Origin of the sequence: Crenobacter oryzisoli (assembly GCF_030385785.1) — a bacterium.
Taxonomy (GTDB): Bacteria; Pseudomonadota; Gammaproteobacteria; order Burkholderiales; family Chromobacteriaceae; genus Crenobacter_A; species Crenobacter_A oryzisoli.
Genome location: NZ_JAUEDK010000013.1, coordinates 1 through 57,671, shown reverse-complemented (window position 1 = coordinate 57,671; position 57,671 = coordinate 1). Strand labels below are relative to the sequence as shown.

At 58.6% G+C, this 57,671-nt stretch carries 40 protein-coding genes and 2 pseudogenes (1 of these 42 running past the window's edge); 30 read left to right on the top strand and 12 right to left on the bottom strand.

Going from position 1 to position 57,671, the window contains the following annotated elements; all coding sequences use genetic code 11:
- The 23 genes from QU481_RS09350 to QU481_RS09240 all read left to right on the top strand — a co-directional run.
- Positions 1-144, top strand: the end of a protein-coding gene (locus QU481_RS09350; RefSeq protein ID WP_289829695.1) for a hypothetical protein. Its footprint begins 249 nt before the window's first position; the window shows 144 of its 393 coding nt (coding positions 250-393); the start codon falls outside the window, past its left edge; the stop codon is at positions 142-144.
- A gap of 26 nt (positions 145-170) precedes the next feature.
- On the top strand, positions 171-1,727 hold the full coding sequence (locus QU481_RS09345; protein ID WP_289829694.1) for a phage tail sheath family protein: 1,557 nt from the start codon (positions 171-173) through the stop codon (positions 1,725-1,727).
- A gap of 12 nt (positions 1,728-1,739) precedes the next feature.
- On the top strand, positions 1,740-2,264 hold the full coding sequence (locus QU481_RS09340; protein WP_289829693.1) for a phage tail protein: 525 nt from the start codon (positions 1,740-1,742) through the stop codon (positions 2,262-2,264).
- A 141-nt stretch (positions 2,265-2,405) separates the two neighbouring features.
- Positions 2,406-3,032: a hypothetical protein gene (locus tag QU481_RS09335; RefSeq protein ID WP_289829692.1), complete on the top strand. Its 627-nt coding sequence runs from the start codon at positions 2,406-2,408 to the stop codon at positions 3,030-3,032.
- Positions 3,033-3,652: 620 nt separating this feature from the next.
- Positions 3,653-3,799 (top strand): hypothetical protein, encoded by a 147-nt coding sequence (locus QU481_RS09330; protein WP_289829691.1) that lies wholly within the window; start codon positions 3,653-3,655, stop codon positions 3,797-3,799.
- Positions 3,796-5,106: a Pvc16 family protein gene (locus QU481_RS09325; protein WP_289829690.1), complete on the top strand. Its 1,311-nt coding sequence runs from the start codon at positions 3,796-3,798 to the stop codon at positions 5,104-5,106. Before QU481_RS09330 ends, QU481_RS09325 begins: the two co-directional genes overlap by 4 nt.
- Positions 5,103-7,091 carry an ATP-binding protein gene (locus QU481_RS09320; protein ID WP_289829689.1) on the top strand — a complete coding sequence of 663 codons (1,989 nt, stop codon included), beginning with the start codon at positions 5,103-5,105 and terminating at the stop codon, positions 7,089-7,091. Before QU481_RS09325 ends, QU481_RS09320 begins: the two co-directional genes overlap by 4 nt.
- Positions 7,088-7,342, top strand: coding sequence for a hypothetical protein (locus QU481_RS09315; RefSeq protein WP_289829688.1), 255 nt, complete (start codon positions 7,088-7,090; stop codon positions 7,340-7,342). The genes QU481_RS09320 and QU481_RS09315 overlap by 4 nt, the downstream gene beginning before the upstream one ends.
- Positions 7,339-9,027: an eCIS core domain-containing protein gene (locus QU481_RS09310; protein ID WP_289829687.1), complete on the top strand. Its 1,689-nt coding sequence runs from the start codon at positions 7,339-7,341 to the stop codon at positions 9,025-9,027. The genes QU481_RS09315 and QU481_RS09310 overlap by 4 nt, the downstream gene beginning before the upstream one ends.
- 192 nt (positions 9,028-9,219) lie before the next feature.
- Entirely contained in the window at positions 9,220-12,006 is a 2,787-nt protein-coding gene (locus tag QU481_RS09305; RefSeq protein ID WP_289829686.1) for an eCIS core domain-containing protein, read from the top strand.
- A gap of 214 nt (positions 12,007-12,220) precedes the next feature.
- Positions 12,221-12,979: a CHAP domain-containing protein gene (locus QU481_RS09300; RefSeq protein ID WP_289829685.1), complete on the top strand. Its 759-nt coding sequence runs from the start codon at positions 12,221-12,223 to the stop codon at positions 12,977-12,979.
- A 19-nt stretch (positions 12,980-12,998) separates the two neighbouring features.
- Positions 12,999-13,658, top strand: a complete 660-nt coding sequence (locus tag QU481_RS09295; protein WP_289829684.1) for a hypothetical protein — start codon at positions 12,999-13,001, stop codon at positions 13,656-13,658.
- A complete protein-coding gene (locus QU481_RS09290) occupies positions 13,655-14,017 on the top strand; it encodes a LysM peptidoglycan-binding domain-containing protein (protein ID WP_289829683.1) in 363 nt (120 codons plus the stop codon). Before QU481_RS09295 ends, QU481_RS09290 begins: the two co-directional genes overlap by 4 nt.
- Positions 14,010-15,149, top strand: coding sequence for a hypothetical protein (locus tag QU481_RS09285; protein ID WP_289829682.1), 1,140 nt, complete (start codon positions 14,010-14,012; stop codon positions 15,147-15,149). The genes QU481_RS09290 and QU481_RS09285 overlap by 8 nt, the downstream gene beginning before the upstream one ends.
- The gene (locus tag QU481_RS09280) at positions 15,146-15,661 is read left to right on the top strand and encodes a phage baseplate assembly protein V (protein WP_289829681.1); all 516 of its coding nucleotides are present in this window, start codon (positions 15,146-15,148) and stop codon (positions 15,659-15,661) included. Before QU481_RS09285 ends, QU481_RS09280 begins: the two co-directional genes overlap by 4 nt.
- A 14-nt stretch (positions 15,662-15,675) precedes the next feature.
- Positions 15,676-15,996, top strand: a complete 321-nt coding sequence (locus QU481_RS09275; protein WP_289829680.1) for a hypothetical protein — start codon at positions 15,676-15,678, stop codon at positions 15,994-15,996.
- 7 nt (positions 15,997-16,003) lie between these two features.
- A complete protein-coding gene (locus QU481_RS09270) occupies positions 16,004-16,369 on the top strand; it encodes a GPW/gp25 family protein (protein ID WP_289829679.1) in 366 nt (121 codons plus the stop codon).
- The gene (locus QU481_RS09265; protein WP_289829678.1) at positions 16,366-19,011 is read left to right on the top strand and encodes a putative baseplate assembly protein; all 2,646 of its coding nucleotides are present in this window, start codon (positions 16,366-16,368) and stop codon (positions 19,009-19,011) included. Before QU481_RS09270 ends, QU481_RS09265 begins: the two co-directional genes overlap by 4 nt.
- Positions 19,012-19,026: 15 nt before the next feature.
- Positions 19,027-21,804, top strand: coding sequence for a putative baseplate assembly protein (locus tag QU481_RS09260; RefSeq protein ID WP_289829677.1), 2,778 nt, complete (start codon positions 19,027-19,029; stop codon positions 21,802-21,804).
- Entirely contained in the window at positions 21,801-23,849 is a 2,049-nt protein-coding gene (locus QU481_RS09255; RefSeq protein WP_289829676.1) for a PDZ domain-containing protein, read from the top strand. The genes QU481_RS09260 and QU481_RS09255 overlap by 4 nt, the downstream gene beginning before the upstream one ends.
- A 13-nt stretch (positions 23,850-23,862) precedes the next feature.
- Positions 23,863-27,132 (top strand): DUF6519 domain-containing protein, encoded by a 3,270-nt coding sequence (locus QU481_RS09250; RefSeq protein ID WP_289829675.1) that lies wholly within the window; start codon positions 23,863-23,865, stop codon positions 27,130-27,132.
- Positions 27,133-27,148: 16 nt separating this feature from the next.
- Complete coding sequence (locus QU481_RS09245) at positions 27,149-27,652, top strand: hypothetical protein (RefSeq protein WP_289829674.1); 504 nt, start codon at positions 27,149-27,151, stop codon at positions 27,650-27,652.
- A 174-nt stretch (positions 27,653-27,826) separates the two neighbouring features.
- Positions 27,827-28,527 (top strand): IS6 family transposase gene (locus QU481_RS09240; RefSeq protein WP_289829673.1). Its coding sequence is split into 2 segments (ribosomal slippage): positions 27,827-28,034 and positions 28,034-28,527, totalling 702 coding nucleotides; the frame shifts between segments, so codons are not numbered across the junction.
- 342 nt (positions 28,528-28,869) lie between these two features.
- Here QU481_RS09240 and QU481_RS09235 read toward each other — a convergent pair.
- The 4 genes from QU481_RS09235 to QU481_RS09220 form a co-directional block, all read right to left on the bottom strand.
- The gene (locus tag QU481_RS09235; RefSeq protein ID WP_289829672.1) at positions 28,870-29,526 is read right to left on the bottom strand and encodes a discoidin/SUN/FTP domain-containing protein; all 657 of its coding nucleotides are present in this window, start codon (positions 29,524-29,526) and stop codon (positions 28,870-28,872) included.
- A gap of 446 nt (positions 29,527-29,972) precedes the next feature.
- Positions 29,973-30,572 carry a hypothetical protein gene (locus tag QU481_RS09230; RefSeq protein ID WP_289829671.1) on the bottom strand — a complete coding sequence of 200 codons (600 nt, stop codon included), beginning with the start codon at positions 30,570-30,572 and terminating at the stop codon, positions 29,973-29,975.
- Positions 30,573-30,629: 57 nt separating this feature from the next.
- Positions 30,630-31,655, bottom strand: coding sequence for a deoxyribonuclease II family protein (locus QU481_RS09225; RefSeq protein ID WP_289829670.1), 1,026 nt, complete (start codon positions 31,653-31,655; stop codon positions 30,630-30,632).
- Between the two features lie 271 nt (positions 31,656-31,926).
- A complete protein-coding gene (locus QU481_RS09220; protein ID WP_289829669.1) occupies positions 31,927-32,574 on the bottom strand; it encodes a hypothetical protein in 648 nt (215 codons plus the stop codon).
- A gap of 709 nt (positions 32,575-33,283) precedes the next feature.
- Between QU481_RS09220 and QU481_RS09215 the strand changes: the two genes are divergently transcribed.
- From QU481_RS09215 to QU481_RS09200, 4 genes are all read left to right on the top strand, one after another.
- Entirely contained in the window at positions 33,284-34,147 is an 864-nt protein-coding gene (locus QU481_RS09215; RefSeq protein ID WP_289829667.1) for a hypothetical protein, read from the top strand.
- Positions 34,148-34,857: 710 nt separating this feature from the next.
- Complete coding sequence (locus tag QU481_RS09210) at positions 34,858-36,195, top strand: glycoside hydrolase domain-containing protein (RefSeq protein WP_289829665.1); 1,338 nt, start codon at positions 34,858-34,860, stop codon at positions 36,193-36,195.
- A 688-nt stretch (positions 36,196-36,883) separates the two neighbouring features.
- Complete coding sequence (locus QU481_RS09205; protein ID WP_289829664.1) at positions 36,884-37,309, top strand: hypothetical protein; 426 nt, start codon at positions 36,884-36,886, stop codon at positions 37,307-37,309.
- Between the two features lie 235 nt (positions 37,310-37,544).
- On the top strand, positions 37,545-39,080 hold the full coding sequence (locus QU481_RS09200; RefSeq protein WP_289829663.1) for a hypothetical protein: 1,536 nt from the start codon (positions 37,545-37,547) through the stop codon (positions 39,078-39,080).
- A 36-nt stretch (positions 39,081-39,116) separates the two neighbouring features.
- On the opposite strand, the gene QU481_RS09195 is transcribed toward QU481_RS09200, so the two are convergent.
- From QU481_RS09195 to QU481_RS09185, 3 genes are all read right to left on the bottom strand, one after another.
- Positions 39,117-39,473, bottom strand: coding sequence for a transposase (locus QU481_RS09195; protein WP_435382729.1), 357 nt, complete (start codon positions 39,471-39,473; stop codon positions 39,117-39,119).
- A gap of 194 nt (positions 39,474-39,667) precedes the next feature.
- The gene (locus QU481_RS09190) at positions 39,668-41,278 is read right to left on the bottom strand and encodes a peroxidase family protein (protein WP_289829661.1); all 1,611 of its coding nucleotides are present in this window, start codon (positions 41,276-41,278) and stop codon (positions 39,668-39,670) included.
- A 520-nt stretch (positions 41,279-41,798) separates the two neighbouring features.
- The gene (locus QU481_RS09185) at positions 41,799-44,402 is read right to left on the bottom strand and encodes a hypothetical protein (RefSeq protein ID WP_289829660.1); all 2,604 of its coding nucleotides are present in this window, start codon (positions 44,400-44,402) and stop codon (positions 41,799-41,801) included.
- 799 nt (positions 44,403-45,201) lie between these two features.
- Here QU481_RS09185 and QU481_RS09180 point away from each other — a divergent pair.
- Positions 45,202-45,530: pseudogene (locus tag QU481_RS09180) on the top strand (IS110 family transposase); the annotation flags it as partial.
- A gap of 222 nt (positions 45,531-45,752) precedes the next feature.
- Positions 45,753-46,508 (top strand): annotated as a pseudogene (locus QU481_RS09175) (IS6 family transposase).
- 79 nt (positions 46,509-46,587) lie between these two features.
- Here the strand turns inward: QU481_RS09175 and QU481_RS09170 are convergent.
- From QU481_RS09170 to QU481_RS09145, 5 genes are all read right to left on the bottom strand, one after another.
- The gene (locus QU481_RS09170) at positions 46,588-51,309 is read right to left on the bottom strand and encodes a GMC oxidoreductase (protein WP_289829659.1); all 4,722 of its coding nucleotides are present in this window, start codon (positions 51,307-51,309) and stop codon (positions 46,588-46,590) included.
- 28 nt (positions 51,310-51,337) lie between these two features.
- Positions 51,338-54,574, bottom strand: coding sequence for a hypothetical protein (locus QU481_RS09165; RefSeq protein WP_289829658.1), 3,237 nt, complete (start codon positions 54,572-54,574; stop codon positions 51,338-51,340).
- A 213-nt stretch (positions 54,575-54,787) separates the two neighbouring features.
- Positions 54,788-54,970, bottom strand: a complete 183-nt coding sequence (locus QU481_RS09160) for a hypothetical protein (protein WP_289829657.1) — start codon at positions 54,968-54,970, stop codon at positions 54,788-54,790.
- A 173-nt stretch (positions 54,971-55,143) separates the two neighbouring features.
- Positions 55,144-55,980: a hypothetical protein gene (locus QU481_RS09155; RefSeq protein ID WP_289829656.1), complete on the bottom strand. Its 837-nt coding sequence runs from the start codon at positions 55,978-55,980 to the stop codon at positions 55,144-55,146.
- A gap of 780 nt (positions 55,981-56,760) precedes the next feature.
- Complete coding sequence (locus tag QU481_RS09145; protein ID WP_435382732.1) at positions 56,761-57,306, bottom strand: IS6 family transposase; 546 nt, start codon at positions 57,304-57,306, stop codon at positions 56,761-56,763.
- A 70-nt stretch (positions 57,307-57,376) separates the two neighbouring features.
- On the opposite strand from QU481_RS09145, the gene QU481_RS09140 reads away from it, so the two are divergent.
- Positions 57,377-57,671 (top strand): helix-turn-helix domain-containing protein (locus QU481_RS09140; protein WP_289828410.1); only part of this gene is annotated, 295 nt, incomplete at its 3' end.

Genomic DNA, 57,671 nt, shown 5'->3' with positions numbered 1-57,671 from the left:
CAAGTCAAGCTGCTTGGTCCGCAGTTCTTTTCCGGTGGCGCGGTTGGCCTGTTCGATGTGAGCCCGAACCAGTTGAAAATCACCAATAACAGCGCCAAGGATAGCCTGATCGAAATTTTCATCGCTCGTGACGCGACCCCCTGATCGTCTTTGCAACGGGAGAATATTAGATGCCATCAGCATTGAGTTATCCTGGGGTCTATATCGAAGAAATATCGAGCGGTGTGCGCACCATCACTGGTGTGGCAACTTCCATCACCGCTTTCATTGGAGCGACGCTGCGTGGTCCCTTGGACACGCCGGTGCGCGTGCAGAGTTTTGCCGAGTTCGAACGCAACTTCGGCAGCCTTTGGCGCAACAGTCCGCTCTCGTATGCGGTTAACCAATTCTTTCAGAATGGGGGCTCCGACGCGCTGATCGTACGTGTGGCCAACGGTGGAAAACCAGCAACGGGGGCCGCCGACACATTGCAGCTGGTGGCCGCGTCACTCGGCGAATGGGGCGCGAAGCTCAGGGTGCGGGTGGATCTCAACACTCGGCCCGAGGTCCCGAAAGACTCAGAGCAACTCTTCAACCTGACGGTGCGTGATGCTGATACCGGAGCGGTCGAACGCTTTCTCAATGTATCGGTGTTGCCCGCACATCCCCGCTTTGTCGGCCAAGTGCTGGAGCAGGAGTCGAACCTCGTTCGCCTAGTTGCACCGGCACCCGCGGCGCGGCCCGCCGCCACATCCGATGCGACGAAAGATGACCCGCTAATCCCCGGTTTCTTTGCATTCAATTCCGACGGAGACAATGGCGCGACCATCACGGATGCGCAGGTGTCTGCCCCCGCCCTGACGTTGGCCAAGTCTGGTATCTGGGCGCTGGAAAAGGTCGATCTGTTCAATCTGTTGTGTATCCCGCCGTTCTCGTTCGATACGGACATCGGCGCCCAGACCCGTACTGCGGCAGCCGAGTATTGCGGTACCCGCCGCGCACTCTATATCGCTGACCCGCTGCTTGCTTGGAATGCGCCCTCAGATATCACTGACCAGAGTAAAGGTCCCGACGGCCTGTCGTGGGGGCTGGATCGCAACAAGAATGTGGCGCTCTATTTTCCGCGCCTGCGCTGCCCCGATCCATTGCAGGAGGGGCGCTTGGCCGAATTTGCGCCTTGCGGTGCGGTGGCCGGCCTCTATGCGCGCACCGACAGTCAGCGCGGTGTCTGGAAAGCGCCCGCCGGCATCGAGGCCACGCTCAGCGGTGTATCCGAATTGACGGTCAAGCTGACCGACGGCGAAAACGGTCAGCTCAACCCCCTGGGCGTGAACTGTCTGCGCGCTTTCTCGGTAATCGGTCGTGTCGTGTGGGGGGCGCGCACGCTACGCGGCGCGGATTCCCTGCAGGACGAATGGAAGTATGTGCCGGTCCGGCGGCTGGCCCTGTTCATTGAGGAAAGCCTGTTCCGCGGCACACAATGGGTGGTGTTCGAGCCCAACGACGAGCCGCTGTGGGCGCAAATCCGCCTCAACCTCGGTGCGTTCATGCAGAACTTGTTCCGCCAGGGAGCATTTCAGGGGAGGTCGCCACGCGAAGCCTATTTCGTGAAGTGCGACCGCGAGACCACGACGCAAAACGACATTAACCAGGGCATCGTCAATATTGTCGTCGGCTTCGCCCCACTCAAACCCGCCGAATTCGTGGTCATCAAGTTACAGCAGATGGCGGGACAAATCGAAGTTTAAGGAGCGTTCATCATGGCCATGTTCAGCGTCAATGCAACGCGTTTCGACCCATACAAGAATTTCAAGTTTCGAGTCAAATGGGATGGCCGCTACGTCGCTGGCATCAGCAAGGTGGGGGCGCTCAAGCGAACGACCGAACCGGTCGAGCATCGTGAAGGTGGCGATCCGTCCACTTCGCGCAAGTCACCTGGCCGTACCAAGTTCGAGGCCATCACGCTAGAGCGTGGAGTCACACACGACATCGAGTTCGAGCGCTGGGCCAACAAGGTATGGAACTACGGCGCCGGTCTCGGTGCGGAAGTTTCGCTGAAGGACTTTCGCAAGGACATCATCATCGAAATCTACAACGAGGCGGGGCAGCTTGTGTTGGCCTACAAGGTCTATCGGTGCTGGGTGTCCGAGTACCAAGCACTGCCCGACCTCGATGCCAATGCCAACGCAGTGGCCATTCAGCACATCAAGCTCGAAAACGAGGGCTGGGAGCGTGACTACGCTGTCACCGAACCCAGCGAACCGAGCTTTAATGAGCCGGCCTGAACTTCTCAGTCATTGCTAGAACTGCAATAAGGCTGACGTGTTGCTCAAGGAATAACCGGGGGCACCATGACACACTTGTCACGGCAACAATTGCTTGAGTTGTGGGAACGGGCTGCGAAGCGGCACCCCCTTGATCGCGCCTTGCTGTTGATGGCTGCCGCGCGGCCCGGTGAAACATTGCAACAACTGGCGGAACTGCCGATCGGCGCACGAGACCAAGCCTTGCTTGCTCTGCGTTGCGAGAACTTCGGTCCCGGCTTGCCGGCCTATGTCGATTGTCCGGCATGCTCGACCCGGCTGGAGTTCGCCTTGGACGGCGAGGCTTTGCGTTGTGAGCACACGCCCGCCTGCATCGAAGCGGATGGCATCCGGGTGCGTCCCCCTAACAGTCGGGATCTCGCGCTGGCCCTGAAGCAGCACGATCTAGAATCCGCCGTGCGTTGCCTCGCGCGACGCTGCGTGATGAGTGATCACGACCAGCCGGAACGAGACCTAACTCCAGAAGAGATTGGCCAGATGGAAGCAGTGCTGGCGGAAGCCGACAGTGCAGCCGACATCGTGCTGAATTTCTCCTGCGAGCAATGTGGCCATGAATGGCCGGGCGCGTTCGATATCGCCGGCTACCTATGGCAGGAAATCGATGCCCACGCGTGCCGACTGCTGAACGACATCCACCTACTGGCACGCGCTTACGGCTGGACCGAGCGCGATGTGCTTGCACTCAGCGACGAACGCCGGGCCGCCTACATTAATAGGGTGACGGCATGAACGGCTACTTCACGCGACTATTGACGCGAGCGCAGGCAAAAGGACCCGCTCCACGTCCTCAGGCGAGTCTGCCTTTCAACGCAGCGGCTTTCAGCGATTTGCCGCCTCCGAGGGATGAGGCTTTATTCAACGAAGCCGAAACGCCTCACCCAACAGTACCAACATTATCGGCACCACCGGAACCCCTGGCGCAAAGGCTGGCGCCAAGTGAGCACGATTCGGGGTCAAGGGTCGCGTCTGCTCACACGCCCACATCATCTCCGAAGCAAGAGCTTGCAACGGGTGAAGCCGATGATGAGCCATCCAACGGCCATCTCTCCCAATCCACGACCGTGCGGGAATGGCCGAGCCACACCCAAGAAGACTTCGCCCTCGAAGGTATCCGCTCCGAGCCGGTGGAACGGGCGCTTCCCGCTTCCATGGCCACTGCAAGCGATCCGCTCAGAGGGATCCAAGGGCACGCATTTGACGATGATTTTCGCTTGATGCACGACGCTGAGCCCACAGCGTCAGATCGGGCGTCGTTACGAACCCCTGTGGTATACGCCGATGGGGCGATGAGTCCCGCGGAGTCGGCCATCCGCAACGGCCCGCCGCAGTCGGCTCAGCAAGGCGATTCCATGCCGACCGAAGTCCACGTGACCATCGGCCGCATCGAGGTCAGCGCAGTGCCGGCAACCGCGCCAGAGAAGCGAGCACCGACGGAACGACGCCAACCGATGTCGCTGGACGAATACCTCGCACGTCGCCAGCGGGGTGGGCCATGAGTACCGCGCTCGCGATCGCAGGTGTGACCGCCGTTCTGCGTGACCTGCTCAACGATGGGATCATCAATCACAACGTCAGCGGCGTGGTGGGCAACACCGTGACCGTGAGCGCCCTGCCGCCCGATCGTGTGATTCCGACCAACGGCGTGGAAGGTACGCAAATCAATCTGTTCCTGCACCAGGTCACGCCCAATGCCGCCTGGCGCAACGAGGGTCTCCCCTCGCGCGACGCCTCGGGTGCGCAGCGGCTCTCCAACCCGCCGCTGGCACTCGATCTGCACTACCTCATCAGCGCCTACGGGGCCGAAGATCTGCACGCCGAAATCCTCCTCGGCTACGCCATGCAATTGCTGCACGAAACCCCCGTGCTTGCTCGAGATGCCATCCGCACCGCATTGTCGCCGTCCCCTGCAGTAGGCGCGACGCTGCCGCCGGCCCTGCGTGCGCTGGCCGATTGCGGGCTGGCTGACCAGTTCGAACAGATCCGCATCACGCCGGCGACGATGGGTTCCGAGGAGATGTCGCGGCTTTGGACGGCGCTGCAGACGCATTACCGACCGACCGCGGCCTACCAGGTGTCAGTCGTGCTCATCCAGTCGGTGCTCCCGACACGGATGGTGTTGCCGGTACTCTCGCGCGGCGCCGTCGACCCAGCGTCAGGACGTGAGCGTGGTGTGGTCGTTCAGCCGAACCTGCTGCCACCGTTCCCCATCATCCAGACCGTGTCCGCCTTGGGGGGGGAGCCGATGGCGCGGCTGGATGACGTTGTGTCGCTCAATGGTTTTCACCTCGATGGCAGCGCGCGGGAAGTGTTGCTGGAAAACGATCGCCTCGGCATCACACAGGTGTTGCCGGCTTCGAACAATAGCGCGGCGGGGCTGCTGCAATTCGCGGTGCCGATGGCGCGCTCGGCGGATTTCCCCGCCGGCTTGTATCGAGTTTCCGCGCGGTTAGTGCGGTCTGGTGAGGCGGACCCTAGGCAGACCAATAGGCTGGCGCTGGTGCTGGTACCGCAGATCACCGGACTACCCGTCGACGTGGCACGCGACGGCGCAGGGACCGCAAGGTTCACGCTCAAATTCACACCGCATCTACGCCCTGGGCAGACCGTTTCGCTCATTCTCGATCAGCGTGAAGTGATGCCGGAAACCTTCGTCGCGCCGACCAACTCGCTTGATTTTGTGGTTGCGGACGCGCCGGTGGGCAAACACTTGGCGCGTCTGCGTATCGATGGCCTCGACAGCCCCATCATCGACCGGTCGAAGTCGCCGCCCGTGTTCTACAACCAGCGCATCAACATCACATGAACGGCCCGCACCCCTCCCTCGCCTGGACCGATGCCAATCAGCAGCTGCTGGTGGCCGAGTTTGAACGGCTCAAACAGCGGCTTGGTACCGAGGGTGATGCACAGCCTTCCGAGTTTGCCCGGCTCAAACAACGATTCGGTTTAGTGGGCAATGCACTGCGCCCCGCATCGGCCCTGGAAACTGCCCGTGCAGCGATGCCGGCACCGGCTGCGATCGATCAGCTGTCGGATTGCTTCGGTCTCAGCGCCTTCGAGCGTGACGTGCTGCTGCTATGCGCAGGTGTGGAGATGGATGCGCAACTGGCCGCGCAATGTACGGTGGTCTCAGGCGACTTTCGCCGGCCGGGCCCGACCTTCGGGCTGGCGCTGGCCGCTCTGGACGAACCGCACTGGAGTGCGCTCGCCCCCGTCCGTCCGCTACGGCGCTGGCGCTTGGTGGAAGTCGAGCAGGTGGCGGGCGTGGCACAAGGCCGCCTGCGCATCGACGAGCGCATCCTGCATTACCTGGCCGGGGTGAATTATCTCGACGTCCGCTTGGGTAGCCTGCTGCGCCCGTTGACGCCGCCCACTGTGATGGCCGACGCGCATCGTGCCATCTGCGATGCCGTGCACAACGCGCTTGAAATGACGACCGGGAACGGGGTGCCAGCGGTATGGCTGACCGGCGACGATGCACTGGGGCAGAGCGATGTGGCCGCGGCGGTCGCAGCGGCACTGGGCCTGGAACTGCACGCCCTGCGCGCGGAGGACGTGCCGGCCGACCACGCAGAGCTGGAGGCGTTCGCTACGCTCTGGGAGCGCGAAGCCGTACTGCTCGGCGGTGCCCTGCTGGTGGGTGGCGGCGCCGATGTCTTGCCGCACGCGGCCTATCGTTTAGTCGACGCGTTACGCGGCCTGGTTTTCGTCAGCACGAGCCAGCCGCAACCGCTCGAGCGGCCCGCCCTGCGCTTCACCATCAATAAGCCCGACGCGGTCGAGCAGAAGCAGCTGTGGCAACAGGCGCTCGGCGATGGCGCCACTCGACTCAACAACGCCCTCGATGGTGTTGCCAGTCAGTTCAGACTCAGCGCCCGCACGATCCAGATGCAGGGGGCACAACTGGCGCCTACGCTGGCGGCCGACGACGACGCTGACACGGCGATTTGGGCAGCCTGCCGTACGATGGGCCATGCGAAGCTCGGCGAGTTGGCCCAGCACATCGAGGTGGCCGCCGGCTGGGATGACCTGATCCTGCCTGAGGCGCAAAAAGCCACGCTGCGGCAAATCGGCACCCAGGTGAAGAACCGCCTCACGGTGTACCTCGAATGGGGTTTCGCCGACCAGGGGACGCGCGGGCTCGGCATCAGCGCCTTGTTCGCCGGCGAGAGCGGCACCGGCAAGACCATGGCCGCCGAAGTGCTGGCCAATAAACTGCAACTCGATCTCTACCGTATCGATCTGTCGTCGGTGGTCAGCAAATACATCGGCGAAACGGAGAAGAACCTGCGCCGCGTGTTCGACGCCGCGGAAGAGGGCGGGGCGATCCTGCTGTTCGATGAGGCCGACGCGCTGTTCGGCAAGCGCAGCGAAGTCAAAGACAGCCACGACCGCTACGCCAATATCGAGGTCAGCTACCTGCTGCAGCGCATGGAAGCGTACCGCGGACTGGCCATCCTCACCTCCAACTTGAAAACGGCGCTGGATCCGGCGTTCCAGCGCCGCCTGCGTTTTGTCGTGCAGTTTCCGTTTCCCGACCAGACCCTGCGCGAAGCGATCTGGCGCAGGATCTTTCCCGCGCGCACGCCGCTGAATGGGCTCGATTACCAGAAACTGGCACGGCTTAGCGTGGCGGGCGGCAACATCCGCAGCATCGCGCTCAACGCGGCCTTCCTGGCGGCGGAGATGGGTGAGCCCGTTAGCATGGCCCATCTGCTGCAAGCGGCCCATCACGAAGCGGGCAAGCGCGATCGTCCGTTGTCCGACACGGAAACGCGGGGGTGGATATGAAGCGCGTCATCGTGCACATCGATAGCCTGGTGCTCAAGGGTTTTCACCATGAAGACCGGCATGCGATTGCAGAGGGCTTGCAGCGGGAGCTGGCCCAGCTTTTCGCCGACCCGCAGGCCACGCGACAATTGATGGCTGTGGGAAATAGGTCGCGGATGCGGGTGAGCAGTATTCAAATCGATCCGGGCTCGAGGCCACAGGGTGTCGGGACGGAAGTGGCACGCGGTATCGGCAAGGAGATCAAGCCATGAGCACCGCCGCACCGCTGCAGACTAAAGCCGCCAAGTCAGCGCCTTTGAGCAATTCGCCCGATGCTGGATGGCTGCTGCAACGCAAATGCGCCTGTGGTTCGCCGACATCGTCGCTGAGCGGCGAATGCGAGCAATGCAAGAGCAAGCAGCGCGTCCAGGCCAAACTGACCATAGGCGCGAGCAACGACCCGCTGGAGCAGGAAGCCGCCCGGATCGCCGACCAGGTATTGGCCGCGCCGGCCCATGCGGCCGTCAGCGGCGCAGCACCGCACATCCAGCGTTTTGCGGGACCAGCGAGCGGGCAGGCGGAGTTGGCGCCGCCCAGCGTAGACCGCGTTCTGGCTAGCCCCGGCAGGCCGCTCGAGACAGCGCTCCGACAAAACATGGAACAGCGCTTCGGCTACGACTTCAGCCACGTGCGAGTACACACAGATACACGGGCGGCGAAATCGGCGCAGGCGTTGAATGCATTGGCGTATACAGTGGGGCGGAATGTGGTGTTTGGAGCTGGACGGTTTTCACCAGACACCGAAGCCGGTGACGGGCTGCTGGCCCACGAGCTGACCCACGTCGTCCAGCAGCGACAAGGTCGCGCAACCGGCTTGCAGCGGCGCCCGCCATGGATCAACGACTCAGACCCGCTGGAGCGCGAGGCCGACGAAGCCGGTTTGCGACGTCGCGGTACCCTGTCCTACCGCGAGGCGATGGAGAGCATCATCCCGCCGCGTGAGCGGCCGCCGGCCGCCAACCTGCCCGACGCCCGGACCCGGGTTCTTGGGGCCGAGCAGGCCATGTTTGACGATCTGCGGACCTACATGACCGGCTTGCCTGCCCGGTTGCGGGCGCTGGTCGCTTCCGGTAGCGGGGGAGAGGCGTGGCTCGTCGCCGACAATGTTTACGTCCAGAGCGCTTTGAGAGTTCTCGATCAACTCGTCACCGACCTCGCAGCTCCCAACTTCGTCGTACGTTTCGACCAGCCCGTTACCGGCGTTGAGGCGGCTGCCTACGACTACGCCAACAACCAGATGCACCTGCGGCCCTTCGCGTCGCATGAGGAACGCACCGTGCTGGCCAGTGACCTGCTGCATGAATATGCACACCTCCTCCAGGACCGCGAGGCGGAACAGGTGTTCGCCCGCCAGAAAGCCCCACATGTGGCCACCCGAGAGGAAGACCTGAAAAGCGAGATTGAAGCGCGCCGCGAGCACGTGTATTTCAGCGAGATGCTGCGCGTGCTGGGCGAGCCCGTCCCCACCGGGGCGATCTTCGGCTCGCGCCTGTCCGACATGGTGTTCCGAAACAGATTCGAGGCCGAACGCACGGGCAAGACTAAGAAGGAACGCACCGCTGCGACCAAGGACATCCGCGCCACGATCGAAAAAGCTTACGCGACGCAGATTGCGGCCAACGCCTCCATCAAGACCTACACCATCGAGCTCGACAGTCGCAACCATGCTCTCTTGCACTGGGACATCGCCGGACAGCCGACACCGCGCGACCTGGGCGAGGTCCCGAAGGATCTCGCCAACCGAGAACAGCTGCAATCCCGACTCTCCACCATGGTCCGTGGACTGCCGGAGTTCAGCTCATTGTTCGCCGCGCCGGGCGGGAAGCGTTTCGCCACGCTGATGTTCGAGGTGCAGTACGACGGCGGGCCCATCACCGGCTTTGCCTTGGAACCGTGAGTGACGCCAGAAAATGAGACAAGGTCGTGAGGCTAGACCTCTCGGCGCACCGGACCGAGATGCCTCACGATATCTGGTCACTAAAGGGGATTTACCACGACCCAAAGTCGGCACGGGCCGTATGAATTCGCAGGTAAGGCCATTCCAAGGTGGGGCACAAGCCGCGCGTGGCATCGCCTAGGAGAGCAGATCATGAGTGTTGCCGCACCACTGCAGACCCAAGCCGCCAAGACGGCGTCATTGAGCAATTCGACCCGCGCGGGATGGCTGCTGCAACGCAAATGCGCTTGTGGTTCGCCGACATCGTCACTGAGCGGCGAATGCGAGCAATGCAAGAGCAAGCAGCGCGTGCAGGCCAAACTGACCATAGGAGCGAGCAATGACCCGCTGGAGCAGGAAGCCGACCGGGTCGCCGATCAGGTATTGGCCGCGCCGGCCCATGCCGCCGTCCGCGGCGCTGCACCGCGCATCCAGCGTTTTGCGGGACCAGCAAGCGGGCAGGCGGATACGACCCCCGCCAGCGTCGACCGCGTTCTGGCTAGCCCCGGCAGGCCACTTGAACCAGCGCTACGACAGGACATGGAACAGCGTTTCGGCCACGATTTCTCGCGAGTGCGGGTGCATTCCGGGCCGGCAGCCGAACAATCGGCAAGGGAAGCAAACGCGAATGCGTATACGGTAGGTCACAGCGTCGTGTTCGGTGCGGGTCGGTATTCACCGGGGACGTTTGAGGGAAGAAGGTTGATAGCCCACGAGTTGACGCATGTAGTGCAGCAGTCAGGCTCGGTTGGGCTTCGTGATGGTCAGGGCCGTGAAAAACTTAGTCTGTCGCCTGTTGTAGGAATTATGCAGCGTCAGGCACTGAGAGGCTCCGCGGGTGGGTGCGGTATATGTATGAACGAACGCGTGGCCGGAGCCATCGCCCATGCGGAAATCCAGGAAGCCATGGCGGCGAGTAACCCAAATATCGTTGGGGAGCACCAAATTCGAGTTGTGGAAGAGGAAAAGAGAGCACCTTTTATACCAGAAGTCGATCTCTCATATGAGACCGTTAAAAACAATTACAAAATTATGCACATCGGCGAAATAAAGCCAATGGACGACGCTGGCCTTCAAGTAGGGATAGCCAGGAAACAACTGCAGGATTATGCACGTGAATTTTTGGCCAACCCTGAACTTGAGTACGACGAAGTATTTCGGATGAGAGATGCCCCACCGGCAGCTCCGTTACCCTTCTTCAACCCTAACCGCCCACCGGGATGTCCGCCGCAGCTGATACATGTAAAGCTAACCGAGTCAGGGATATATCAATATTTTTGTGAACCTCCGTGGTCGACGCTCGTTAGAGATCCACAGTGTCGCTGTAGAAAAAAAGACGAACAAGAAAAGAAGAAGGATTTAGCGAAGCCGGTGGCTAAGCCAGAGCAGAACCAAGAAAACGAGAAAAAGACTACACCTCAACAGAAACCCGAGGCTCAGGGAGTCGAAAAAGATGATAGCAGTGTACTCCCTGAAGTAGCCATTGGAGTAAGTGGAGTCGCTACTGCTGCAGCTATCGCCTACCTTCGTCAACAAGCTATCAAAGAAGCCGAGCGTCGTGCCGCTCAACTCGCTTGGCGCAAAATGGTTGAGGCTGCGGCTGCACGTCGTGCCGCTCAAGCTGCAGGCAAAAGTGCTGCGGGCAAGATGTTAGGCAAGGCGGCAGTCTACGTTGAAGTTGCCGCTGCTGCTGCGGTAATCATTTTCTATTCCGACCGTGTTGAGGCCAAACCAGGTCATGGTAAATCGCCGATTGAGCTGCTCTACAAAGCCATGACCACTAACGGCACACCACCATCAGCCGAAATGAAGAAGTTGATCGAGAGCGATCCGCTACTCAAACAACTGGCCGAGGATGCCGCGGGCACTGGCGATGGGTCAAAACTCCAAGAGGAGATGACTCGGCGTACCTTGGAGCTGGTCCGCGATAATCCCGATGTTTTTACACCTGAAGATCTTGAGTTTTTGACGGAATACTCCAAGACAGCCAAGGCTACCGGCCAGCCATCCCAGACTGTCGACCAACTGCGCAAAGCGATAGATGCTGCCAAGTCCGGTAAGACTGGAGGCACTGGCACCAGCGATATGTCGTCAGGCGCTGGTCTCGATAAGGCCGCAGAAACAAAAGAGAACGATACGCTGAAGACAGAAGGTGCTACTGGCGGCAAACTAAAAGACACGGGCGCCATGGATGCGACCCCTCAGCTCAGCCAGCCGACGCGCGACAAACTGGCCAAAGCGCCAATGCCGGTGCGCGATCTATTCAACGGCCTGCTCGGCAGCGGGCCGAAGACTAAGAAGTTGACTGATGCCCAGGTCCAGCGCTTCCTCAGCATGATGCCGCCGGGCCTTACCGCCGATCAGGTCACGAAGCTGCTCGAAAAAAGGAAGGCAGTGGAGGACGAAACTGCGGACCAGATACTTGATTCGCTGCAAGCAGTTCTGGCGGAACTAAGTAAGCCTGCAGCGCCGAAGCCCGATGCCGGCGTGACTGCAACGCCCGCCGACAAGCCAGGCCCTAGCGTTACGCCCGCTCCGACACCGGTCCCACCGCCCAATGTGACAATTACCACAGGACCCACCGTCAGCGGCAGCAAGAAGACGGCTCCCGAAGACCTGATCAAGGAGCTGGCGGCTAAGGTTAAAAAGTCCTCTTTCACCGACCTCCCCCCTGCGACGTATCGGGTAACGTGGAAACCTGAAAAGAAGGGCAAACCAACGGTTGGTTCCTTTATCAGCGGCGAGCTTCGCGGCAAGTTCAAGGATGGCTCTACGTATATGGGGCGTGTCGAGGCCGAAGTGACGGTGGTCAATGGCAGCAATCTTAAGATCAAATTTGTTACCGCGACGCCAATGGTGAGTGCTGATGGGAAAGTGGTGCTGCAGCCTGACCACTACGTAGGTCGTGAAGACAGCGTTGTATTGGACGCACCTAAATAAGGCACAACCCAAGCGACATGTTCTGCGTAAATAGGGGACGGACCGGAACGGACCACCGTTTTACATTGGTAGAAGGGATGTTTAACGAATAGCGTTGGCGCAATCACTGCCTTTGACCGGAATGGAGCTGTCTCGAACTGCGTAAGGACATGTTCAATTTTTTACCGAACACTATCTGAAATAGCAGTGGAATCAGGGAGAACTTGTGATGACAGTGCTTAAGAAGGGCGATCAAGGAAAACAGATCACTGACTTACAGAAGTTGCTCGTCCAAAGCGGCTGTCCCACCGACATCAACGGTGTATTCGACACGCGCACATACCAGGCGGTGCGCGCCTTCCAAGCGCAGAACCTGGATCAGCATGGCCAGCCGCTGGTGGTCGACGGCAAGGTTGGCCCGCTCACCTGGTGGAGCCTGAATCATCCGAAGCCGGACATCGCGACACTGAACGCTATCGATTTTCTACAACTGCCCTCGGCGGACAAAGGGGGCAGTGCTGTCGGGCGTGCCGCGCTGGCAGCGGCCATCGGCGAACTCAAGGCGGGGGCGGGCGAAGTGGGCGGCAATAACTGCGGGCCCTGGGTAAAAAAGTATCTCGCGCCGGCCGGGCTCAATGAGGGAAATTCGTGGTGTGCCTCTTTCGTCAGTTGGTGCTTTCTGCAGGCCAGCGGCGGCAATAAGACGGCGATGCCGTTTCCCTACGACCCGGGCGCAAGAGATTTGCTGCAGGAATTCAAGGATCGCAACTGGGCGCAGGCGCCGCAGAGTGGCTACCAACCGCAACCGGGCGACATCGTCGTGTGGTGGCGCGTGCAGCTGACCGGCTGGCTGGGCCATGTCGGCCTGGTTCATCAGCTGCAGGACGGCATGCTCTATACCATCGAAGGGAACCGTAGCCCGAAGGTGCAGGGTTTTTCCTACGTGCTGAGCCGCATGGACAAGCTGCTGGGCTTTGGTCATGTGCCGGATTGAATGACGGGAGCCTGCAACGATGAGCGGTTATTCGAACTCCCCCAAAGTCCTCAAAGGCGGTCTCGTGCTGATCGACCCGACGTCGGCCCAGGTGCAGCGCATCATTGCGCTGCAGTACAACCCGGATTCGCTGACGCGCAGCTTCCAGGTGCAGAGCGTGGGCGGCGAGGGGAGCAATCGCTCCGACGTGATGCGCCTGAAAGGGCCGGCGGTCGAATCATACAAGCTCGACGCGGAGATCGATGCGGCCGATCAGCTCGAATTTCCGGACCAGAACCGTGCCACCGTCGAGCATGGCATCCAGCCGCAACTGGCGGCGCTGGAATTGCTGCTGTACCCGACCAGCAGTCAGCTCAATACGAACAACAATCTGGCCAACGCCGGCACGCTCGAGATCGTGCCGATGGAGACGCCGCTGGCGCTCTTCGTCTGGAGCAAGACCCGCATCGTGCCGGTGCGCGTGACGGATTTCAGCATCACCGAAGAGGCGTTCGATCCCGCACTGAACCCGCTGCGCGCCAAGGTGAGCCTCGGTCTGCGCGTGCTGAGCGTCGATGACCTCGGCTTCGCCCACAAGGGCGGCAGCCTGTTCATGAACTATCTGCAGACCAAGGAACAGCTGGCCGGCATGGCGGCCGCCGGCCAGTTCTCCATGCTCGGCATCGGGGGTATTCCATGATCGATCCCGTACAGGCATTCCTCGAAGCGAACTCGCTGCAGACGCCGGTCTTTCCAGCGTCAAGCCGTTATCACGGGCTCGGTACATCGGTACTGACGACACCGGATGGCTGCAACGTCGCGTATCTCAAGCGCCGTTTCGTGCCGCCGCCGGAGCGCTTCGCGCTGTTGCAGGAACATGCGGTGGTGGAAGGCGACCGGCTCGACAACCTCGCGCAGCGCTATCTCGGCGACCCCGAGCAGTACTGGCGGCTGTGCGACGCCAACGGCGCGCTGCGCCCCGATGAACTCGTCGAGACTATCGGGCGGCGGTTGCGCATCACGCTGCCCGAGGGGATTCCGGGTGTGAGCAATGATTAGCGGCATCCAGCTCACCTTGCTGATGGGGCCAGTGGTGCCGCTGCCGGCACCACGCATCGTGATCGATGCGTTGGAGAGCGTGGAGGTTACCACCTCAGCAGGTTCGGCCAGCGGGTTCCAGCTGAAGCTGCAGATCGACAGCCGCTCGCAGCTGAACACTATTTTTCTCGTCGCGGCAGGGGGCAATATCAGCCCCACTACGCCGGCGCTGCGCGTGATGCTGGTGGTGACGATGAACGGCACGCCGGGCGTGCTGTTCGACGGCGTGATGACCAATGTGGAGGTGCAGACCGGACAGAACGGCGCCCCGGGCAGCATCACCGTCACCGGGGAGGACCTGACCAAGGTGATGGACATGTCCGACTTCAGCGGGCTGCCCTATCCGGCCATGCCGGTGCCGGCACGCGTGGCGCTGATCTGCGCCAAGTACGCCGCCTTCGGCATTATCCCCCTGCCGATTCCGCCGATCTTCCTGGATGTGCCGGTTCCGATCGAGCGCATCCCGAGTCACCAGGGTACCGATCTGCACTATCTGCAGCAGTTGGCGCAGGAGGCCGGCTATGTGTTTTACATCGAACCCGGTCCGGCACCCGGCACCAACATTGCCTATTTCGGACCGGAAATCAAGGCGGGCGTGCCGCAGCCGGCACTCAACATCGACATGGATGCGCATACCAATGTGGAGTCGCTGAACTTCAGTTTCGACCCCACCAAGGGGGTGTTGCCCGTCGTGTATATCCAGAACCCGGCGACGCGGGTGCCAATCCCGATCCCGATTCCGAATCTCAACCCGTTGCAGCCGCCGCTGGGCGTGCTGTCGACCCCGCTGGCCAATGTCAAGCTGATGAAGGACACGGCCAAGCTCAACCCGGTCCAGGCCATCGGCCAAGGGGTCGCGGAGGCGGCACGCTCGCAGGACTCGGTCAGCGCCAGCGGCAGCCTCGACGTGCTGCGCTATGGCCGGCTGCTCAAGGCGCGCCAGCTAGTCGGGGTGCGTGGCGCGGGCCAGGCCTATGACGGCTTGTACTACGTGAAGAGCGTGACCAGTACGCTCAAGCGCGGCGAATTCAAACAGCGCTTCAACCTTACCCGCAACGGCCTGATCTCTATTGTTCCGAGGGTGGTGCCATGAACGAGTCAGGAAAATTCTTCGGCAAGTACCGCGGCTCGGTGCTCAACAACCTCGACCCGATGCAGATGGGGCGCTTGCAGGTGCAGGTGCCGGACGTGAGTTCGCTTGCGCCCGGTTCCTGGGCGATGCCCTGCGTGCCGATCGCCGGGATACAGAACGGCATGGTGGCGCTGCCCCTCATCGGCTCCGGCGTGTGGGTGGAGTTCGAGCAAGGCGACCCCGATTATCCGATCTGGGTCGGCTGCTTCTGGGGCACGGCGGCAGAGCTACCCGCTCTGTCGCAACAGACGCCGCCGCCGCTGTCGGCCATCACCTTCCAGACGCCGTTGCAGAACGGCCTGACGGTTTCCGATCTGGCCGGGCCGACCGGCGGGATCATGCTGAAAAGCACCACCGGTGCCTCGATCATCGTCAATGACACCGGCATTTACATCCAGAACGGCAAGGGCGCCAGCATCGTGATGGTCGGGCCGAATGTCACGGTGAACGACGGCGCCCTGGTTGTCGTGTAGAGGAGGGACAGAGCATGCCAGGGCCTCTGTTGCATGTCGGCGCCACCGTCCTGTGCGCGCATGGTGGTAGCGCGATGCCGACTGCGCCCAATCCGCGGGTGATGGTGAGCGGGCAGCCCACCGTCACGATGGCCGCGCCTTACACGGTGGCGGGCTGCGCCTTCAACGTCAGCGGCGCACCGTCGCCCTGCGTCACCGGGCAATGGATCGTGGCGGCGAGCCGGGTCACCTCCAACGGCCAGCCCTTGGTGCTGATGGACAGCCAGGCCATCTGCGCGCCGAACGGCACGCCGTTGTTGCCGGTGGCAGCGCAGACACGGGTTATCGCCAGCTGAGGACATCATGAACCTAAGCTACCCCTACAGCATCGACGGACGCGGACGCACCGCAGAGTGTTCAGAGGAAGTCTGGGTGCGCGGCCTGATCGAACAGGTGCTTTTCACCTCGCCGGGTGAGCGGGTAATGCGGCCGGATTTCGGCAGCGGCGTGATGCAGCTCGTGTTCGCTCCCAACAGTCCCGAGCTGGCCGCCGCCACCCAGATGCTGGTGCAGGGGGCGCTGCAGCAATGGCTGGGCGACATCGTCGTCGTCGAAGATGTGGCTGTGGAAGCCGTGGATTCCACGCTGCGCGTGACCGTGCAATACCTCATCCGCCGCAGCCAGGTGAGGCAGCAGCAGACCTTCGAGCGAGGAGGAATCGGCTCATGACGCGCTATACCTGCTGCGACGAACTGCGGCGCAATGCGGTCGATGAACACCCGACGCTCAACGGCATCGATTACCTCGAAGTACTCGACGGCGATGCGCCGGCTGGCAGCCCTCGCCAGCGCACCTTGCTATTGCGCTGTCTGAAGCCGGCGCCTGCCCTGACCTTGGACAATGTCCGGTTGACCGGTGGCGAGCGGGTACGCGACGTGCACATCGAATGGATCGCCGTTGCCGCCAGCCCGCCGGTGGCCCCTTTCACCACGGCCGCCGAGCAGACCTTCTTCAAGGGTTTGCCCTCGGCGGATCACGTGCTGTTGGTGCGTACCGATTCGAATGGCGACTACTCGCCGTATCAATTGGGTCTGCAACGTTCGAAGACCGATACCCGAGCCCCGTCCGGATTCGATCCGCGGCTGGCGGGGGTAACGTTTTCGTTCAAGGTCGAATGTCCGAGCGACTTCGATTGCCGGCCCTGCCATACCTGCATGGAATCTGCCATCCCGGTGCCGGATATCAACTATCTGGCCAAGGACTACGCCAGTTTTCGTCGCCTGATGTTGGACCGCATGACCCAGCTGCTGCCGGCTTGGCGGGCTGGTACGCCGGCCGATCTCGGTGTCACGCTGGTGGAATTGCTGGCCTACGCTGGCGATCAGCTTAGCTATTGGCAGGACGCCGTCGCCACCGAGGCCTATTTGGAGACGGCGCGGCGGCGCACCTCCTTGCGCCGTCATGCCTTGCTGGTCGACTACGCACTGCATGAAGGCAGCAACGCCCGAACCTGGGTGCAGCTGGTGCTGGAGGAAGGTGTTCCGAATGCCACCGTCCAGCTTACTGGACTGAGCTTCCTGTCGCGCGTGCCACGGCTGCCCGCGCGCATCGCTGCCGACCCGCTCTCGCGCGATAATCGTGACGCTTTCGCCGCCCAGCCGACGGTGTTCGAGCCGCTGCATCCGCAGGGCGAGTTGCAACTCGATGCCTCGACCACGGTGACGCTCTATGCCACTCACCACGAGATGCATTTCTACACCTGGGGCGACCGTCGCTGCTGCCTGCCCAAGGGCGCGATGTCGGCCACATTGAGAGGGCACCTCGATACGCTGCAGGTGGGGGATGTGCTGATCTTCGAAGAAGTGAAGGGGCCGTTTACCGGCGTGGCCAGCGATGCCGACCCCGCGCATCGTCATGCGGTGCGGCTGACGGCCATTCGTCTTATGGATGACGCCAATCCACTGGTCGACCCCCTCAATGACGCGCCGATCACCGAGATCGAGTGGGCCAGCGCCGACGCGCTGCCCTTCGCGTTGTGCATCTCCGCACGAACCGATGACGAACATGGCGCGCGCTTCATCGACGACGTCAGCGTGGTGCGCGGCAACATCATACTGGCCGACCACGGCCTGACCGTACTCGGTGAGTCGCTCGGCGCTGTGCCCGGCGCACGCCTGCGGTTCCCGGTCGTGCAAAGCGCCGATCACTGCCTGCCGCCCACGGCCGAGCCCCTGCCGGTGCGTTACCGCCCGGGGCTGGCAAAGTATCCGTTGACCCATGCCGCGACCATTCAAAAGTTCCTCGTCGTCCCCGGCCGCAGGATGCGCATACGTCAGGTCTTTGACCCCAACGCGCCGGCGACGCAGGCCTTCAAATGGGATAACGCCGACGTGCTACCGGTCGTTCGGCTCACCAGTACCAGCGAGTTCGGCGGCAAACCTGTACAGGAATCGTGGGGGGCGCAGCGAGATCTTCTCAATAGCACGGAGGAGGACCTCCACTTCGTGGTGGAAAGCGAGCACGACGGCTCTGCCTCTCTGCGCTTCGGTGATGGCCAACACGGCCGCCGGCCCGAAAGCGGTATGAGTTTCGTTGTCGACTACCGGATCGGGCAGGGGGTGGCCGGCAATATCGGCGCCGACGCGCTCGCGCATGTGGTGACCGATGACGTACGGCTTGCCGCAGTGCGCAACCCCCTTCCCGCGCGCGGTGGCAGCGAGGCGGAGGGCGCGGAGCGGATTCGTCGCCGGGCGCCGCAGGCTTTCCGCATCCAGGAACGCGCCGTGACGCCAGACGACTACGCTGCCGTCACCGAACGCTTCGACGATGTGCAGCGTGCAGCCGCCACCCAGCGCTGGACCGGCAGTTGGCACACCCTATTCATCACGATCGACCGCGAAGGCGGCGAAGCGATGGACGATCACTACCGCGCAGAGCTCGATGACTTCGTCGAGCCCTATCGCATGGCCGGCCACGACGTCGCCTTCAACGACCCGATCTATGTGCCGCTGGAGCTAGAAATGACGGTATGCGTGACATCGGATCATTTCCGTAGCGACGTCCAAGAGGCATTGCTGCAGGTATTGGGCAAACGGGATTTGCCTGACGGCCGGCGCGGCTTGTTCCATCCGGATGAGCTCACCTTCGGCCAAGCGGTGTACCTGAGCACGATCTATGCCGCTGCGCGTAGCGTGCCGGGGGTGGAGACGGTCGAGATCACCCGTTTTGGGCGGCAGGGTCAAACCGACGACCTGCGCGCGCTGCACGAGGGCGTGATGAGGTTGGGGCGACTGGAAATAGCCCGGCTCGACAATGACGTCAATTTCCCGGAGCGGGGCGTGTTGCGGCTCCATCTCCACGGCGGCAAGTAATCCACAGGTGACGGCATGGACGAGAACGACGATTGCGGCTGTTGTGCCGGCCTGGAAGCGGAGACGCCGAAGCGACTCGACAACCGGCCCGGTCTGCCCTCGATTGCCTATCGCGTCGGGCGCCACGGCGATTTCCGCGCCTCCCTGCTGGCGCGGCTGTCCTCGACCGACTTCCCGGCGCTCGCGCGGCTCACCGCCCGTGCTGACGATGACTTCACGATCGCGCTGTGCGATGCCGCGGCCACCTTACTGGACGTGCTGAGCTTCTACCAGGAGCGTATCGCCAACGAAAACTTCCTGCGCACCGCGAGCGAGCGCCGCTCGATTCTCGAACTGGCGCGCTTGGTCGGCTACCAGCTCGCACCCGGGGTGGCCGCCTCGACCTGGCTGGCGTTTTCCTTGCAGGAGGCGCCCGGCCTGCCGGGGCAAGCGCTGGCTCCCGTGCCGGTGCCGACGGGCACGCGGGTGCAGAGCGTACCTGGGCCCAATGAACAACCCCAGACCTTCGAAACGGTGGAGACGATTGAGGCGCGTGCGACCTGGAACGCCATGCCGATGCAAACCACCATCGCCTGGCAGCCGCAACGCGACGACACCGACCTCTATCTTTCCGGCGTGTCGACCGGCCTAGTGCCGGGCGACGCGCTGCTCATCGTCGGGCAGGAGCGCGCGGTGGCCCTTCGCTCCGAACGATGGGATGTCCGGATCGTGGCGAAGGTCGAGCCCGACATCGCGCAAGGCATCACCCGCGTCAGCTGGCACGAAGGCCTCGGCAGCACTTCGACCCTCCCGGCACAGGACTCGCCGCGGGTCTACGTGCTGCGCCAACGCGCAGCGGTGTTCGGCTACAACGCCCCCGATCCGCGCCTGATGGGGCGTAGAGGAACCGCGCTGTCCACCTTGGTGAACGACATCAATGCCGGCGCAGGTATGAAATGGAAGAATTACAAAATCGGCGGGAAATCAATTGATCTTGATGCCGCCTACCCCAAGATCACGGCCAACAGCTGGGTGGTGCTGGTATCGCACGGGGCAGACGGCAGCACTTCACTGCCTGGTGACGTGGAACTCTTTCGCGTTAACGCGGTATCGGTGCTGTCGCGAACTGACTTCGGGCTCAGCGGAAAGGTTACCCGTATCACACTGGACGGCGACATCCCGACGAGCGGCACCATTCAGGGCACTTTGGTGTTGGCGCAGGGCGAAGAGCTGGCCGTCGCGGCACGTCCACTGAAGTATCCGGTGTTCGGCCAGCAGCTCACCTTCGGAAGCCTGCAAAAGGCACTGGCTCCTGAACAAGCGCTGGCGCTGAGCGGCAAGTTGCAACGCATCGGCATTGCCGCCCAGGGACTGACCTTGACGCTGGATGGCGGCGGTTCCCCTGTGCCCCTAATGCCGTATGACTCGCTGCAAATGATTGCGGTACCGCTCAAGCGGGATGGCCTTACGACCGTTCAACTGTCACCGGAGGAACTCGGTGCGTCAGTCGGAAAGGCTGAACTGCTCCGCCTGAGCTTGCGTGATCGTGACGGTGCGATCGGCATACTTGATGTGACGGGTGACCAAATCTTCCTGCAGCCGGCGTTGGAGAAGGACAAGACCCTGGCGGAAATCGTCTTCATCGACGAGAAGGTCGGTGCGGTCGAGCACGGCCGCGATGGCACCACGCTGCATCTGAAAACCGCCACGCAGCATGTTTATGATCGCCAGAGCGTGCGGGTCAACGCCAATGTAGCTCCGGCGACCCATGGTGAGACGGTCAACGAAATCCTCGGTAGTAGCACAGCCGGCAAGCCGGACCAGCAATTCATGTTGCGGCAGTCACCCGTCACTCATGTGAGCGCCAGTACAGCTAGCGGACGCCTGTCGTCGCTGGCTCTTCGCGTCAACGACTTGCTATGGCAAGAGGTACCCTCACTGTATGAGCAGGGGCCAAACGATCGCGTCTTCACCACGGCGATCGACGACAATGGCCATACCACGGTGACCTTCGGCGACGGCATAGAAGGCGCCCGTCCGCCCAGTGGGCAGGACAATATCCGCGCCCGTTACCGCAAAGGCATCGGCGCCGGCGGCAACGTCTCCGCCGGCAAGCTGGGCAATCTGCTCACGCGCCCGCTCGGCATCAGCGGCGTGACCAACCCGGAACCTGCCCGCGGCGGTCAGGATGCGGAAACCATGGACACCGCGCGTGCGAACGCGCCGCTCACGGTTCTCACGCTGGATCGTGCTGTTTCCGTGCAGGACTACGAGGATTTCTCCCGAAGCTTCGCCGGCATCGCCAAGGCACATGCCACCTGGATCGCGGCTGGGCCGGGACGCGGCGTGTTCGTGACGGTGGCGGGTACGGCGGGTGAGGCGGTCGATGAGTCCAGTGCCGGCAATCTGCTGGCAGCGCTGAGACGCTATGGCGACGCCTTGCTCCCCCTGCGTCTGGCCAATTATCGGCAAGCGACGTTCCGCCTGCGTGCCGCCGTCAAAGTGGCTCCCGACGCCGAAACCGACATGGTGCTGAAGCGTGCCGAGGAGGCGTTGCGCAGCGCCTTTGGCTTCGCCGCGCGGCATTTCGGGCAACAGGTGTCGGTCGATGAAGTGGTGGCCGTCCTGCACGGCGTGGCCAGCGTGCAGGCCGTGAATGTGATTGAACTGTATCGGCCCGATCAGGGCGTCACGCCCCGTCTGGATCCGCGTCTGTTCGCACGGCTGCCTGAAACCTCTCTCACCGCACTGCCGCAGGCCGCGGAACTGCTGACGCTCGACGCCGGCCCACTCATCCTGGAGGTCATGCCGTGAGCTTCGATGCCGAGACGCTCTATCGCCTGCTACCCGCGATTCATCGGATCCGCGATGAGGAGCTGGGTGGACCGTTGCGTGCGCTGATCGCCGTCATTGCCGAACAATTGGCGGTGATGGAAGAGAACATCGAACAGTTGTATGACGATCAGTTCATCGAAACCTGCGCCGACTGGGTCGTGCCCTACATCGGCGATCTCATTGGCTACCGGCCCCTTTACGGCGAGGTGCTGGGGGTTGGCAGCCCGCGGGCAGAAGTGGCCCATACCATCGCGCTGCGTCGGCGCAAGGGCACTGCCGCCGTGCTGGAGCAGCTGGCGCGTGATGTGACCGGTTGGAACGCCCGCGCCGTGGAGTTCTTCCAAACGCTCGCCACTACGCAATACATGAACCATGTCCGGCCACGCAATCACTACGCTCCTGACTTGCGCCAGTGGGAGCCGCTGGAGCGCATCGGCAGCGCTTTCGACACTGTGGCGCATACCGTGGATGTGCGCCGGATAAGCAGCAGACGGGGGCGCCATAACATTCCCAACGTCGGACTCTTCCTCTGGCCGGTCGATGCGTATCCATCCACTCGTTCGCCAGCCGTGCAGGCGGATCCGGTGGATGCCAGGCGTTGGCGCGTGAGCCCGCTCAACCATGACATGCCGCTCTATAACCGCCCCGAGTCCGAGGAGCGGATTACCCACATTGCCGAGCCGTTCAATGTGCCGATGCCCTTGTCACGGAGAGTGCTGGACCAAGACATAGACACCAAACTCCCCGCTCTGCCGACCTACTACGGCCAGGACCTCAGTCTCGCGGTGTACATCAACGGTGACCCCACACCGGTGCCGGTTACCGGCGTGTGTGTGTGCAATCTGGGCGACGACGGCGCAACCTGGGCACATCTGCCCGATAGCAAGATTGCCATCGACCCGGTGTTGGGCCGCATTGCGTTGCCGGCCGCACCCGCAGCGCCGATCACACGGCTGGAAGTGTCATATCACTATGGCTTCAGCGCACAGATGGGCGGAGGAGAGTACGAGCGCACGGCGAGCTTTGGAGCAAAGCCCAATCAGACGGTCCTGCACGTGCCCGACGACCACGCCACCATTCAGGCGGCACTCGACCAGTTGAACGGCGACGGTGTGGTGGTTGTGACGGACAACGGCCGTTATGAGGAGACGCTGACCGTTCATGTCAAGGCGGGCGGTTACATCGAGCTGCGCAGCGAAAACGAGCGACGGGCGTCACTGGTATTGACCGGCGGATTCACCGTCAAGGGGGATGTCGATAGCGAATTCGCGCTCAACGGACTACTCGTTAGCGGCCACAATCTGCACGTACCAGCGACGACTGATAACCACTTGGCACGCTTGAGCATCGTCCATACGACACTGGTGCCCGGCTGGTCGCTGAATCCGAACGGCGAACCTGCGCATCCAGGTGAACCAAGCGTGATCGTGGACATTGCGGACACGCACTTGACGCTTACGCGCTCCATAGTCGGCGGTTTGCGCACGCATCCGGACGGCAATGTATCGGCCTTTGATTCCGTCATCGACGCGACAGTCATCAACGGGGTGGCATTCGCCGCGCCGGATGGCAGGTCGGCGGGGGCCCGCCTTTCTCTGATGGGCTGCACGGCCATCGGCAAACTGCATGCCGTCTCCATGCCGTTGATCTCAAACAGCCTGGTGTTGGCCGAGCTCGAAGCGGGCGATGGGTGGACCGCGCCGGTTCTCGCAGAACAGAAGCAGACCGGATGCGTGCGCTTCTCCTGGCTTCCTACCGGTTCACGCGTGCCACAATGCTACCACTGCCTGCCGCAGAACAACGGCTACCCTGCGCCACGCATGATGTCATTGCGCTACGGGACCCCCATCTATTGCCGACTGTCGGAAGCGACCGACGCAACCATTCGGCGTGGCGCCGAGGACGAGGACGAGATGGGCGCATTTCATCATCTTCACGCAACCGCACGAGAAACCAATGTGCGCCTGCGCCTGGCCGAGTATTTGCGTGCGGGGCTGGAATCCGGCGTTTTCTTCGAGATCTGACAAGGGGCGCACCATGAGTTTCGATTGCAGTCGATTTACCTTCAACTCCTGGAATGACTTTCTGGGTGTCGTCATGCAGCAGGGGCGGGTGCAGTTGGATGCCGACTGGAACGAGTTCGTCTCCCAACTGATCCGCCGCATCCAGGCCGGCACTCTGGACACCTTCGAGCAGACCGTGGTGCCCCGCGTCACGCCCGATGGTTTTCGCATCGATTTCAATGATGGAGAGCTCACCATTGGTGTGGGGCGCATCTATGTTGATGGCATTCTTGCCGAGAACCATGGTGCAGCCCCCAAGAAGTGGGACCCGCGGCTTGCCGAGCAGACGGGCCGTGACGCAATCAACTACACGCAGCAACCTTACTACTACCCTAAGCCCCTGTCCCTGCCTGAAGGTGAGCCGTTCCTCGTATATCTGGACGTCTGGCAACGCGAGGTCACCTATCTGCAGCACCCCGAGCTGGTCGAAAAGGCGGTCGGCGTCGACACCACCGCACGGCTTCAGACGGTGTGGCAGGTCAAGGTGCTGTCCAAAATTGGATCCGCGCTATGCGATACGCCGGATAAGGATGTGCCTCGCTGGAGCGATGTGATTCGTCCGTCCGCGGCCCGCTTGACCACTTCTACTGGCAGTGTCGCGGCCTCGCCGAACCCCTGCCTGATTCCCCCCAGCGGTGGTTACAAAGGTTTGGAAAATCAGCTTTACCGGGTCGAGATTCATGATGACGGTGTAATGGGTAAGGCCACCTTCAAGTGGTCGCGCGATAACGGCACGGTGCAGAGCCTGATCAGCCAGATCAACGCGGCACGCAACCGAATCGTCGTCGACACCGTCGGCCGCGATGCGCTATTGCGCTTCTCGGATGGCGATTGGGTGGAGATCACCGATGATGTGCGCGAGCTGCATGGCGAGCCCGGCGAGATGCGGCGGATCAAGCTCGGTGGTGGCGTCGATGATGCTACACGCACAATTGTGCTTGATACGGCGCTACCGCTTGGCGCCTTTCCGACCGGAGCGCAGGACGAAACGAACCCCGCACGTCACACGCGTATCCGCCGCTGGGATCAGTCAGGCCAGGTACTGCGCGCCGACGGCACGGTGTTCTGTGACCTCGACGCTGCCGGGAGCACCGGCCTCATCCCGGTTCCGCCAATGGGCACCACGCTGTGCCTCGAAGACGGCATCCAGGTGCAGTTTGACCTCGTCGGCGACCCCGACGATAGCGGTGGCAGTTTCCACGTCGGCGACCGCTGGTCCTTCGCGGCGCGCACGGCGGATGCTTGGATCGAACCGCTCGACCACGCGCCGCCGCTGGGTACGCATCATCACTACGCTCGTTTGGCGGTGGTGAACTCTCCCGAGTCAGTGAGTGACTGCCGGGTATTTTGGCCACCCGAGCCCACCGCAGGCGAAGGCTGCTCCTGCGATGTCTGTGTCACGGTAGGGGGGCACAACGATGACACGACCACCATTCAGGACGCCATCGGCAAGCTCGCCGGGAAGGGCGGAGTGATCTGCCTTGGTGCCGGCATCTATCGCCTCAGCGGACCATTGCGCATCAATGGTGCTGGCTCCCTGCGCATTCGTGGCAAGGGATGGCGCACGGTGCTTGTCTCCACCGGTCCGGTTATAGCTATACAGGACAGCTTGGGCGTGGTTCTCGAAGACTTTGCGGTCGTGGGTGCGGGAGCGGCCACCGGTGGTGAGACTTCCGTTGCCGGCGGCGCGAATCAGGATCTGGTTACCGCCAGCAACACGGTGGGGCTTGAACTGGATCATCTTTATCTCCTGGCACTCTCCTCAGGAGTCGGCCGTGCCGCTGTCAAGCTCGACGGCTACGCGCTGGACACGCGGGTGCATGAATGTGCCATCGTAGCCGACGTCGGCATCACGGGGGGCATGGCTAACCCAGAGGTCTCGAGCAAAGAGGGACTACTCACCGCGAGCCTGTCCATCTCCGACAACCTGCTAGTGTGCAACCGTGTAGGGCTGCAAATGGGCAAGGGGTCTTTTCATTACGGAGATAACACCCTCTCCCGCAACCTTGTCTTGGGATCACGAGAATCAGGCTTCGTCGCGCAGGGTGGGGCATTGCTGGGTTCGTCTTTCCGCATTGATGCCAACAGCCTGTACGTCGCCGGCAATGGCATCGTCGCCGGGGTCGACGGTTTGCGCATTACCGACAATGAGATACGCAGTAGCAGGGCGCGCGAAATCAGTAATGGCATCGGGAGCAGTAACGGCATAGTGCTGGCGGCCGGACTAGATCCATCTGGTATTGAGCATGTCTGGATTACCAGCAATCGACTTGCCGAGTTTCCGGGCAACGGCATTGAGGTGCAGGTACCAGTTGGCTCGGCCATCATCAAACAAAATGTCGTGGAGCACACATATGGCGGCATCGTGTTCGTCAAGGCTGGCGCGAGCAGCCACTTATCCATCGAAAACAACCAGCTGCTGAACATCGCCGAGGGCTACGATCCCCAGGGCGGATCGGTGGTTGGCATCCAGGTCCTGGCCGCGCGCGAGGTGGACATCGTTGGCAATATCGTGAACAACTTTGCCGGAGATGCGTGGGTGGCGAGCGACCGTGTCGCCATTCGGGTGGCCGCTAGCGGCGATGTCCGCATTTCGGGTAACCGCCTGAGCGAACTGGGGCCGAGGAAGCCGAGACAAGAGCACCTAGGATATGTCGCAGGCATTGAACTTCAACCGCCGTACACCCGTGCGGTGCTCAGCGAGAACTTCATCTCCCGTAGCACAGCGGACAACCTGGTGCCATCGCAATGGCATGCGATCCGGATCATGCCACCCTCCCGGGAGAACTTCCTGTTCGCGGCTGGCGCGACTATATTCCCCATGGACAATGGGTTCTACTTGTTAACAGGCTCGCGGCTGCAAACGCTGTCCGCTGCACCGCCGGAGAGCCTTTCCATTCGTGGCAATCAAGGTACAGCCCGCGAGATAACATTGCCGCTCGTGGTCGCAATGGGTGTCGCAAGCTGTATCTTTTCCGACAATTATTTCGAAGCCACAACCGCCGAAAAAGATTTAGATGGAAATGCTGTCGCAATGGTGATGCTGAGCGCCGCTACCGTCATCGCATCGAATAACCAGCTGCTCTGGAGAAACAGCGAGCGAGGAGGGGCCCTCAATATCTTTGAGAGTAATTTCTACACCGTTGTCGGCAACATCACTATGGGTAATATCTTTATTATTCTTAACAAGAAGAGCCAACTACTGGACGGCCCCTGGAAGTTACTCAACGTTATCGTATCATGAATTGGGAGCTTCTTATATGCCTATTACCGTCATAAGCAACGAAAAGACCGTCAAAGAAGTGATCACCAAACTATACGGCGAGCTATCAGCCACGCAGCTGGACTCAATCATGGCCGCTACGTTGGCGGCCAATCCTCATCTGAGCGAATCGGCTACGTTGACGCCCGGCATGGTGGTCATCGTGCCGTCGCAAGCGGCCGTCGCTACGCCTGCGGGGGCTGGCAACATCGTGTCGGGCGACGCGGTGGGGGCAATCTGCGCTGCGCTGTCTGACTATGGCAAGAAACTGAGCCAAAAAATTGTGAACCGCCAGAGAGAACTTAACGACACCGCCAATATTCTCAATAACGCCGACTTTCAAAAAGTGGTTGGTCCAAAATTGCCAGAAGGTTTCATAGAAGGTGTCATAAATGCAACAGAGTCTGAACAAGCCAAATTCAAGCAGATGAGCCATTTCATTGAAAGTGATCTCAAAACTCTCAACAGCGACCTAGAGAAATTGTCTGGCAAACTGTTTTAATAATCGCTCATTCACTTCTCAGAGGCGAAGCAAAGTTCTGCAACAACGTCTCTTGAAAGTAGTAATTTTTCATTGTCCTGCTTTAATCGTTAGTAACGATGTAATTGCTTTTGTGGGTTCTGTCGCAGTAAGGGCTGCGGTAAGATGACAGCCCAACCAACACACTCAAATGGCATGAAGAAGACGCCCGTACCGGCATGGCGAAAAGCACTCAAGCGCCTGCATTTCCCGATCGATGTCATCTTGCTATGCGTGCGCTGGTATCTGGCTTACTCCCTCAGTCTGCGTAACCTGGAAGAAATGATGGCCGAGCGTGGGGTTGCCGTTGATCACGCTACCGTGCACCGCTGGGTGATCAAGCTGGTGCCTGTCCTGGAAAAAGCTTTCGCCGCCGGAAACGGCCTGTTGGCCCCAGCTGGCGTGTCGATGAGACCTATATCAAGATCAAGGGTCGCTGGAAATATCTGTACCGGGCTGTCGACAAAGACGGCAAGACTGTTGATTTTCTATTGTGCGCTCATCGTGATAAGGCTGCGGCGAAGCGATTCTTCGAGAAAGCCATCACTCAGAATGTCGAACCGGAGAAGATCACGATCGACAAGAGCGGTGCCAATCTTGCCGCGATAGATGCCATCAATGCCGAGCGGGGAAAACTCATCCTGGTTCGGCAGATCAAGTATCTGAACAATGTTATCGAGCAGGATCATCGTACCGTCAAACGGCGAACGCGCCCGATGCTGGGATTCAAGAATTTCTGGATGGCGCGGCGGATTCTGATCGGCATTGAGATAATGCATGCCATTCGGAAAGGCCAACTTGAACGGGAGTCGGCAGGCTTAACGCCTGCCGAGCAGTTCTATGGGCTAGCGGCTTGAGCGCAACCCTGCGGCACCGCTAGACTTGCTCTCCACTTCTTATCGCGACAGAACCTATGAGATTAGTCTGTGAGACAGGGCGGGCTTTCGTGCCGTACTAAGTGTTCCCGTACTTTTCGTGCTGAATTTGGCGGTTTCATCGTTTAGCGCTCAACTGTGCGACTTAGCCCCGCCTGACGACGGCGTCTGGATCGGCCAACTGCATTACGCGAAGTCACCCAGATCGATGACCGTGAGATAGGTGGGTGAGTTAGCCCATCCTCACCCACCGCCTTCTCTGCGGCCGGCACTCAACAAGTTGACAGTACCCCAGGAGAGTTGTGACGGGCGCTGCGGGGCCGGTCAGGATTTCGGAACCAGGCTACCGAAGAGCTGGAAGTCGTAGACCTCAAATGGATTGTCGTAGCCGTTATGGTTCAACAGTAGCCGCAGCCTGACGTAGCGGGCGGTAACGGGGGGGAACGTGAACATCTGATAGGGCTGGTCGAAGACTTTCACGTTTCGCACAGAGTAGGTGCCGACCCGGGTAAACGGGCCGACTGGCGAATCCAGCGCGGCGGACAACTCAAAGTCTTTCAAGTTGCTCATGTCCGCCTGGGGCACCAGGACAGCAATGGTGTCGAACGTGGCGGCGTGCTGGCCCTGGAAGGCAAAGACCGCCTCTTCAGGCTGATGGCCACCGAGCACGACCATCTTTTGGCGGCCCAGGATGACCTGGCGCCAGTCGTCGCTGGTGGCTGAGACGACCGAGCCGCCATTTTCCGGTGAGAGCAGGTTGATTCTTCCTGCCGCCGGGACGGCGGACGGTTTTGCGAATTCCGGCGACGGGATGCTCGCCGCATGGCTGGTCGCTCCGATCGGTTGAGTTCGCCTCTCGAACAAGCCGGCCTGCTGCAGTGCCACCAGCAGGCCGGTGACGGCGGTGACAACGCCCGCAACGGCGGTCAGGATGCCTGGCAGTGTTTGCCAGAATCCCTTATTTTTCGGTTCCTCCGTCATGGCACGCACTCCTTCCGTTGCCGCTGAAATGCTTAGGAGGTTTCCCTCTATTGGTCGCTCCGAACGACCGCAAGATTCTGGCCGCTACCACGACATGCGATACGGCATTCTTATAAGCGTTCCCCGAGATGATCCTCGGATCCCGCAACCACAGAGCGCATAACTTTGCCGATGTCATTATGTCACGCTTTGGTGCCAATATTGTCGCGAATCTGAGAACCCTGAGTGACCTACTGCTAAGCTTCGCTGCGTTTGGCTCGGTCTAAGCCCGGTTGACCCGATCCTTTCTGGCCCCCATCAGTGCTCGGCTTTGTTAATGAAATCAAATTTATTGCTCAATAATGAGCAGATGTCGGGGAAAATTGCACCACGAGGAGTGCAATTTTTTCCAAGATTTTCTGGTTATCTAGCTTTATTCTGCTTTTATGCAACAAAGCCTAGTGGTTCTAAATGTGATCTCCAACGAACTTGAAAAAGAACCAGGTGCGCTTGATCTTATTGGTCGTGTCCTTGCTGTAGACAACGATGGCACCGTCTTCTTTATTGGCGTTGGGATGGAGATGGGTTTCGTGAATGCCCTTGCCATTGGGGCCGCCGTCATCGAAGATCATGCCGTAGACGGCAACGAACTCTGCCTGATTAAGGGCAGACTCGAGCTGAGATTGGATGCGTGTGTCACTGACTGAGGCAAACATGGCATCGGTCAGCCCGAGTCCTGCGTAGCTGAGCGTAGCATTGGGAAAGACACCATACGTCGGCGCACCGAAGGGCTGGTCGGGATTGGACCCGGTTGGATCCAGATCCTCATTGCCGACGTAGACTTCGATCGGCGTGCCATCACTGGATCGTATGTTCACGTCGACTTGATAACGAACACCCACGTGGACATCCACATAGAACTGTAAGTGTTCCCCACTCCTGCCCACGATCTCATGCTCGGTTTGGGTTTCAATCGTGCCGACGACCGCCCCGAAGCTTTGCGGCGCGGTTGCCGGGTGAAAGTGGTGAGGATTGGTGTGGTTATGATCATGATAATAGTGTGACATGGCCTGCTCCTCTGGGGCGTGGTACTTAGTTAAAGACGTGGGTAAGTGCGTAGCATCTCACGGGCAGCCGCTTCGGTGATGTTGGGGGGGAGCGAGTAAATCGGTCTTATTCAGCAAGTCACAAAGCGCTGCGTTCTGGAAGGCGATCGTGCAGCCTCCGCGCTTTTCCTGCGAAATCATTCGGCTGATGTCGCCGACGCAGACCCAGTTGTCCTTGTAGGAGATCGCCCATTTCGCATGATCACGGGTCTCCGGCCAGGCCCACGGCAAGCCGATCTCCCGCAAGGTGATGTACTTGATATCGAAGGTCTTATGGATACCGTCTGAATCGAGCATGGGGGGAATCTGACTCTTGCCTCGAATCCAGGTGTCGACATTGATGTCCTCGCCCAGTTTCGGGCCAACCAGGTCGTTCCAGAAGTCCTTACCCCAATCGCGATTCTTGGCGATCACTTCAAAGGCCGTGCCACCGCGCGACGTCAACGACAGCGTACTGGCTTCGCCGGGGTCATTCGGATCGATTGTCTGCGTTAACAACCTCAGAGGATCGTCGGCTGCCAGACCTTCAGGGAGCCGTGGCTCGTACACCTGGGGTTGTTGATGGGTCAGCATCTGGGCGGCCAGCGCACGAGTAGCGGCGAGATCCAGGGCTAGACACAGGAAGGTTTGGCCATAAAGCGGCGTCGGCATGGCCGTTGTCCCGGGATCGACGTACTTGGGCCATGAATGCAGCAACCACAGGGCGGAATCGGTGGCGAGGTCGAAGGCGATCACGCCCTTGGTATGCCCAAGTTCACTGTCATCGGTGCCCGCTGCGCTCGCGGGCTTTTCGTCGTTGTAAAAGAGCCAGCCGGTGGTGGGTGATGGGGCGGAGAACAGCGCATCGAGGGTATGATGCAATGCGCCTTGCTGGCTGTTGAGCGTGTACGGTGACTTGACCACCGAGGATAACGGATCATCGTAATAGGCATACTCATAGCCGGTCGCCCCGGCAGTATTGTTGCCGCCGGACAGTTTTGGCACCTTGTAGATGAACCACCAGTCAACCGCTTGGCCAGATTCATTTAAGGGGGAGACATTCATGACTTTGCCTCCAGTTGTCTGTTAAGGAATTCGCTGCAAAAGACAATGGCCTGCAGCGCAGGTGCCCTGTTTGGTCGAAGCGGTGCAGGGGGTTGCGTAAACGGGCAGCCTCCATCGGAACCGGCCGGCTGTCATGGGCAACTGGCAAGCGTCTATGCAACATTCGCACGCTAACACTCCATAGCCTCTGGGGTTCATTGCCTAGCTAAGCGTTACAGCACTTGGGTTTTATTCCAGTTCATCAAGGACTGTGAGCTTGGTGCAAATAGTGTCAGGCAATGATCGTTGCCAAATCCCCCTTCAATAGCTGTTGCGGCACTTGGCAGAACCGGTAAGCACCGCTGTTTTGGTCCAGATCGAAAACCCACACCAGATCGAACCGTTCGCCTGGCCACTTTTGCGGTACGGTGCTCTGGTTATCCAGGATCGCGTTAGCGATGGTCGGGATGTCTTGATGCTGCCAGCAGATCAGCACCACACCATCACTGGCAACGGCAGCCTCCGCCACTGCGGCTTCCTGGCCTTTGGTGTAACGGCTATCGATCTGGGTAGCGAGTTTCTGGCTCAGCGGCGTGATCGTGTCCTCCGGTCGCTCACTCTTACTGTGCTTGGCCACCGCGGCGGCAAACAGGACGCCTGGCGTGGCTAGTTCAGCGTTTTGCAGCGAGCCGTGGCTGGGCGCAAATAGGACGGCTAGCGCACCGGCACGCTGCCAACCCTGCACGGTCAACCCTTCACCATCGGTTTCGCCGTTGTCGTTCACTCCATAGGGATCGCTGTTGTTGGTCGTCGGCTTTTCCGCGTGGCGGATGATCATGATTTTCTGGGCACGTGGGGTGGCCATAGGAATGTTCTCCTTTTGTTTTGTGTCGCTATCGCTCTTAAACCAGGATGCGGCCGGGGAATGGTCAATGTCCACGGACACCTCGCCCCCAGGCGCGCATGACACCCACCACTTCAGCGGATCTCATGCTCCAACCCTCTGTGGTAAAGCTACCAGCAGTGCCACTCCATTGGGCGTCCCCCTCAGCCGGTTACAACGTCGTAGCCTGTCCCGTCTGAATTGCCACCTACCGCTCGGGGATCTTGTCGACCCGGTTGATCGCGCGGCAAGTGATGGTTCCACGCGGTTTCTGCGGTATTGCGGATAAAGCAAAAGCGTTAAGACGCAGTCAATTTGATGCCTTTTGCAAAACCGTGCTGGCCAATTCGATGGTTTGCTTACAAATTATCGTGCGATTTGTTAGAAAAACATGCCGCGTTAAAAAAACCAACCTCAGCACCATCAACTGACCACAAATTCTTAAATTTAAATAATATTCTCGGAATGTAATTTGTCAAACATGTTCTAGATTTAGTGCAAGTCGTTCACTCGAAAATCCTCATAATCTGATAATTACGATTGGAGCTGTTTAAACGAACTATCTCTGATTGAGTATCCATGCTCTTATTTAATTGTTACGCATATCATAAACAGCAAAATAACTTTTCTTTATATAAAGATTGGAAGGTGATGCTAGTAGCAAATGCCATATCGTCAGGCATATGCAATCAAATTTTTCTGCGTAGCTCTTTAGCCAAAATTCATATTTTTCTTAATTCGTTCCTGATGCTAACAGGAGGCTAAAATGGCACTGATCCAGGTTGGACTGGTGGACAAGAATTCTGGAATAGACCCCTCTTTGTTGCAGGAAGCTGCTGCAGCGCTCAATATCCAGGTGATGCGCGACGTGCCGAAGTTCTGGAATGTCCAGGCAACCGTCAGATATCTGCCACACGCAAGGCATATACCGATCGGCGTATGGCCTGTGTTCCTCGTTGACAACCTTCCCCCTGACGAGGGGGGCTTCCATCTCAATAAGCGAAACCAGCCCTTTGCCGAGGTCGAAGCCAGCCCAGCATCGGATGGCTGGACGGTCGCGGCAAGCCATGAAATTATCGAAATGCTCGTGGATCCTTCTGGCAACCGGCTTCAATCTTCTCGATCGATTGAAATCAATGGCACTGAGATTCAGGATGGTACTGGTCAATTTGAATACCTGGTTGAAGCTTGCGACCCCTGCGAAGCGGACAATTTCGCCTATTCGATTCAGGGGATTGCAGTTTCAGATTTTATTACCCAGAATTTCTACGACCCCGTCACTACCTCCGGCGCACGTTATAGCTTCACTGGTGCGATCACCGCGCCACGCCAGATTCTACCGGGGGGGTATATCTCTTGGGTGGATCCTGTGACCAATAAATGGCAGCAGCTTCGCTATCTTGACCCTGCGGCGCCTCCCGTTATTGTCGATCTGGGGCCGGCTACTTCGCATAATCTGCGCGAATGGGTACACACGAAAAATGCCAAAGAAGAGCGACTGCAGACGCCTCAGCGGATCGCTAGATCGCCAGCCAATCAACTGCTCTTCCAGCGCTGCAAAGATCAACGCATGGCACTGAGAATGGCAGCCGAGGAACATGGGAATCTCTACAATCACAAATTACGGTGAGGGTAGCTGATGGCAAGGAAGGACATCCGCCTCGGGGATGCGGGTCTGCTCCTTCCTCGCGCTGGCAAAATTGATGTGGCACGTGATTTTGTCCGGTGCACAGGAGGGAAGGTTTGAAGCAGTTCGCTTTTCACCACAGAGTGTGGACGCATTATGGATTTTGACTACAGGATGCACTGAAATTTGACCACATGGAGAGGGTCTCCGAGACCGGCACAGGCATTTGCGGGGATTTCACATGAAGTCCCCGCAAATAGAAGCGCAATCAAGAGAAGTCACTCGATCGACACTCTGATGAGCACAACCCTGAAAATCTGACCAGCTGTCTTCCTCCTCTCAGGCGCAGATGATCGGGGTCGGCAATCAAGAGCCATATGGAGGCACCGGGGGTTAAGGATGCCTAAGGCAATGATGCTCTTGCGGAGGTGGAATGCCATGGTCACTGGGCCAGGTGGTAGCGTCCACATACCGAAAGCCTGTTCGCCCGCATCGGGCGTCGGACACGGCTCGCTGATGGCGACACATACTGGCGCTCCAACGCGAAGATCAACATCCTCACCATGTAGGATTTTGACGCCGAGCCATGCATTGCTGCCTCTGACGGCTGGCGACGAGTCTTCAGTTGACCAAGCTACCAGAGTTGCGATGCAGGCTGGCGGTACGTAAAGCGCCAGACAACTTGACAACATCATCGATAGAGAGGGCTAACCATGGCAACGATTATCGATGTATCGAGTGCCTGCGGTAACAGAGCGTCGGCGCTGGCCGCCGCTGGCGTCAGAACGGTGATTCGCTACTATTCGCGCGACACCGTTCTTTCCTCGAAACGTCTCACACACAATGAGGCAATACAACTTGTGGCCGCCGGACTACGCCTGGGCATTGTTCACGAAGGTCGTTTCGGTGATAAGGCGACGAACTTTGATCGCGCATGCGGGGTTGCTGACGCGCTATACGCACGCAGTTACGGCGCGACGACAATCGGTCAGCCTGCCGGTTCCGCGATTTACTTCGGCATTGACTTCGACGCTACGGCTGAAGATATACGCACCCGTGTCATCCCGTACTTTCAGGGCGTCTCCGACGCTTTCGGCCAACCGACCGGCGACCCCCACTATGTGATTGGCGTCTACGGCAGCGGCGCGACCTGCAAGGCAGTACTCGATGCCGGGCTCGCCCAGTGCGCGTGGCTGGCGCAGTCTACCGGCTGGGCCGACTACATGGACTTCCGCATGTCAAACCGCTGGACGCTCAGTCAGGAGATGCCGGCGACCATTGCCGGCGTCGCGTGCGATCCGAACACCACAAGCGACGGCAAAGTGATCGGCGACTTCACGCTTACGACGGGGTCGGTAGCACAGCCCCCGACAACATCGCCACTTCCGGCGCAGATGCGCGTTAATGCGCGCAGTGGATTGCGCCTTCGTTCCGGACCGGGGGTCGAATTCGAGGTCTCGAAGCTCCTGCCGTTCGGCACGTTGGTGCATCCGTTAAAATCAGTCGGCGCCTGGACTGCCATCGACCTACAGGGTGATGGCATCGCCGATGGCTTCGTCAGCAGCGCATATCTGGCGGATGTTCCGCCGTCACATACTGCCCCAGGCACAGCGGTTGCGGATGCCATCCACGTAGCAGAGTTGATCCGCCAGGGCAGTTCTGCGGAGGGACTCCAGGCAGCCCGAGAAACGGCAGCCGCCTCACTTCCGGGCTATCCGACCAACGGTTGCGCCGCGCATCTAAGTGCCTTACTGCAGCAGTCGAGCATGGACGTGCCGATGACTTGGGGCGCAGGCAAGCTTGCGCAAGTGTTGATCGATCGCGGATGGTCACAGATCACGGTCGGAAATCAGAAACCCGGCGATGTCGGGGTGTGCTTCGACAATAACCCCTCTCCGCCGGGGGCTGATCACATCTATCTGGTAGTCAGCACGTCTGGGCCGGATGAAATGATGATCGCTGACAACCAGCGAACCGAGGATGCCCCGCACATTCGCTTCGCGAGTGGCAAAGGGAAAACGCCGACTGAGTATTTTCTGCGTGCCTTCTGAAGCCCATTGCGGCAGTCCAGTCGGCATTGACAAGTGAACCGGTTGACGATGCTTTATGCATCAACTGATGGATATTTATAATCGAACGGCATCTATTTTGTAAGTTAAGGTGATTTTGTCAACAAAAACAGAATCCGACTTTTTTACCAAAGAAATTTAGTAAAAATTGCACTTAATTTAGAGTATTTTTATCGAGTCTTGTCTAGATTTGAGAAATAAGTTTTATTTATGCAACAAAAACATCATGACGCCAAAAATCTCAAACAACAAGTTACTACCGGTTTGATCATACAAACCTAAACGAATTGAAAGCATGCCTGACATCCGGCTTTCCATTTTTCTACGGATCTACTGTTTATTCATCGATGATGACGCTCAAGGTAGTGCAAACTGCGCATAGTGCAATGCCAGTCTACGGCAACTAGATAGAGGGAAGACATGCCATAGTTGGAGTCGGTTACGATGACAGAACTTGGATATTAAAATTCGCAATTCATTGAGAAAGTGGTTGTGGGAAAGGAGGATATGGTTTTATGCCTAACCAGTAATTGACCGCAAACTTAGCTGGTGACTTTTTGACCATCCTGGCTGTGAATAGCAGCACCTAGCCAGAATTAGATTAACCAAAAGGCGGCAAAGACTTCACCCTTGCCATCGGTGTTAAATATTTATACATGGAGAATACAAAATGAAGCCATTCACAATAAAACTCGTCCTAATTATGTATTTTTTTGCATCAAGTGGTTTTCTCTTTGCGCAAGACGACGAAGTTAACGATTTTCGCATCGAATTCGGCAAGGGAGATAGTGCACAGATACTGATGATCCACAACCTAACCGGTCAGTGGCGGTGTAACGATGGAGGAACATACTATATTCGGCAGGTTGATCTAGAAATCTGGTGGTATGGCAGAAGCGCAAATGGTGGGCAAGGGTTTAGCAATGTATTCCATGGATTCATTCAGAAAAGTGGGCGCATTGAAGGCCGTTGGGCCGATGTTCCAATGGGGCGCATGCAGAATTCAGGTAAGCTCGTTTTACAGATTGGAGGATCAAGAATATTGAACGCCGTTTCCAATACTGGCGGGTTTGGCGGTGGCGAGTGGACGCGATAAGACTTTAGCTCATGCCTTCTGATCAAGCTTGCATGTCTGTCTAATGTTTGAATGCACTCTTCCAATGCGCCGACATACCGCCGCCTTCCTCCTCGTCCTATCGCAATGCGTAGCCTTCTCAGGCCTCCTTGTGACTGAGACTGTATGGGCTGCATCGGAGCCTGCACTGCCTGAAAACGCATGCCCCTACCGGTTGCCTGGACGAAGGTCAGCCTGGACTGCGCAGGAACATTGGGTGTGGAAACAGGTTTGTGAAGGACGAGAAGCGGACTTGATACGCACCTACAATGGCCTCAACAATCCGCACAATGCAGGTAGGTGGCCGAATACAAGAGATCTCAGGCAGCGGTTCCTTGAGACAATTCTTCTTCACGAGCCTTATCGCAGTGCCATTCCACGTGGAGGTGTGAAAATACGTGGTGCCCGCTTTCGCGAACCGATTAACCTCGAAAACGCACACGTCACTTTCGATCTGGCACTCTTAAAATCACGCTTCGATTCCGATCTCAAACTTGCAGGATTTGAGACCGACCACTCCCTCTCTCTGGCGGGGAGCATGATCGCAGGAGAACTCAGTCTCCAAAGTGCCCACATAGAGCGTAACTTTATCACGAGTGATGCAAAGCTATCCAGTATCAAGCTTTTGTTATTAAAAATAGATGGGATTTTACTAATGGAAATGGCGTCAGTTACTGGGGATGCTGACATGAACGCCATCATTGCCAAAGATGCCCAGGTAGTGGATACCCAATTCTTCAAAGACGTCAAAATCCAGGAGGCGGAAATTGGAGGCGATTTCAATATGCAGCGATCCACGGTCATAGGAAATTTCGATCTTACGAGCTCCCAGATCGGAGATAGCCTGCTCCTCTGGCAGATCACATTACGGAAACCTGCGACACTTCACTATGTCTCAATCGGCGGAAATCTTGACCTGTCCGGCAGCGCTCATCTCAAAAATTCCGGGGAGTGCAAAGATCCAGAATGCTTGCGTAGTTCACTGAACTCCATAGACCTAACCGGTGCAAAGATTGGCCAGGCACTTCGATTCGGATCGAGAGATAGGAGGCCACCGCACTGGGATCCAGGAGCGACGCTTATCCTGAGAAACGTTGCCGCGCGCGACCTCCAGATCCAAAATGAAAATCCTGCACAGTGGAATCCCACGCGCGAACCTTTGCCTGACTACCTCGATTTGAGTGGCTTTACCTACAACCATCTCAGTGCGCTTGACGTAGATCCTAAATACACCGTTACTGAAAATCAGGATGTCTCGTGGTGGCTTGAACACTGGTTCAAACATCTCTGTAGCAAGCCATCACCTGTACCATTTACTCTCCAGCCCTACGAACAGCTAGGAGCTGTGCTCTCCAATCTTGGTCAAAAGGAGAAAGCCGATGATATATTGTACGAGGGGAAAAACTGTGAGCTTTCGGTAGCTCCGCTATCACGGAATACAATAATATGGATGGGGATGCAAAAAATTCTCATCGGTTATGGCTATCGAATCTACTACGCATGGGCCTGGATATTTATCTTCATTACCCTTGGTGTAATGGTACTCCGGTTGTCGGGAGAGGGAAAGCGCAACGGACTTCCATATGGTGTTGCATATACCATTGACACTCTCCTTCCCATCGTTCACTTGCGCGAAGCCCATTACAAAATCGATCTCAATGGCTGGGCGCGATACTATTTCTACCTTCACAAGGTCATGGGTTATGTCCTTGCCTCATTCCTCATCGCCGGGCTCTCGGGGCTGACAAAGTAAGATATTAATCCGGCAGCCAAATACCGTACAAGCGGCTTACGCTGCGTAGCGGATCTTCTCATGCCTGAAGTACGACCGAATTCTGGCCGGCTGCTTCTGCAGCGAGCGTAAATGAGATAGCACTTTCCCTTGGAGTTGGCCATCCGATCGAACCGGCGCGCCTGCGCTCATTCTGGCCTTCAGGTCACCGTTCAAGTATTCATCCGGATTCAGTTCCGGTGAGTAGCTGGGCAGGAAGAACAACTCAATCGCCTTCTTGTTCTCTTCTTCCTCGTTCAGCTCGGTATCAAGTGCGTTTGTGTAAAATTTCGGGAGCTGCGTTGCGCAACCAGCCAGGCACATGCCCACTAATGTGGCAAGAGAAAGGGTTCGAATTCGCGACAAGGGAATCATAACGACGAGCCTATTCTTGTTCTTCTGCGCGATACCATGGGCGCGATTCTTTGAGACGTATGGTAGGAGAGCAGCGCCACAATTGCGACCTAACTTTATTGGTGCGGCAGGCGTTGTCTCCTTCGGGTGTTTCTGGAGGAAGGCGAGCAGGAATGCCTACTGGGGCTTGAGCAGTACAATAATGACAAAAGTACCTACTGAGCTCGGGACAGCTCACTCCAGTTAAAGGAGGCCTTTAAGGACTTGCCTCCTGTGTTCCTTTCTGCAAGCGTCTTGAGGTCGGGGGTCGCCTTGATCTGTTCCAAGCCATATTCAGTCAAGGTACCCGCGTTATACACATTTCGCGATAGGACCGGGTTTGTCAGGGCTTGTGTGAAGGCATCCACGGCTACCATGGTGTTCAGTGTCTCGCCGAATAAGGCGCCATCCTTGGTCTCTTCCGCAAACAATCCGACTACGAATTCCAACTGATCAATGTCCTTGTAGAGGGAGCAAAGAGATTTCTGCACCACTGGATCACGGGTCAGCGCGTTCCAGTTGCGCAAGGGATCAAGTCCGAATCGCTTTCTGTACTCGTTGAAAGGCTGTAAGCGAAATTGTCGGCCCATCTCGATGCTCATGCAGTCGGCCCAGAGTAGGAAGTCAGGGGTATTGAAGAGGCCAACCTTGCCGGCCTGTTCACGTGAGGCTGCCTCGACTAACTTGCGAATGCCAAAGGACTCCAAGAGCCCATTATTGTTTTGGAATTCCGGGGGAGGGTATTTGTGGCCGCCTACATCCACCGTATCCGGCACCAAGCCGTGCCAACGGTAGAGGATGTCGAATTCCAAAGAAATCCAGTTCATACGGTACCAGGTTTGGTCTTCGGCATAGGTGTTATCGAAGACGAAGAGCTTTGTTCCGGCGATATGTCCAATATAATCTTCTACCACTATGCGTATAAGCATAGCGATGTTGATCATGCGGGCGGTTTGGAAGAGCCGCTCATCACCCCAGCTAGGATTCTGCCGCTCCAGTTCCTTCGCCAACCTGTTGTGTTCTCGTAGGAAAAGGGTACTGATGGTTACGTACCCGATAGAGGAGTTACCCCGCTCCAGGCCGGTTGCGTAGGACTTGGCACGCCGCTCGAAGGGCACACCCTGCCGGTCCAGAATCAGTTTCAACTTGTCGAGGTAGGGCAGTTGCTTGAACTTCTCTCGTGGCCGCACGCCCTTGCCGTCTGAGGTCAACTCGTAAATATACTCTGGCAGTTCTTCCCCATTAATCAACTGGCTGGCCAACCGGCCGCCAGCCCCAGCGCGCAGTATTCTGGCCGTCTCCTCGGTCAGACCATAGATCTGGCAAAGGTCAATGTCGTGGTTCGACGTATTCATGCGCCGATCATCGCTGTCTATCCGCAGAAAACTGTCGGTGAACCACTGGGCGAAGTAGGGAAAGAGGACGGTTGACCTGTCCTTTTTCATCCCATTACGCCGGAAGAGGCTGGTGACGGGGCCGATTGAAGGATTAGCCCCCAACTGCACCTCGCAGGACATGTTGGTCGGTAGGCTATTGATGTATTCTTGGGATACTGGTGGAAGGTGCCGACTGGAAAACCGCCTGTCAGTGAGGCTCGGCCACGACGTGTAGTCAGACACGAGGCCGAAGTCCCCCTTTTTCGCCAGTTTGACCTCTGACCACAGGGAAAACGGCCTAGGTCTCGGCGGCGTCCTGCTGGCCAGATAATTAATTGCGATCTTACTGAGCAGCGACCGCAGGAACGGTGCGATCTTCAGGGCCCACTGTGCGATCTTCACAGTATTCATACTCACCCCTTACTGTAGTACACTGATCTACTAATACTCATTTAGAATAGTGCAATGGTGGTTAATATGCAAAGGTCTGTTCTGAGGGTATATTCGGATGCCCGAGTTTCCTTCGGCTTGAGTGGGGCTTCTGGCCGACGTCTTTCCCATGAGCTTCCGAACAGAACATCAGGGCACCTCGAAAAACCCTAGTTTTCAGCAAAAACGCCTCGTAAGTGGCTGATTCTATTATGTTTCATTTTGAAAAATGAAGTTTTTCGAGGTGCCAAAGGCTTAATGAATGCAAGGGACTGCCCCGTTCCGAGGCTTGCGACGGAAGCCGTTGGCAGTACCAACCGCCATGATTAAGTTTCCACGCTTCATCATCGCTAACAGGAGGGGAAGGCCATGCCCATTATCACTCTCGATATCGACCTGGCGAAGAATGTATTCGCATTGCTTGGCGTCCATTACATTAAGCCATGGTGATCCCTAATGAGATAGGTCGCCTGCTCAGCAGTGATTCATCAAACAGGCGTCGTCAGAGGCGCGCTTGGCGTGAGCATTTGTTCGGCAATGGACCAGCGTCACTAGGCCAATGAGCTCCAAGAGCACTGCGCACTTGGTGGCGCGCCAAGTCGAAATAAGCAGCATACGACGTATAGGTGGTATGCAAGGTCTGCATGACGAAGTCGTCTTGGGGAAATCGCGGCCGACGCGGGCCATCTTTGCTGGTAGGACAGTCCTCCAACACGTGCGCCAATGCGATGCAAGGCAGACCTGTCGTTGGAGCGACATGAGCACCGGGCGCAGCAAGAAGTTTGTCATCTGGGCCATAGCAATAGCCGATTTGCCATTCATTGCGCTTTGTTTTTCCCTGCGAGCACCACTCATCCCAGCTCCCAGGCGTCTTGATATTGCTGCGCGGCAGCAGTTGCGTTGCCACGTCGCTCCAAGCAATGCCCGGCACAACAGCGATTATGGTGCTGAGCAAATCCTTTTCTTCGGGGTCACAGTCTCGGTATTTCAATGTGTCACCGCGGTACACTTTGAAGACTATCGGCGTCCCTGCCGGCCATTGGTAGAATAGGTCCTGGTCTTTCGGGATGACACGCTTTTTCTTCTCCTCGGTGGCGGTAGGCGCACCGAACTTGGCGGTAAACTCAGCACATGGCGGTTTAATGTTGTTGTAGCCCAGGCGGCCGCAATAGAGTTTTGCCACAGCTGGAATCCGTTCATCAACAGAGCGCATGGGGTTCTCGTCGAAGGCTGCCAGATCAGAGGCGTCGAGTTGGCTGGAGCACAGGGCATCCAGATACGATGCAAAGGCTCGACCGCCGGCAGCGGTGGGCGCAACGGAATGCCTGGCCACGATGTACTCCAAGTCCGGGCTACGTATGAAATACGCACCGTCGAGTTCCAGCTGATTCTTGAGGTGGCAGATTGCCGCCCACTCCGCTTTGCCGTCCTGGGTGCCATGCGCATAGACGATGGTCTTGTAGCCGCGCCGTAACAACGGCAGAATGCCGGTATTCTCGGTATTGCCACCGTCTTGCAAGTGAATGTAGGGGCTTTGTCGTTGACCGTTCGTCGTCGACAGGTATGCAGGCCAAGGCAACAGTTTGGCAATCCGGCGATCTCCATCACTAACATTAAAGTTACGCAACTCGGTAAACCAAGTTAAGTTCAGGAAGTGCTGCCCTGCGCCGGCGGCCAAACGGAACGGCTGGCGACTGATCTGCGTTTGGTCATCGTCCAAGAAGGCGGCGGAGGCAACCACTGCGTCCAGCACAGACAGGCCATCGGGATTGCGGCCCAGAAAATCAAACTGCGCTTCCGGTGACTGACGCGCGTAGCCGTAAGTACCCGAACCATAGCCATCCCACGTCAGCTCGAACTGCTGGCGGAGAGGATCACGCGGTGACGGCAATAGCCACTGTGCACCCGTTATGGGGCTGGGTGCTGTAGTCCCGATAATCCACAGTGGTGCACCAGCATTCTCCAAAACCTTGAACTCCTTCAGCGTGCGCGTCTTACGCCGCTCTGAGAGCGTGTTGTACAAATGCTCGACATCTGTGCCGCCAGCGACCTTCCAGTCGTGCGGCGTGTACCCATACTGCCGCTCCAGGCCCAGCTTGTAGGCGAGTTTCGACGGCGCGCTATTCAGGGGCCACCGGAATACGGTGCGCGCGAGGAACTGAAACGGGATCGTCACAAGGGTTTCTGCGCTGAGCAACGTGAGATTGCCGTACTCGGGCAAATAGAGACCGTTACTAGTATGCAGGTTGCCTGGGGTATCCCCCCGCAACAAGTCATGGTTTTTCCAGACATGGCCGAGAAATTCGTAATCTTTCGCGAATTCGTTGTAGGGCTTGATGATGCCATGGCTTCGTAGTTGGTCCGGGTCGTTAGTCTTTTCCCAGCAGTTCTGGTGCATTGCCTGCTCGCGGAGGGCATCGAACTTCCGGCTGCCAATGAAATATTCGGGGATGCAGGAACGAAACCAGTCGTCGGCGGTGCCGGCGTCAACCGCGCCTTCTTTCTGCTGGTCATACAGTCGATTAAAATAGTAGCTAGCGGCATAGGATCCGCCAGAGATCGATGATATGGCCCGAACCTGTTTGCTCAAGAGGTCTAATTCTTGCAGCCCAGCTAGTGTACCTAAGGCAAACGGTGCTGCCTTGCTCCCGCCCCCTTCAAGAGCAACGCCCAGATCACCAACTTCCGGCCGCTGATTCTTGGGGTTGAAGTAGTCGGCGACGATTTTCAGACGGTTCTCGCACGTCTCACCCTTATTTATGCAGTCCACCGAGCGTTGGGCAGGGTCGGCAAGTTCTAGGTAGTGTGGGGGAAATGCATCCGGCTCGCGCCGCCCGATAGCCGCGTCATCGGTAAACAGCGTCGCAACACAATTTCGCTGGTCAGGCGATTTGCAGGCATCTAAGGGAAACTTCGGCGCATCTTGAGCTTTGCTCTGATACGTTGCTGGCTGTGTCGCGCAGGCGTTGAGTAAGACGGCGCAGCCAATCGTCACTAAGAGTTTGCGGAGGGTAGGACGCATGGAAACCCTGCCAAGATTTTCGCCATGGCAACGGGTGTTCACGACTTCAACGTGGGCTATTGAGATCGAACGTGCCAAGCTCATGTGCGTCTCCTGTGTGGTAACTGACGCTTCCAACACTCGACTTGTGCGCTACCATTGGCATTTTTCGGCTTCGCGAGAACTCAATTTGAGCGCATCGTCTGCGGCGGCAATACTCGTCCGGATTGTGCCGGTGGGCAATCAGAGCAATCAATCCCGTCAATCGGCTATAGCGCAGTAGCATATTTGCGGCATGCCAATGAGATAGATCGTTGCCCGTATTTTTCAGGTACGCTACTCATAGATAGATGTAGGGGAGTTCGCTTACACTCCTTTTATCGCTCCAACAATGCCGACAACGATAGCCGGCTTGGAGGTGCCTGATTCTTGCCCCAGTCATGCTGCTTTGTTCCACGGTGACGTGACTTGGATAAGGATGAAGTGTGAGTTGCCAGTCCGTGTAGCGTCCGTTCTCCGAGATCTTTAGTAATTCAATATGTAGGTATGTGTAAAAATCTACTTAGACAGACCATCATGGCCATCTTGCCGATAGGCATATTTATCTTGATGGCACTATAGAAACACTTATTACGTCACACGTCAGACTATGATGAAAGATCACCAGATAGTGACGAAAGGCATCAACTCATCATTAGGAGGCATGGCAAGATTCTTTGAAATCTTACCAATCAGCGCTTGGTAATTAACCATTACTAACAGCGCTGTTACTAACTTTTTAGAAAGTAAGCTCACTTTCGTGTAATAATGGCTCTGCTAATGAAATGGACGCCCCCTTCCGGAAGCGGCATCGCGGTGCCACAGTGAATTTGCAACCAACTCACTGACCAAAGGGAGCGTCACCATGAACATTAGAACGATCGGGCTGGATCTGACCAAGAACGTGTTCCAGGTCCACGGTATGGATGCGCAGGGCAAGGTGGTGCTACGCAAGCAGGTGGCTCGTGCGTCATTGGCGGCGTTCTTTGCCAACCTGCCGCCCTGTCTGGTCGGGATGGAAGCGTGTGGCAGCGCGCACTTCTGGGCCCGCAAGTTGGCCGCCTTGGGGCATGAGGTCAACATGAGGTCAAATTGATGGCGCCGCAGTTCGTGAAGCCCTATGTCAAAGGCGGCAAGACCGATGCGGCCGATGCCGAGGCGATCTGCGAAGCGGTGTCCCGTCCCAACAGTAAGCACCCGACCAATACCGTCTGGTACCCCACCATAAATTGATGAGAATGATGTCCATCACATGGTTAATGGACATTATCTTGGATTCAGCCACCCCTCCCAAGCGTCATCGGCGCCCCAATTTCCCGCTCGACTTCAAGCGCCACTTGGTCGAAGCCTCGTTTGAACCTGGTGGTACTGTCACGTTGTTGGCCGGTTGTCGGAAACACGGGGACAATCTCGGGCATGAAACGAGCCGCCCGGCCTCACAACGCACCTGCCATCGACGCCTTCTCGTATGCCGGTTACCGATTCCCTCCCGAAGTGATCAGCTACACGGTGTGGCTGTACTACCGCTTCCCTCTGAGCCTGCGCATGGTGGAGGAACTGCTGGCAGCACGCGGCATTGAGCTGACCTATGAAATGGTACGGCGCTGGGCGATGAAGTTTGGCCTGGGCTTCGCCAAGTGCATCCGGGACACCGCACTGGCACGAGGGGACAAGTGGCATCTCGACGCGGTGCTGGTCACAATCCATGGCAAGAAGCACTGGCTATGGCGCGCGGTGGACCAGTAGGGCGCGGTGCTCGACGTGCTGGTGCAACGCCGGCGCGATAAGCAGGTGGCCAAACGATTGATGCGCAAACTGCTCAAAAAGCATGGCCGAGCGCCACGCGTGTTGGTGACGGACCAGCTCAAGAGCTACGCCGCCGCCAACCGCGAGTTGGGCCTCAGTTTCGAGCATCGCCAGCACAAAGGACTGAACAACCGGGCAGAGAATTTTCACCAGCCAACGCGCATGCGAGAGAAGGTGATGCGCCGCTTCAAGTCAGCGGGTCAGCTGCAGCGATTTGCCTCGGTTCACGACCAGGTGGCCAACCTGTTCATGTGCTGCCGGTACCACTCGAACGCGCAGCAGAAGCGATCTGTGCGCGCCAAGGCCTTCGAGGCTTGGGAAAGGGTGACGTGCGTTCCGATGATGCCGGGATGCCTTGCTGGGTGAGTTAGCCCATCCTCGCCCACCGCCTTCTCTGCGGCCGGCACCCAACAAGTTGACAGTACCGTCCGTGGTGCAGCCCCATTCAGCAAAGGACATTCTCGCCCGCCAACTGCCCGAGCATGCGATAGGCTTCCCACTGGTCATCGTCAAAGAACTGGTCCAGCGTGGACTGGTTGGGAAACGTGCAGTGATTGGCGGCGTAGTTCCGAACGTCGACTGGAAGCTCGGCCAAGAGACAAGGCTTGACCAGCAGCAACCAGCTCGTCCTCCCCGGTTCATCTGCGTAGGTGATGCGTGCCAGCGCCGCGCCGCGAGGGCCATCGCGCCGAAGGTCATCGAATGCGCCGATTGCTTCCGGATTCAGGTGTGCCCTGAGACAGCGCGGCAGAGGTGCCGGCGCCTCCAGTTTGCCACCCTCGTTCCCACCCGAGTCATCGCGCTTAGCGAGGGCGTGCACCTCGGTTGGATCGAGCCAGGTCAGCGTCGCACAGAAATCGAGACGCACCTGACGAGTGAGCACTGCCAATGAGCCGAATGTGTAGTCTGGGTCGGCCGTTGCGTCGACGGCGATCATGATGGGTAGGCGGCGGCGAATCAGCTCATAGAGTCCCGAGTTGTCGAAGTGCCCGCCATCGCTTAGATACCACAGCCGCGCGGCGGGGCCCGCGAAGTACGCCCGCCATTCGTTCAGCAGGCTCGCCTGCAGGGTGAAGAGGGTCGACGGCAATGACTTCAAGCGGCGCCAGAGACTCGACGGATAGCGCCCCGGCCGGCGTCCGGCGGCGATGCCGCTGTTCCACCAATAACCGATGCGGATATTGAACAGGCCTAGCAGCATCGATTGCGCAAGCCGCGTGCTGCGCCCGGTGCCGGTCGTGAGCGACGCGCCCGATATCGCCATCCACTGGCCGAGATGCAAACGTTCAACCATAACTGGCTTAGTGTCGGAGCGTGCGAGAACATGGAACTCGTGCGGATCGGGGTCCACCCGCACGGCCGAGACGGGTACAACATGCGCGGGTATGCCGTCATTGCGCTCACCCCAAAGCGCATGAAAGCGTCTTCCGACACTGATACCAGCGGGCCCCACGCACATAGGCATACCATTGTCGTCACGTAACTGGTTGCCCGAGAGCGGATCGACGGTGTTGTTGACGCAAGTGCCGACCAGATGCAACGGCCCGCCCGCGCGTTCGGGATGATAGGCGTCAAACTCGATGTCATCCTCCAGTTCACTGACGTTCACTGGCACAGGTGAGTCAGTGCCGGCCGGATGTACCCGCGCGTCGTTTGAGGCACCGAGGAAGGTTCGCACGAGCTTCTGAGAGTACGCTTGCTGCAACGACGATAGGTTGAGAAAGACGAGCATACGTCCCACGACGGCCGATACGAGCAGCGCCGTCACCACGCACCAATGACTGACCGAGGCATCGAGGCGAAACACAAAGTACACGAGCGTGTCCAGGTAGAACAGCAGCACGAACAAGAGAACGAAGGCGAGCGCACCCAGGAAGATATGCACCACGAGGCCGTTCTTCAATGCGGCACCCTGCCCCCGCGGGCTCTTCAACAGACTGACCGCGACGCCTTGCAACACTGGCAGCAAGGGCACAAGGCCTATCATCGACCACGCCAGCGGCACCATCGCGCGGTCAGACACGATCTGCGCGGCCGTGTCCAGCACCACCCAGAGTAGGCTTACAGCCAGGCCAACCAGCGCCACGCCGAGCAGGCGAGTCAGCCGGTTGCGCACGATCGTGGTCCTGACCGTCGGACGCGCCTCAGACACATCGGCAAGCCTCCCCCACCTCGACGGCGCCGCGTCGGATGGTACCCCCCACCTCACGGCCTCCTGCTCGATCCATGCGAGCAGCAGAACACCGATGGCCGCGATACTCCAACCGACGATGGCAGGCAGTGACAGCCCGTAGATCGCGCATCCGAGCATCACCAGCCACAGCACGAGTGGCAGCCACGCACGCCAGTTCTTGCTCAGGGTGTCTCGCAGGGTCAGCCAGTAACCGATGGCAGGTGGCAGCACACCAATTGCGAGCACTGCACCGGGCAGCCACCACCAGACCGACAGTGTGACCCCGAACAGCACCGGCGGCTGCGCGCCGCATGGGATAGGCAACTGCGAGAGGCACGGCTCGGAGAGCGCCCCCCATCGAATCAGGCCGAACACACCGAACAGCAGCGTGCCCAACCATAAATGGACAGACGCGAGGTTGCGCAACAAGACTGCAATGTCGAACAGTACATCGCGGCGACCTCCGCCTGTGATGTACTGAGCGTTACTGCGTAGCCATCCTATCTCGGGCGAGGCGGGATTCGAGAGGATCGCCTCAACACGCCCCGCCTTGTCGCCGACGATATCCGGCAAGCGAGTGAAAAGCCGGCCAAGGAACGATGCAGCATAGCCGCCGCCGGAGACTGAGGACACGATATCGACCCTGCGCAGAATATCGCATTTCGCCAGCGCCTGAATGAACCCGAGGCAGAAGGTTGCACTACGGATACCCCCACCCGACAACGCGAGGCCGACGGTGTCACCCGGTAGCTTTCTAGAATCCGGTTCGGGGTCGTGCCAATCCGGAATTGCGCGCGCACGCCTGACACGAATCGCTTCTACTTCCTTGGCTTCAAGTTCGCGTGGATAGTTGTTCGAGTCGGCGAGCAGCAGGTCGGCGGCCTTTTCACCGATCATGAAAGTCGGCGTGACGATGAAGTAGCCCGGAATGCGCGGAAAGACCGAGGTATCGACCACGCGCAAGTTATGCACGCCGTGCACGCGAAAGCTGCTGTCAAGGACGGCATAAGCGTCCTGAAGCTTGCCGGTGTCGGCGCACCAAGGAACGCTGCCGATCCGACAGGTGCCGCAGGCATGATGTCCCCAAGCTTCGTCCTTGATCCATTTTCGCAGGTCATCCGAATCGCTCAGGCGCTCTGGACCTGGCTGTAGCTCGTTCTCGAAGGCGGTAACATATTTGTTGATCTTGCGTATGGCCTCTACGGCTTCATGCAGCGCGTCGAGATCATTGCTGCATTCTTGGGCCCCGGCGGGTATGTCGTCGAACGAATGAAAGTCGATCTGCGGCGGTTCGAGCGGATCGGCGCTGCGTAAGCGAACGGTGCCGTAGTTGTTGCTTGTATAAGCCTTTAGGATGACCCAGCTCCACAAATTGCGTGATTCGGTCGTCGCTCCCATGGTCCTGCTGAGCAACTGCGTGGACCAGCCCCAGTAGTAGCCACGAAACGCTGCGGGTACGCCGAAGACGAATAGGTCCGGCTCGCTTCGAATAGCAGCATTGGCCTTGGAGGACAGCATCATCGCGATGGCGCCTCCATTGGTAGAATAGAGTCCGCTTTCGTCTCGCAGCCACTGTTTGAGCACTGGGTCGTCCGGATCCCCGGGCCGGAAGCGGGCCCCGTCGAGTGTAGAGAATGCTTGCTTCGCTTCGCTGATGACGCTCACTTCGTAGCGGTCCTGCAGGTTCATCCCCACACCAGGCAGATGCACGATTGGGGCAATCTCATGACTGTTACGGTCGAGCGGTCCCTTGATGCCGAGTCCCTCGAGGTGGGTCTTATCTCCTATCCCGCTCAGCATCAACAATTGCGGCGTGTTGAACGCGCCGCCGCAGACGATGATTTCCCGCCGCGCGAAGACCTGCTTGCTTGCCGGAGTGCCGTTGGGATCATGGCCCTTCGAACTCGCGCGATACAGATGCGTCCCAATCAGGATCTCGACGCCCACGGCTCGTGGTGCGTCGTTGCCGTGCTCGAATAACACACGCGTAGCGTGAGCCGAACTCAGTATCACCAGCCGGTCAGGAAACCGCTCCTCTACATCCTTCAGGTGGTCGCGCAAGCCGTAACGACGCTTGCCGTCGGTGCCGATCGATATGAGCGATAGGTGATCGCGGCTCGGGATCTCTGGCGATCGTACGTTTGGGTCGAGAAATTGCAGAATCTGCAGCCTGGCTATAGCCCGGCCGATCATCGAGCGCTCCTGACGCTTTGCGAGCGCTGAGAACACGACGTCCGCGAGCACGCTCAGCAAGGTCCGGTCGCCACGCACAATGCTCGCGATCACCAGCGGGTCGATGAAACTGGTCTTCTGCCAGCCGTTGAATCCATGCCCACCCGGATCGAGCTGGCTACGCGGATTGAGCAGCCTGGCGGTCCACTGGACCGCACGAAACAGCGGACCGGCGAACCGGCTATAGACCGAGTAGTAAAGGCAATTCTCGATCTTGGCAAAGTATCCCTGCATGTTCTCGGAACGCCACGACGCATCGTCAGTGTATTCGGCGATCCAGTCCCAGTCTGCGTCGTTTGGCCGGATGATGATCATAGCGTGGTGTGCCGTGCAGCCACCGATGGCTGCGGCTCGCGGATACTGGATACCGCCCTGGCCTCTACCGCCGTTTATCGAAGGGTCTTTGCAGGCGTTGTACTTGGTGTCACGCTGCTGTCTTTCGGTGCTGCTGTAGTGACGCACAGAGAATTCCCAGCTTGTCTCCGAATCCTCGGTCGCGGGCGCATGAAAGGCCGGCACGGCATAGACCTGGCGCATCTGCGAAGCAGCGTTGCCTGACTCAGCAGCCGTCATGGGCTGAGGTGGGCCAGACGTCACCGCGGTGGCGGGATCCCCCCCCGCTTCGACGAGTAGAACTCGGCATCCGCCCAGCGCCAGCCGGGCAGCAAGCGGGCCGCCGCCTGCGCCCGAACCTACAATCACATAGTCGAAGGGTGTGTCGTCCGGGCTCTCAGCAAGCTTCAGCAGTTCATCACGGTTCATGGCGGCTCCCATCAGCTGAGGCGGCATATCAGAACGTCTCGAGGAAGGCCTTCAACTGTCTCTTCTGTTCGCCCGAGAGGGCTTCGCCAAACCAGTGCCCACGATCGAGCACGAAATCGGGACACTTACTGGCCTTGAGCAGCGCCGGACCGGCTTCTTCTTGGAAAGCAGCAAGCGCCGCGAAGGGGGGGTGGTGAGTTTCGTCCGTCAGATTGTCCTTGCGCACGCGCAGGATGCCACGCAGGAGCCCCGACGCCGCGTTGAACAGATCCAGCGTCGGCGCTTCCGGGTTGATGTTCATGATCAGGTTCACCGGCGTTCCCTTGGGGATGGGGCCGAACCGAATGTCGCTGACTTCTCCGTCAACGAAAGCCCTAGCGAACCCGCCAATGATCAGGAACGCCAATGCGCCTGTGCCAAAGAACCAGCGCATGGCGTCGCGCGCATCAGGTCGCAGGAAGAACAGGCCACCGCCGATGAGCGCGAGGGCGGGGATGATCCACAGCCACGGATAGATGGTGTCCACACCCGAGCCACGCAGTAGCGCCGCCACGATAATGGCAAGCAAGGCGAGGAGGCTCCCTGCGAGGCGCCCCCGTCCGACGAAGACGAGGAGCAGCGCGATTGCCGCCAGGGTCAGCCAGAGGTAGAGCGAGAGAAAGGATGTCGTGGTCTCGCCCAGCACGCCGTTCAGCAGTGGACGGATGAACGGGCGCCGAAAGTCGAGATAGGAATCGGCCGTCGTTCGGTAGATGAAGCCTACATCCCTAAAACCGAGTTTGCCTGCGACACCTGCGTCCGCAAACTTCTGTCGGAAATCACCGGAAATGCCGCTGCCATTTGCTCGCTTGTTGTTGGTCAACAGCTTGTCTATCGCATCGTCGAAAGCATCGAGGCGCCTCTTGACCGAAGGGTTATGGTTGTAGATACCGAGCGCATTGTTGTGCAGCAGCGGAGCCGTGGCCCACAGGCTGACAAGCGACGCCGGCCGATAGTAGCCCGGGCCGCCGGCCGGGGGGGCATAGGCATCATTGTTGCCCCATTCGTCAACGCCTCTATCTGACTTGAACGGGTTGAAGAAATGAACAAGGCCCACTGCAGGCAGTGACTTGTAGGTATCCGATGAGAAGTTGTCCCAGACTTGGCCGCGCATGGCATTGGTCGCGACCGCGCGCTGGGAGTTGGTGCCAACCAGCGTGATCGGAACGCGGATGTCCGTGGACAGGTAGTTGTCCTGGAAGAGATCGTGCCCCTGTTTCGCTTCCAGCTTCATGTAGTCCAGCAGCCGCTCGACATAGGCGAGGTAAGGACCGCTCCGCTTGAAGGCCTCCCAGTCGGCGAAGTCCATTGGCAGAGTCAGCTTCTCAGGTCCGCCAGGCGCTGTACGCCAGCTGCGCGAAAACGTCAGCTGCTGACCAGGCGGCTGTTTACTGGAGTGGCAGACTGCGCAGTGCTGCAAGAATACCTCACGGCCGGGCCGTATATCTGCACGGTCGCGCTCGATACGTTGCCGGCCATCGGCTGTGGACTCCAGTTTCATTGGCTGCGTCACATTGGCGCCCGTCTTCGAGACGTAGGTGAAGAAGCTTTCAAGTTCTGAAACGCGATAATGCTCGGTCGTGTCCCAGTAGATCGATTTCGCACGGATCGTCGGCAGGTCAAAGGGACGCTGCGGTGTGAAGCCAATGATCGTGTTCTGTACGCGACGCCACTGCTCGGAGTACGCACCGATATTGAGATAGACTCGCAGCAAGGCGCCTTCGACACCTATGCTGTCCGCGCCGTCGAGCAACACGCGTGGTGTGTGGCGTGGATTCAGGTTGAAGAGCGGGGCATCCTCGATGCCACGAAGTAGCATGTTGACATCGCTTTGATGCTCAGGTGGATTCAAATCGGCGCGCGCAAGGCGCGCGTTTATTTCGAAGATGGCGTTGATTGTGTTCGGATTATTAATATGATCAGTCGCCACGAGTGAGGTATCGATCGTCCCCGGTTGCTGGCTCGCGACGAACTGCCAAAGGAAGCTGTCCTCGCGTTTGATGTTCGAGAAGATTTGCGACGGCGTCCAGTACTGGTTACCGATGGTACTCGACATGTTTCCCCAGGCCGGATGGTTTAAGTCTTGCGGGGGCGCGAGCGGATGCGGGCCGACATGGCAGAACGAGCACGCCATGCTGACACGGAAAGGGCGCACGAGCTTCGGGTCGGCGTGGATGGAGTCTTCGGTACGGGAGTAGTATCTAGCGCCATTGTCCTTGACGACTTGCTCCTGCCAGTACCTACGCGCCTCTTCGGCGGCTTTCGACTTGCCGAAGAAGTCGGGATTGAGCATCAGCCTCAGGCCCACTATGCCCGACGGATAGCCGTATACACGCGGGTCGACACCGTCGTTGGCAAGCTGGGTGATCGTCTGTTTGTACAAGCCTTCGTCACCGATCTCGAAGAACTCCCGATATTGCTTGCCTGTGTGGTTTGCCGGCGCCTTGACAAGTTCTTCGAGCTTGTGGGTTTCGGAGTTGATGTCGCCCTTAGGTGCGGTCATCTTGACCTTGTCTCCGTCCCCCTGATCAATATAAATGCCAAGTCCGCGCAACGGCTGATCGCGTTTGATCATGCCTGGCTGGTTCATCAAGCCGGCGTCGGCGAAGCGCGTGTCCCGCTTGCGCGAATCGAGCAGAATCAAGAAATCGGCAATACCATATCCATTTTGCTGTACCCAGTCCCAGAAGGCCTCATTGCCTTCGCCCCACAGCATCCATGTATTCTGACCTTTGATGGCGTTGCGCGCTTCAGGCGGAACAACCTCCCCGTTCGAATAGTCCATGGGGCGTGGGGCCGGATCATTGCCGACGATCACTTTGTCGACTTCACTAAACAGGTTGCGCGTTTCAGTCGGGAAGCACTGTTCCTTGCGCCTGTTCAACTTCACGCCAAGCATTGTGTGACCCCCAGCTGCTTCGTCCGTGGGGGCGCCCGTCTCGGCCTCGCTTTCAAAACGCCCGCCTGAGACCGGCCGTGGTGCGATCGAGGCGGCCGGGTAGGCCTCGCGGGCTTGATTGAGCATTTGCAAGTCAGCGTAGCCAGGAACGGAAGCGCCCAAGGCGGGGGATGCAGCAGATGTGGCCGATACAGCCAACATCGATGGCGCGGATTGTGACATCGTTGCGAACGCAATGGCCAAAAAGCCTACCATGACGAGCGATCTACGAGCAGTTCGAATGCGGTGTTGGCTCTCATGATTTCCAGAGTCGGGCTGCAGATGCATGGTCGCCCCTCCTGACGGTGCGAGACGTTCTGTGCGATTCTTTTCGTCGTTGCCGACGAGCCTCTTCCTTCAGGGTGGAATTACGGCAGTTTGCGGTGATTGCCAAAATTCCTTTGCCACAGCGAGATCAACTGGAGGGCACCTCGAATAACCACCTTTTTCGGCGAGGCGTGACGAACAAAGCCTCTCCCTCGGGTAAAACCAATAGGTTTCTCACGCGTTTTCCCTTACTTCTTGCGCCATGGTGGCCATTTGGGACCGCCTGAGGCGCCATTGGCGCGCTAGAAGCGCCGTCACGCCGGCCGTTTTCAGGAAGCACAGCCGGTGCAGGTTGTAGTAAGCCACCTTCCAATTCAGATGCAGGGTGGAGCGGGTCAGACCATTGCTGTGCACCACTTTGCCGCCTTACTGCTCAAGGGCGCCAAAAACATGCTCTATGCAAGCGGGGGTCATGGCGATACGACGGTTTCACCCTTCCTGGCATGCGGACAACGGCCAATCCTTCCTGGCTTTGCGCTGGATATGCAGACGCCAGCCTTTGTCCCGCATGGCCGCGTGACTCAAATTAATTAGTCTCTGGAATTCCCGGTGCGTTTCACCGATTCGTAGTACCGTGATCGAGACGAAGCAGCACGAGCGATTGCATCCCGTCGCTGTGTCACTAGAGGGCTTGCAATGAAGCCCGACAACTTTAACGGTCGCGTTAGAGCATCAACCGACTCGCGCAGCGATTTGCCGGAAGCAGCAGGTCCCAAGTCCTTGATGACTGGTGTGGTAGTGAAGTACTGAAGTTGTTGCAGCGTATCTGTTTCAGAATTGAGCCAGGAGATGTATCCACCCTTGAGCACCTGCCGTGGTCGCGTCAATGCCCCAGTAAAACTATAACGTACGCCAGTGGAAGCCTTCGGGTCGAAGAAATGAGGCGTGTAGAAGTCGGATACGACCACACCGTCGATCAGATAGGAGAATGGATCGTTCTCTGACGGGTCGCAAACTTCGATCAAATACTCAAACTTACCAGGAACATCAATGATGTTACCCCCCTCAACGGCAATGGCATTCGAGGCATAGAGCCGACTTCCACTGGGATCGGCGAGCATCTCCAGGCACTCATGGCTACCCGAAAGACTCCAACTTGGTCCAGCTTCGACCAGCGCATAAGGTTGATGGTGCTTGGTCAAGTGAACGCCACCCTCGGTGGGTGGTAGATTACTGACAATGAAGATTGGCCATACACCCGGTGGGGCATCATTCGTGCCCACTAGGGCCGAGACGGTCGCCGATACTCCCCAAATGGGTCCGAAGTCCCGGTTGACCTGTAGGTTGAGCGCCGCAGCAACGGTGGTAAGTTCTTGAGGATTGACAGTACCTGTCTTGTCGATCAGGCCAACTCGGATGGGTAACATGTAGAGCCTCCGATGACGTTAATCATACAATCAACACGTGTTTGTTGGCCCACTTCGCATATCGAAATCTCTCCGCTGTCCCTTTACGCCCTCACCAACGAGCATTAGGGGGGCGTGGTTGGCATCGTAGACCCACGTTTAGGAAACGTGTCAGGCTTTGTTTATGCACACTAAGCTTGGACATTATGGCGACTTTCTGAATAGGCCGTTTATGCCTGCCATCTTACAAACACTGGGCAACGTCACCTTTGGGTAAATCGTTCCTTGTGTCACTTTAGACTTTTGTTTTCAATGGATTTTTAAATCTGTCAAGCGGCATAATAAGGCCGACTAACGGGCGAGTACTAGGTACACACACCGGTATTGTCAACTTAAGGATGAGAGGCCGAACGAAAATGCGGTGCTTGAGGAAAGCGGATTCATGCGGCGAGGCATCCCAGCATCGGGGCGCAACTTACCCTTTCCCAAGCCTCGAAGGCTCGGGTGCGCACCTCGCGCTGGTGCTGCGCATTCGTGTTATAGCGGCAGAGCATGAACAGGTTGCTTACTTGATCATGGACCGACGTGAATCGCTGTAGATGGCGAGCTGATTTGAAACGGCGCAGCACTTTCTTTCTCGCGCACTCGCGTTGGCTGGTGCGAGTTCTCCGCCCGGTTGTTCAATCCTTTGTGCTGACGGTGCTCAACATTCAGCCCCAGCTCCCTGTTTGCTGCGGCGTAGGTACTGTCAACTTGCTGAACGCCGGCCGCAGAGAAGGCGGCGAACGAGGATGGGCTAACTCACCCAGCAAGGCATTCCGGCATCATCGGAACGCACGTCACCCTTTCCCAAGCCTGGAAGGCCTGGGCGCGCACAGATCGCTTCTGTTGCGCGTTCGAGTGGTACCGGCAGCACATGAACAGGTTGGCCACCTGGTCGTGAACCGAGGCAAATCGCTGCAGCTGACCCGCTGACTTGAAGCGGCGCATCACCTTCTCTCGCATGCGCGTTGGCTGGTGAGAATTCTCTGCCCGGTTGTTCAGTCCTTTGTGCTGGCGATGCTCGAAGCTGAGGCCCAACTCCCGGTTGGCGGCAGCGTAGCTCTTGAGCTGGTCGGTGACCAGCACGCGTGGCGCTCGACCGTGCTTTTTGAGCAGCTTGCGCATCAATCGCTTGGCCGCCTGCTTGTCGCGTCGGCGTGGCACCAGGACATCGAGCACCGCGCCATGCTGGTCCACCGCGCGCCATAGCCAGTGCTTCCTGCCGCTGATGGTGACCACTACTTCGTCGAGGTGCCCCTTCGCACAGGGCGTGCGTGAGATTCTGGGAGAGAACGTTACGTGCAGATTGCCAAGCGAAACGCACTGTATACTAACCTTTTAGAAAGTAATGCCATTTCATGTGATAATTTTCTTCATGAAATGCAAACGAAACTCTGACGCCCGCGGGATTGACCACCACACCCTCCAGGTCATGCGCCAGCAAGCCGTCAAGGCGATTCGAGAGGGCCAATCGGTGCAAAGCGTAGCAGCCGCCTACGGTGTCAACCCGCGCACGGTGTTTCGCTGGTTAGCAGACTTTGCCAATGGCGGCCAAAACGCCCTGCTGGCCAAGCCGATCCCGGGGCGTCCACCGAAGGTGACGGCCGATGAGATGAGCTGGCTGGCCAAGGCGGTGAAAGACAATACGCCGCAGCAGTTCAAGTTCGAGT

Excerpts from the sequence above, each read along its gene's own strand:
- QU481_RS09280 (WP_289829681.1), top strand. The coding sequence starts at position 15,146 with ATGAACGAGTCAGGAAAATTCTTCGGCAAGTACCGCGGCTCGGTGCTC.
- QU481_RS09205 (WP_289829664.1), top strand. The coding sequence starts at position 36,884 with ATGAAGCCATTCACAATAAAACTCGTCCTAATTATGTATTTTTTTGCA.
- QU481_RS09260 (WP_289829677.1), top strand. The coding sequence starts at position 19,027 with ATGGACGAGAACGACGATTGCGGCTGTTGTGCCGGCCTGGAAGCGGAG.
- QU481_RS09195 (WP_435382729.1), bottom strand. The coding sequence starts at position 39,473 with ATGATTCCCTTGTCGCGAATTCGAACCCTTTCTCTTGCCACATTAGTG.
- QU481_RS09315 (WP_289829688.1), top strand. The coding sequence starts at position 7,088 with ATGAAGCGCGTCATCGTGCACATCGATAGCCTGGTGCTCAAGGGTTTT.
- QU481_RS09305 (WP_289829686.1), top strand. The coding sequence starts at position 9,220 with ATGAGTGTTGCCGCACCACTGCAGACCCAAGCCGCCAAGACGGCGTCA.
- QU481_RS09340 (WP_289829693.1), top strand. The coding sequence starts at position 1,740 with ATGGCCATGTTCAGCGTCAATGCAACGCGTTTCGACCCATACAAGAAT.
- QU481_RS09215 (WP_289829667.1), top strand. The coding sequence starts at position 33,284 with ATGGCACTGATCCAGGTTGGACTGGTGGACAAGAATTCTGGAATAGAC.
- QU481_RS09190 (WP_289829661.1), bottom strand. The coding sequence starts at position 41,278 with ATGAATACTGTGAAGATCGCACAGTGGGCCCTGAAGATCGCACCGTTC.
- QU481_RS09265 (WP_289829678.1), top strand. The coding sequence starts at position 16,366 with ATGACGCGCTATACCTGCTGCGACGAACTGCGGCGCAATGCGGTCGAT.
- QU481_RS09270 (WP_289829679.1), top strand. The coding sequence starts at position 16,004 with ATGAACCTAAGCTACCCCTACAGCATCGACGGACGCGGACGCACCGCA.
- QU481_RS09330 (WP_289829691.1), top strand. The coding sequence starts at position 3,653 with ATGCCGACCGAAGTCCACGTGACCATCGGCCGCATCGAGGTCAGCGCA.
- QU481_RS09165 (WP_289829658.1), bottom strand. The coding sequence starts at position 54,574 with ATGCATCTGCAGCCCGACTCTGGAAATCATGAGAGCCAACACCGCATT.
- QU481_RS09230 (WP_289829671.1), bottom strand. The coding sequence starts at position 30,572 with ATGTCACACTATTATCATGATCATAACCACACCAATCCTCACCACTTT.
- QU481_RS09325 (WP_289829690.1), top strand. The coding sequence starts at position 3,796 with ATGAGTACCGCGCTCGCGATCGCAGGTGTGACCGCCGTTCTGCGTGAC.
- QU481_RS09320 (WP_289829689.1), top strand. The coding sequence starts at position 5,103 with ATGAACGGCCCGCACCCCTCCCTCGCCTGGACCGATGCCAATCAGCAG.
- QU481_RS09245 (WP_289829674.1), top strand. The coding sequence starts at position 27,149 with ATGCCTATTACCGTCATAAGCAACGAAAAGACCGTCAAAGAAGTGATC.
- QU481_RS09155 (WP_289829656.1), bottom strand. The coding sequence starts at position 55,980 with ATGTTACCCATCCGAGTTGGCCTGATCGACAAGACAGGTACTGTCAAT.
- QU481_RS09235 (WP_289829672.1), bottom strand. The coding sequence starts at position 29,526 with ATGACGGAGGAACCGAAAAATAAGGGATTCTGGCAAACACTGCCAGGC.
- QU481_RS09225 (WP_289829670.1), bottom strand. The coding sequence starts at position 31,655 with ATGAATGTCTCCCCCTTAAATGAATCTGGCCAAGCGGTTGACTGGTGG.
- QU481_RS09250 (WP_289829675.1), top strand. The coding sequence starts at position 23,863 with ATGAGTTTCGATTGCAGTCGATTTACCTTCAACTCCTGGAATGACTTT.
- QU481_RS09345 (WP_289829694.1), top strand. The coding sequence starts at position 171 with ATGCCATCAGCATTGAGTTATCCTGGGGTCTATATCGAAGAAATATCG.
- QU481_RS09170 (WP_289829659.1), bottom strand. The coding sequence starts at position 51,309 with ATGAACCGTGATGAACTGCTGAAGCTTGCTGAGAGCCCGGACGACACA.
- QU481_RS09185 (WP_289829660.1), bottom strand. The coding sequence starts at position 44,402 with ATGAGCTTGGCACGTTCGATCTCAATAGCCCACGTTGAAGTCGTGAAC.
- QU481_RS09275 (WP_289829680.1), top strand. The coding sequence starts at position 15,676 with ATGCCAGGGCCTCTGTTGCATGTCGGCGCCACCGTCCTGTGCGCGCAT.
- QU481_RS09290 (WP_289829683.1), top strand. The coding sequence starts at position 13,655 with ATGATCGATCCCGTACAGGCATTCCTCGAAGCGAACTCGCTGCAGACG.
- QU481_RS09285 (WP_289829682.1), top strand. The coding sequence starts at position 14,010 with ATGATTAGCGGCATCCAGCTCACCTTGCTGATGGGGCCAGTGGTGCCG.
- QU481_RS09310 (WP_289829687.1), top strand. The coding sequence starts at position 7,339 with ATGAGCACCGCCGCACCGCTGCAGACTAAAGCCGCCAAGTCAGCGCCT.
- QU481_RS09295 (WP_289829684.1), top strand. The coding sequence starts at position 12,999 with ATGAGCGGTTATTCGAACTCCCCCAAAGTCCTCAAAGGCGGTCTCGTG.
- QU481_RS09210 (WP_289829665.1), top strand. The coding sequence starts at position 34,858 with ATGGCAACGATTATCGATGTATCGAGTGCCTGCGGTAACAGAGCGTCG.